Annotated in this window: 45 protein-coding genes (1 of these 45 running past the window's edge); 25 read left to right on the top strand and 20 right to left on the bottom strand. The window is 54.6% G+C overall.

The features are described 5' to 3' along the window. On the bottom strand, positions 1 to 889 hold an 889-nt coding region (gene cysK / locus NP590_RS03630; protein WP_256600865.1), incomplete at its 3' end, for a cysteine synthase A. A gap of 170 nt (positions 890 to 1,059) precedes the next feature. After that, positions 1,060 to 1,962, bottom strand: coding sequence for an EAL domain-containing protein (locus NP590_RS03625; protein WP_256600864.1), 903 nt, complete (start codon positions 1,960 to 1,962; stop codon positions 1,060 to 1,062). Between the two features lie 216 nt (positions 1,963 to 2,178). On the opposite strand from NP590_RS03625, the gene NP590_RS03620 reads away from it, so the two are divergent. The 9 genes from NP590_RS03620 (at position 2,179) to NP590_RS03580 (ending at position 11,775) form a co-directional block, all read left to right on the top strand. Next, the gene (locus NP590_RS03620; protein ID WP_256600862.1) at positions 2,179 to 2,511 is read left to right on the top strand and encodes a hypothetical protein; all 333 of its coding nucleotides are present in this window, start codon (positions 2,179 to 2,181) and stop codon (positions 2,509 to 2,511) included. A 2-nt stretch (positions 2,512 to 2,513) separates the two neighbouring features. Further along, on the top strand, positions 2,514 to 4,793 hold the full coding sequence (locus NP590_RS03615) for an EAL domain-containing protein (RefSeq protein WP_256600861.1): 2,280 nt from the start codon (positions 2,514 to 2,516) through the stop codon (positions 4,791 to 4,793). A 375-nt stretch (positions 4,794 to 5,168) separates the two neighbouring features. Next, on the top strand, positions 5,169 to 5,627 hold the full coding sequence (locus NP590_RS03610) for a hypothetical protein (protein ID WP_256600860.1): 459 nt from the start codon (positions 5,169 to 5,171) through the stop codon (positions 5,625 to 5,627). Between the two features lie 104 nt (positions 5,628 to 5,731). Next, positions 5,732 to 6,373 (top strand): uracil-DNA glycosylase, encoded by a 642-nt coding sequence (locus tag NP590_RS03605; RefSeq protein WP_256600859.1) that lies wholly within the window; start codon positions 5,732 to 5,734, stop codon positions 6,371 to 6,373. A 2-nt stretch (positions 6,374 to 6,375) separates the two neighbouring features. Then, positions 6,376 to 8,217, top strand: a complete 1,842-nt coding sequence (gene uvrC / locus NP590_RS03600) for an excinuclease ABC subunit UvrC (protein WP_256600858.1) — start codon at positions 6,376 to 6,378, stop codon at positions 8,215 to 8,217. Then, a complete protein-coding gene (pgsA, locus tag NP590_RS03595; protein ID WP_256600855.1) occupies positions 8,207 to 8,767 on the top strand; it encodes a CDP-diacylglycerol--glycerol-3-phosphate 3-phosphatidyltransferase in 561 nt (186 codons plus the stop codon). Before uvrC ends, pgsA begins: the two co-directional genes overlap by 11 nt. Before the next feature lie 67 nt (positions 8,768 to 8,834). Then, entirely contained in the window at positions 8,835 to 9,449 is a 615-nt protein-coding gene (locus tag NP590_RS03590; protein WP_256600854.1) for a TetR/AcrR family transcriptional regulator, read from the top strand. Between the two features lie 43 nt (positions 9,450 to 9,492). After that, positions 9,493 to 10,764 carry a Vi polysaccharide biosynthesis UDP-N-acetylglucosamine C-6 dehydrogenase TviB gene (gene tviB / locus NP590_RS03585; protein ID WP_256600853.1) on the top strand — a complete coding sequence of 424 codons (1,272 nt, stop codon included), beginning with the start codon at positions 9,493 to 9,495 and terminating at the stop codon, positions 10,762 to 10,764. A gap of 3 nt (positions 10,765 to 10,767) precedes the next feature. Beyond that, positions 10,768 to 11,775, top strand: a complete 1,008-nt coding sequence (locus NP590_RS03580) for an NAD-dependent epimerase (RefSeq protein ID WP_256600852.1) — start codon at positions 10,768 to 10,770, stop codon at positions 11,773 to 11,775. Positions 11,776 to 12,043: 268 nt separating this feature from the next. Here NP590_RS03580 and NP590_RS03575 read toward each other — a convergent pair whose 3' ends face one another. The 12 genes from NP590_RS03575 to NP590_RS03520 form a co-directional block, all read right to left on the bottom strand. Beyond that, on the bottom strand, positions 12,044 to 12,256 hold the full coding sequence (locus NP590_RS03575; RefSeq protein WP_256600850.1) for a hypothetical protein: 213 nt from the start codon (positions 12,254 to 12,256) through the stop codon (positions 12,044 to 12,046). Positions 12,257 to 12,717: 461 nt separating this feature from the next. Then, the gene (locus tag NP590_RS03570; RefSeq protein WP_256600849.1) at positions 12,718 to 13,680 is read right to left on the bottom strand and encodes a glycosyltransferase family 2 protein; all 963 of its coding nucleotides are present in this window, start codon (positions 13,678 to 13,680) and stop codon (positions 12,718 to 12,720) included. Continuing rightward, positions 13,677 to 14,867 (bottom strand): glycosyltransferase family 4 protein, encoded by a 1,191-nt coding sequence (locus tag NP590_RS03565; protein ID WP_256600848.1) that lies wholly within the window; start codon positions 14,865 to 14,867, stop codon positions 13,677 to 13,679. Before NP590_RS03565 ends, NP590_RS03570 begins: the two co-directional genes overlap by 4 nt. A 101-nt stretch (positions 14,868 to 14,968) precedes the next feature. Continuing rightward, positions 14,969 to 15,844, bottom strand: coding sequence for a glycosyltransferase family 2 protein (locus tag NP590_RS03560; RefSeq protein ID WP_256600846.1), 876 nt, complete (start codon positions 15,842 to 15,844; stop codon positions 14,969 to 14,971). After that, a complete protein-coding gene (locus tag NP590_RS03555) occupies positions 15,841 to 16,638 on the bottom strand; it encodes a glycosyltransferase family 2 protein (RefSeq protein ID WP_256600845.1) in 798 nt (265 codons plus the stop codon). The genes NP590_RS03560 and NP590_RS03555 overlap by 4 nt, the downstream gene beginning before the upstream one ends. Before the next feature lie 18 nt (positions 16,639 to 16,656). Then, positions 16,657 to 17,604, bottom strand: coding sequence for a class I SAM-dependent methyltransferase (locus tag NP590_RS03550; RefSeq protein ID WP_256600844.1), 948 nt, complete (start codon positions 17,602 to 17,604; stop codon positions 16,657 to 16,659). A 15-nt stretch (positions 17,605 to 17,619) separates the two neighbouring features. Continuing rightward, complete coding sequence (locus NP590_RS03545; RefSeq protein ID WP_256600843.1) at positions 17,620 to 18,942, bottom strand: lipopolysaccharide biosynthesis protein; 1,323 nt, start codon at positions 18,940 to 18,942, stop codon at positions 17,620 to 17,622. Between the two features lie 10 nt (positions 18,943 to 18,952). Further along, positions 18,953 to 20,203 (bottom strand): O-antigen ligase family protein, encoded by a 1,251-nt coding sequence (locus NP590_RS03540; RefSeq protein ID WP_256600842.1) that lies wholly within the window; start codon positions 20,201 to 20,203, stop codon positions 18,953 to 18,955. A 2-nt stretch (positions 20,204 to 20,205) separates the two neighbouring features. Then, positions 20,206 to 22,581 (bottom strand): polysaccharide biosynthesis tyrosine autokinase, encoded by a 2,376-nt coding sequence (locus tag NP590_RS03535; RefSeq protein ID WP_256600841.1) that lies wholly within the window; start codon positions 22,579 to 22,581, stop codon positions 20,206 to 20,208. A 116-nt stretch (positions 22,582 to 22,697) separates the two neighbouring features. Continuing rightward, positions 22,698 to 23,795, bottom strand: a complete 1,098-nt coding sequence (locus NP590_RS03530; protein WP_256600840.1) for a polysaccharide biosynthesis/export family protein — start codon at positions 23,793 to 23,795, stop codon at positions 22,698 to 22,700. 10 nt (positions 23,796 to 23,805) lie between these two features. Further along, positions 23,806 to 25,227 carry an undecaprenyl-phosphate glucose phosphotransferase gene (locus NP590_RS03525; RefSeq protein WP_256600839.1) on the bottom strand — a complete coding sequence of 474 codons (1,422 nt, stop codon included), beginning with the start codon at positions 25,225 to 25,227 and terminating at the stop codon, positions 23,806 to 23,808. 813 nt (positions 25,228 to 26,040) lie between these two features. Then, entirely contained in the window at positions 26,041 to 27,282 is a 1,242-nt protein-coding gene (locus NP590_RS03520) for a glycerophosphodiester phosphodiesterase (RefSeq protein WP_256600838.1), read from the bottom strand. A gap of 242 nt (positions 27,283 to 27,524) precedes the next feature. On the opposite strand from NP590_RS03520, the gene NP590_RS03515 reads away from it, so the two are divergent. The 13 genes from NP590_RS03515 to NP590_RS03455 all read left to right on the top strand — a co-directional run bounded on the left by NP590_RS03515 (position 27,525) and on the right by NP590_RS03455 (position 40,598). Next, a complete protein-coding gene (locus NP590_RS03515) occupies positions 27,525 to 27,761 on the top strand; it encodes a thioredoxin family protein (protein WP_256600837.1) in 237 nt (78 codons plus the stop codon). A gap of 12 nt (positions 27,762 to 27,773) precedes the next feature. Continuing rightward, positions 27,774 to 27,959 carry a hypothetical protein gene (locus NP590_RS03510; RefSeq protein ID WP_256600836.1) on the top strand — a complete coding sequence of 62 codons (186 nt, stop codon included), beginning with the start codon at positions 27,774 to 27,776 and terminating at the stop codon, positions 27,957 to 27,959. A 10-nt stretch (positions 27,960 to 27,969) separates the two neighbouring features. Further along, complete coding sequence (locus NP590_RS03505) at positions 27,970 to 28,323, top strand: hypothetical protein (protein WP_256600835.1); 354 nt, start codon at positions 27,970 to 27,972, stop codon at positions 28,321 to 28,323. A gap of 304 nt (positions 28,324 to 28,627) precedes the next feature. Then, positions 28,628 to 29,014, top strand: coding sequence for a PAS domain-containing protein (locus NP590_RS03500; protein ID WP_256600833.1), 387 nt, complete (start codon positions 28,628 to 28,630; stop codon positions 29,012 to 29,014). 16 nt (positions 29,015 to 29,030) lie between these two features. Continuing rightward, positions 29,031 to 29,279, top strand: coding sequence for a SpoIIE family protein phosphatase (locus NP590_RS03495; RefSeq protein WP_371927230.1), 249 nt, complete (start codon positions 29,031 to 29,033; stop codon positions 29,277 to 29,279). 60 nt (positions 29,280 to 29,339) lie between these two features. Next, the gene (locus NP590_RS03490; RefSeq protein ID WP_256600831.1) at positions 29,340 to 30,851 is read left to right on the top strand and encodes a B12-binding domain-containing radical SAM protein; all 1,512 of its coding nucleotides are present in this window, start codon (positions 29,340 to 29,342) and stop codon (positions 30,849 to 30,851) included. Positions 30,852 to 30,989: 138 nt separating this feature from the next. Next, positions 30,990 to 32,474, top strand: a complete 1,485-nt coding sequence (locus NP590_RS03485; protein ID WP_256600830.1) for a HupE/UreJ family protein — start codon at positions 30,990 to 30,992, stop codon at positions 32,472 to 32,474. Continuing rightward, complete coding sequence (locus NP590_RS03480) at positions 32,471 to 35,026, top strand: TonB-dependent receptor (RefSeq protein ID WP_256600829.1); 2,556 nt, start codon at positions 32,471 to 32,473, stop codon at positions 35,024 to 35,026. Before NP590_RS03485 ends, NP590_RS03480 begins: the two co-directional genes overlap by 4 nt. A 63-nt stretch (positions 35,027 to 35,089) precedes the next feature. After that, positions 35,090 to 35,815, top strand: a complete 726-nt coding sequence (locus tag NP590_RS03475; protein ID WP_256600828.1) for an ABC transporter ATP-binding protein — start codon at positions 35,090 to 35,092, stop codon at positions 35,813 to 35,815. Then, complete coding sequence (locus tag NP590_RS03470) at positions 35,812 to 37,224, top strand: ABC transporter permease subunit (protein WP_256600827.1); 1,413 nt, start codon at positions 35,812 to 35,814, stop codon at positions 37,222 to 37,224. The genes NP590_RS03475 and NP590_RS03470 overlap by 4 nt, the downstream gene beginning before the upstream one ends. A gap of 146 nt (positions 37,225 to 37,370) precedes the next feature. Next, a complete protein-coding gene (locus tag NP590_RS03465) occupies positions 37,371 to 38,603 on the top strand; it encodes a DUF3526 domain-containing protein (RefSeq protein WP_256600826.1) in 1,233 nt (410 codons plus the stop codon). Between the two features lie 436 nt (positions 38,604 to 39,039). After that, positions 39,040 to 39,882 carry a matrixin family metalloprotease gene (locus NP590_RS03460; RefSeq protein WP_256600825.1) on the top strand — a complete coding sequence of 281 codons (843 nt, stop codon included), beginning with the start codon at positions 39,040 to 39,042 and terminating at the stop codon, positions 39,880 to 39,882. 65 nt (positions 39,883 to 39,947) lie between these two features. Next, the gene (locus NP590_RS03455; RefSeq protein ID WP_256600824.1) at positions 39,948 to 40,598 is read left to right on the top strand and encodes a VPLPA-CTERM sorting domain-containing protein; all 651 of its coding nucleotides are present in this window, start codon (positions 39,948 to 39,950) and stop codon (positions 40,596 to 40,598) included. A 108-nt stretch (positions 40,599 to 40,706) separates the two neighbouring features. Here the strand turns inward: NP590_RS03455 and NP590_RS03450 are convergent, their stop codons facing one another. From NP590_RS03450 to NP590_RS03425, 6 genes are read right to left on the bottom strand one after another with little or no spacing between them, the layout of a single operon-like run. Further along, the gene (locus NP590_RS03450) at positions 40,707 to 41,906 is read right to left on the bottom strand and encodes a catalase family protein (protein ID WP_256600823.1); all 1,200 of its coding nucleotides are present in this window, start codon (positions 41,904 to 41,906) and stop codon (positions 40,707 to 40,709) included. Then, positions 41,903 to 43,432, bottom strand: a complete 1,530-nt coding sequence (locus tag NP590_RS03445) for a Dyp-type peroxidase (protein ID WP_256600822.1) — start codon at positions 43,430 to 43,432, stop codon at positions 41,903 to 41,905. The genes NP590_RS03450 and NP590_RS03445 overlap by 4 nt, the downstream gene beginning before the upstream one ends. A gap of 8 nt (positions 43,433 to 43,440) precedes the next feature. Further along, positions 43,441 to 44,742: a hypothetical protein gene (locus NP590_RS03440; protein WP_256600821.1), complete on the bottom strand. Its 1,302-nt coding sequence runs from the start codon at positions 44,740 to 44,742 to the stop codon at positions 43,441 to 43,443. Between the two features lie 12 nt (positions 44,743 to 44,754). Next, positions 44,755 to 45,204 carry a hypothetical protein gene (locus NP590_RS03435; protein ID WP_256600820.1) on the bottom strand — a complete coding sequence of 150 codons (450 nt, stop codon included), beginning with the start codon at positions 45,202 to 45,204 and terminating at the stop codon, positions 44,755 to 44,757. Positions 45,205 to 45,209: 5 nt separating this feature from the next. Continuing rightward, positions 45,210 to 46,187 (bottom strand): catalase, encoded by a 978-nt coding sequence (locus tag NP590_RS03430; protein WP_256600819.1) that lies wholly within the window; start codon positions 46,185 to 46,187, stop codon positions 45,210 to 45,212. Between the two features lie 12 nt (positions 46,188 to 46,199). Continuing rightward, positions 46,200 to 49,139 carry a peroxidase family protein gene (locus NP590_RS03425; RefSeq protein ID WP_256600818.1) on the bottom strand — a complete coding sequence of 980 codons (2,940 nt, stop codon included), beginning with the start codon at positions 49,137 to 49,139 and terminating at the stop codon, positions 46,200 to 46,202. 328 nt (positions 49,140 to 49,467) lie between these two features. Here NP590_RS03425 and NP590_RS03420 point away from each other — a divergent pair, with 328 nt between their 5' ends. From NP590_RS03420 to amrA, 3 genes are all read left to right on the top strand, one after another. Then, complete coding sequence (locus tag NP590_RS03420; protein WP_256600817.1) at positions 49,468 to 50,538, top strand: helix-turn-helix transcriptional regulator; 1,071 nt, start codon at positions 49,468 to 49,470, stop codon at positions 50,536 to 50,538. A gap of 66 nt (positions 50,539 to 50,604) precedes the next feature. Next, a complete protein-coding gene (gene dbpA / locus NP590_RS03415) occupies positions 50,605 to 51,990 on the top strand; it encodes an ATP-dependent RNA helicase DbpA (RefSeq protein WP_256600816.1) in 1,386 nt (461 codons plus the stop codon). 70 nt (positions 51,991 to 52,060) lie between these two features. Next, positions 52,061 to 52,485, top strand: the 5' portion of a protein-coding gene (gene amrA / locus NP590_RS03410) for an AmmeMemoRadiSam system protein A (RefSeq protein WP_256600815.1). It continues 139 nt past the right edge of the window; only the first 425 of its 564 coding nucleotides appear in the window; the start codon lies at positions 52,061 to 52,063; its stop codon lies beyond the right edge, outside the window.

The following is a 52,485-nucleotide window of genomic DNA, read 5'->3' as shown; positions in this document are numbered from 1 at the left end:
CCACGATGGTTTGCCCCGCATAGTCGGGATGGTGCGCAAAACGCATGGCCGCCGCAAGCGCCGCGCCGCTGGAAATGCCGGCCAGAATCCCCTCTTCCCGGGCCAAACGGCGCGCGTAAGAAATGGCTTCTTCATCCGTCACTTGCTCGATGACGTCGACCAAGCCCAAGTCCAGGTTTTCCGGTAAAAACCCGGCGCCGATACCCTGAATGGCGTGCGGCGCCGGTTCCGGCGGCAGACCCGCGCGCAGCCGGCTCAATACCGGGCTGGCGGCGGGTTCGACGGCTACCGTTAAAAGTTTGTGCTGGCGGTGCTGCTTTAGGTAGCGGGCAACACCGGTCAGCGTGCCGCCGGTGCCGACCCCAGCGACGAAAATATCGACTATACCGTCGGTATCGCGCCAAATTTCCGGACCGGTGGTCTGCTGGTGAATGGCGGGATTGGCCGGATTCTTGAATTGTTCCAGCAACAGGTAGCGCTGGGGATCGCTGGCCGCTATGGCCGTTGCCCGGTCGACGGCACCGCGCATGCCCAGGCTGGCGTCTGTCAGCACCAGCTTGGCGCCGTAGGCCCGCAGCAAGGTTTGGCGTTCCCGGCTCATGTTGTCCGGCATGGTCAAGGTGATGGACAGGCCGCGGGCGGCGGCCATGGCGGCCAAGGCAATCCCGGAGTTGCCGCTGGTCGCTTCCACCAGTTCGGTCCCGGTACCGATCAAACCTCGTTGTTCCGCGTCCCAAATCAACGCAGCCCCCACCCGGCATTTAACCGAATAGGACGGATTACGGCTTTCCAGCTTGGCCAACACAGTTGCCTTGCAATACTGGGTGATGCCGTGCAGGCGCACCAACGGGGTGTTGCCTATGGTTTGAGAGTTATCCGCATGCCACATAAGGCCCTGCCTTGAAAAAGAGTGGACAAAAAAATCCCGCCGGTCAGGCGGGAAAGGCTCCGAGGTGGAGGGGAGAGCAACAATAAATCGGCAAGTTTGCTAATGACATTTCCCCGAGGCAAAAAGTTTAACCGGAGTTTTTAATTAGGCTATAACCGACCGAATCTCAATCACATACCGCATTGAGCCGGTACGCTGAAGCTGCCGAAATGATGCGGCGCTCCGGGCATCAGCGTATTGCGGCACAGCGGCTTGGGCTGCCTGTTCCAAGCCGTCGCCGGCGCCGGTCGCCCCAAGTAATGCCCTTGCAATAATTTAGCACCGGCATCGAGTGCGATATCGAGCTGAATTTCATTCTCCACGCCTTGGATGACGGTCTGCGCGCCAAAGGCGTGAATCACTTCCATCAGTCTCGGCAAGGCCCGGCGGAATTTGGTATCTTTTTGCGCCTGCCTGATGATGCCGAGATCGAATTTGACGAAATGGGGCGACAGTTTCCATAATCTGTCCAGATTGGAATGTTTGCCGCCGAAGCCGACGATGGCAATTTTGTAGCCTCGGTCGCGATAGTTATCGACCGCATCCCTCAAGGCAGCGGCGGCAGCCATTTCGCTCTCATTGATTTCGATCACGACTTCCCGGGTGGGCAGAGAATTTCGGTGCAGGATTTGCTCGAATATCTTGCCATGGCAGGTGACGCCGCTTAATAACCCGGGATGTACATGCAAAAACAGCAAGCCCTTTTTCTCCGGCAGTGTCAAATAGTTTAAGACGTGCAGGGTTCTGGCCACCCGATCCAGTTGAACCAATTTGCCTTGGCTTTCCGCGATACTGAAAGCAAAGCCGGGCGTGACCGCCTCTATGCCGGTTGAAGGCCGCAACTGGGCCTCGTAGCCCAGCAAGCCTTCCGTCCTACTGGTATCGAAAATGGGTTGAAACTCGCTACGCAGACGCAAACCGATAAAGCGGCTCGACACTTCGTCCCGTTCGATTTCGATTCTGAAATCGTCCAAATTAAGGTAGAGCACCTGCTCCAACTCTGCCTTGAGGGTTTCTATCGTATCTTTGATCATTTCTCGTTCCTGGAAAACCTGTTACGACTGAGAGGATACAGAAACCGATCAAGCCTATAAATCGATATTATCTGATTTTAATATCTCGTATTTGCATATAGCGATTTTCGCAAGATCGAACACCTGTCTGGAAATAAATCAGTGAAAGATTTAACGCGTTTGACACGCCTAACTGCTATATTATAGGAAAAACAACTATTCCCCACTTCCCCCGTTATGACAATTGAGAGAAAAACACACATTAGCGCCCAAGTAGGCGAATATGCCATCCCGCCGTTAAAAGACATGTTGGTTTTGGGGTTACAAGCGCCGATCGGTTGTATAGCCATGCGCAGGGCAATCGAACTGTTGGTCAAAGCGCCTTACGAACACATCGAAATTGAAGACGATATTATTTCGGATATTTTAGTCCGACAACACTTATTGAGGCGCGTATCCCGGGATAACTTGATCGATTTTGTTTTGTCGCATGTAAAACCCCTAATGGGGCCCGACGAGGTTATGCACGCTGAAATAGATATTAAAGTGTTTCTTGCGGCCGGCAATTAATAATGAATCGCTTGACTGTTCGCGATTGCTTGTGGTCAGACGTTGTGCGCGTGCTGGAAGAAGAGCGGCCCGAGGCGGTATCGGCGCTGTCAGTGTTTGCCATATTTAGAGAATCCGTGGAAACCGGTATTTTTTGCGGACTCGCTACAGAGATCGACATCATTCAGCATCCTAACTGGATTTTTGCCGATCTCGCCGAACACCGGGAATATCACTGCGTCTCTCCCGATATCAGCGTGGGTCGCGCGCTTAGAATCATGAACCAGCATGGACTTAATGTTTTGCCGGTGCTTGAGCGGCAGTCATTCGAAGGTGTTGTGACTCAGCACAGTATTCTGAATATGTTGTTGCAACGGGAGCGTGCCTTACGAAAAAAAGCCCGCATATTAAATAAACTGCTGGCGGATGAACATAAGCAGGTTGTCTCCTGGTCTACCAGGTTGGCCAAATTACACGAAGCCTCGCGCAGCTTGCTCACGGTATTGGCGCATACCTCTATTCAAAGCGATCTGTTGCAAATGGGCGTTGAATCGCTTTCCAAGCTATTAGAGGCCCGATATGGCGCCATCGGCATACTCGATGAGTCGGGAGGCCTGCAACATTTCGTTTTTACCGGTATTGGCCCCGAGCTAGCGGAACGTATCGGACCATTTCCGCAAGGCAAGGGGCTTTTGGGTCTGGTTATCCAGGAAAATGTCTCGCTCAGACTGGATGACATGAGCACACATCCGCAAAGCGCCGGTTTTCCGCCGCATCATCCGCTTATGAAAACCCTCCTGGCGGTACCGATTGCTCATCGTGACCGTGTATACGGACGTATCTATCTCAGCGACAAAGAGAACGGAGAGCCATTCAACCAACAGGACGAAGACTTGGCCTTGAGCTTTGCGCACTCCCTATCGCTGGTATTGGACAATGCCCGTGAAATAGAGGAAGTTAAACTAGCTCGCCAATCCCTGGATTATATGGCGCATTTCGACCATTTAACGGGCCTTCCCAATAGAACTCTACTGAAGGATAGAGTCGATCAGGCCATTTACCATGCTCACCGGAATCGACGCATGATCGGTGTGCTGTTTCTTGATCTGGATAATTTCAAGTTAGTAAACGATACCCTCGGTCACACTTGCGGTGATCAATTGTTGAAATGCGTCGCCCGGCGCATTTCGGATTGCTTGCGCGAGGGGGACACTGCCGTTCGTCTGGGCGGCGATGAGTTTATTGTGTTGCTCCCCGATCTTACCGACACCCAGGATGCCGCCAAGGTAGCCAGTAAAGTATTGGAGTCTTTACAGCCCCCGTTCGCTATTGACCGGCATGAGGTTTATGTCAGCGCCAGTATCGGTATCAGCATATATCCTCACAATGCCAATAACATGGAAGAGCTTTTATCTAGTGCAGACGGCTCTATGTATTACGCCAAGAAATTGGGAAAAAACAATTATCAATTCTTTACGCCGGAAATGAACGGTTCGGCCCAAACGTATATAAAACTGGAAAAACATTTGCGACGGGCCTTGGAGCAAGATGAATTCATGCTGCATTATCAGCCTCAGGTCGATGTCAAAACCGGGACGATCATCGGGATGGAGGCTTTAATTCGCTGGATAAGTCCAGAATTGGGCATGGTCAGCCCGGCGGATTTTATTCCGTTGGCGGAAGACACCGGCTTAATCGTACCTATTGGCGCCTGGGTATTGAAAACCGCTTGCTTGCAAGCCCGGTCTTGGCAAAAAATAGGCCGCCCGACCAGGGTTGCGGTAAATTTGTCGAGTCGTCAATTTCATCCAGTGCAAACTCAACAAGGTAGCCAGCATCCACTTTTAAACGCCGTGCTGAATGCCCTGGATGAAGCGGATTTATCGCCCGAGCTACTCGAACTGGAGATAACCGAGAGCATACTGATGCAACATCTCGATTCGACGATGGAGTTGCTTAACACCCTAAAAAACATAGGTGTTCGCTTGTCTATCGATGATTTTGGCACCGGATATTCTTCGCTCAGTTACCTTAAGCGTTTTCCCATCGATATCCTTAAGATCGACAAATCGTTCGTCAATGACATTACAACCGACCCTAGTGATAAGGCAATCGTCGCAGCCATTACCGCAATGGCTAAGCAACTAAACCTCGAAGTAGTGGCTGAAGGTGTTGAAACCCTGGCGCAACTCGACTTTTTGTGCGAGCTACAATGTGACTTTGTGCAGGGTTACTACTTTAGCAAGCCGCTGTCGCCGGATGAGGTAATGACTGTTCAGCGGCAAGGAATACTTGTCGGTTGAAAATAACCCCGCCAAGTAAGACCACGTTAGATTGAATATTTTTTGCTGGAGGACGTTACGGTTTTGCCGTCCCGCCGGCCAAGCAAAATTTCTGAGAAGCCAACCTTCGCCGGTATTAATGACATGCAACCTTGGTTACAAAACAGAAATTGATTCTTGACGACTTTACCCTATAAGCTAAGCCCGACTGTATACCTCCATTCCATGCCCATTAGTGCGGGGGTTCGTCGATAATGCTGGCACTGGCCCGCTCTTTTGCTTTATCTTTATCGGGCATTTTCACGTACGCCGCCGCGCCGGGTGTCGGACTGGTTAAGTGTTACAAACCCAACGAAACAAGTGATTTTAAAGACCTTATCAATTGACGAAGCCAGCATGAAAACACTACTGCAGAACCATGAGCGGGAAATCGAGAAACTCATAGCGACCCGTATAGCCCAGGCCAAGGAAATCTGGCGGGAGGATACGCGCAGACTGGAACAGGCGATTGCGGACTCCGCCGTTCGCGAGAACGCACTAACAGCCGAAAACAGCGACTTGAAACAGAAATTAAAGGAAGCCCGCTCCTACAAGGACTATTACTCAAAGCTGCTGGACGAGGCAAAGGCAATCGAGCTGGAACTGCATAGAAAGTGCGCCGACTACCACGTCAGACAACAGGAGCTCGAGGAGGCATTGGCACAATCGCAACCCGGCTTTCAGACCGGCAATAACAGCGATGGCCGCGCGGCCAAGGTTGATCTGATCAGGCTGGATAATCAGATACATGCGGCCAGGGCCGAATTGACCCGATTGCAAAAGGAAATCGAATTGGCCAATTCGGCCTTGGTTTAGCGGCCCTGGCGGTTAAAAGCCATTGCGGGGACGCTTCGGCGATACAAAAAACAGCGCTGCCTCCGTTCAGGTAGAATCTGGCGAATTTAAACCTTGCCCGAAACATGTCCCATTCAACTTATTTCAACCCGACCTGCCGATCTTGCCCGCGGCTGGCCGAATTCCTAGACGACGTTAAACATAAATATCCCACCTATCACGCCCTGCCCGTGGCTCCCTTCGGCGATCCGGCCGCCCGTTTTTTGATCGTCGGCCTGGCGCCCGGTATGCATGGCGCCAATGCCAGCGGCCGGCCGTTTACCGGCGATTACGCCGGCCTGTTGTTGTATCAAGCCTTGTACGATTTCGGTTTCAGCAATCAACTGGAGTCGACCGCGTTAAACGACTGCTTGCAACTGAGCAATTGCCGCATTACCAACGCGGTAAAATGCCTGCCGCCGCAAAACAAACCCACCGGCGAAGAAATCAAGCAGTGCAATTCCTATCTGGCGGCGGAAATCAAGACGCTACCGAACCAGTCGGTGATTTTGGCCCTGGGTAATATTGCCCATCAGGCCGTGTTGCGCGCCTACGGTCTGAAAGTCACGGCCGCCAAATTCGGACATCATCGATTCTACGACCTGCCGGACGGCAACAAACTGGTCAGTTCCTACCATTGCAGTCGCTACAACGTGCAGACCAAGCGGCTGAGCATGCAGATGCTGGCGGCGGTATTTGCCGATATCCGGCAGTTGCTGGACGCATAACCTTGAACAGCGCGGCATCCACGGCAGACTTTGACGTCAAGGCCTTTTTAAAAACACTGACCCAGCGTCCAGGCATTTATAAGATGTTGAATGCCCAGGGCGAAATCATTTACATCGGTAAGGCCAAGAACCTGAAAAACCGGGTATCCAGCTATTTCCGCGGTAGCGCGGCATCGCCGAAACAATCGGCCATGGTGGCTAAAGTACGCGCTATCGAGGTCACGGTCACCCATACCGAAGGCGAAGCGCTGTTGCTGGAAAGCCAGCTGATCAAACGCCATAAGCCGCGTTACAACATCAGCCTGCGCGACGATAAGTCCTATCCCTATGTATTCATCTCCACCGGTCACGATTTCCCGCAATTGTCCTACCATCGCGGCGCCAAAAAACGCAAGGGCCGTTATTTCGGCCCATACCCCAGCGCCAGCGCGGTCAAGGAAACCCTCAAGCTGCTGCAAAAAATCTTTCCGGTGCGCCAGTGCGAGGACTCCTATTACAACGCCCGCTCCCGCCCCTGCCTGCAGCATCAGATCGAGCGTTGCAGCGCGCCCTGCGTCGGCTTGATCGGCAAGCAGGATTACCAAAACGATGTCGACAACACCATCTTGTTTCTGGAGGGCCAGGGCGGCCAATTGGTCGATCGTCTGGTGCAAAAAATGGAAACCGCCGCCGGCGCACTGGAATTCGAACAGGCCGCCGCTTTCCGGGATCAGATTCAACGCTTGCGGGCGGTATTGGAACAGCATGCCGTCGAGGGCGAGAAAGGCGATGTCGACATCCTTGCTTGCGCGGCCAAGGCCGATCTGGCTTGCGTGCAGGTTTTTTTTATCCGCGGCGGCCAGAATCTGGGCAACCGGCAGTTTTTCCCGAAAATCGTCGACGAAAACGACCCGGGTATTATCCTGCAGGCCTTCATCAGTCAATATTATCTGGATAAAACCGTCCCGCATGAATTGATCGTCAGCCATCCGGTTCCGGAAACAACCCTGCTGATCGAGGTATTGAGCAACCAAGCCAAACGCAATGTGGCGATCAGCCACAACGTAAGGGGCGAGCGGCAGAAATGGCTGCAAATGGCTATCACCAACGCCGATAGCGCCTTACGGGCCAAACTAGCAGACAAGCAGGGCTTGTACGCGCGCTTCCTCAGTTTGCAACAGGAGTTTCATTGCTCGGAGGTGCCGAAACGGCTGGAGTGCTTCGACATCAGCCACACCCAGGGCGAGCATACCGTGGCCTCCTGCGTGGTGTTCGACCGCGAGGGCCCGGTCAAATCGGACTATCGGCGCTTCAATATCGAAGGTGTAACCGGCGGAGACGATTACGCGGCCATTCAGCAGGCGGTATTCCGCCGCTTCAAACGCCTGAAACAGGGCGAACATCCGGCACCCGATATCTTGTTGATAGACGGCGGCAAGGGCCAGGTCGCGGCGGCGCAAAAGGCATTGGCGGAATTGGAGATAAACAATGTTATGATAGTTGGCGTTTCCAAGGGACCGGATCGAAAGGCAGGCATGGAAAAAATCATATTGCCGAATCAGGATCAGCCGTTGGATGTCTCGCCCGGCGCCAGCGCCCTGCTGTTGATCCAGCATATTCGCGATGAAGCGCACCGGTTTGCCATTACCGGACACCGGCAGCGCCGCGGCAAAGCCAGACAACATTCGGCATTGGAAGATATTGCCGGATTGGGGCCGAAAAGACGGCAACAACTGTTAAAGCAATTTGGCGGTTTGCAAGGCGTTGCCAATGCCGGTATCGATGCCTTGGCCAGTATCGACGGGATCAGCCGGCAGCTGGCGCAACGAATTTACGATACATTCCACCACCAAGATGGCAGTTAAATTTAATTTACCCACATATCTGACATTTTTACGCATTGGCATGATCCCCTTGCTGGCCATTGTGTTTTATCTGCCATGGGAATACAGCCGCGTTGTCAGTACCGGTATTTTTTTATTTGCCGGTTTTACCGACTGGCTGGACGGCTATTTGGCCCGAAAATTAAATCTGGAAACCGCCTTCGGGGCTTTTTTGGATCCGGTGGCCGACAAATTGATGGTTGCCTTTGTGCTGGTTTTGGTGGTCCAGGCCGAGGCCAATCCTTATCTGGCCATTGCGGCGGCGGTGATTATCGGCCGGGAAATCACTATCGCCTCTCTGCGGGAATGGATGGCGGAGATCGGCCAACGCGCCAAGGTCAAAGTCTCGCAGTTGGGAAAATGGAAAACCACCGCGCAAATGGCGGCCATCAGTTTGCTGCTCTACCGGGACGAGTTACTCGGCCTGCCCATTAATGATTTGGGTTACTGGCTGTTATACTTGTCGGCGGTATTAACGTTATGGTCCATGGTCAATTATTTGATTGCCGCCTTCGAAACCATTAAACAATAATAATAACCGCAGCTTCATACTGCGCAAACCAGAGAGTCAAACAGCAGGTAAAGCTGTAAATAAAAGCATGGAACAAGAAATAATAGAACCCGAAATTGAAGTCATTCCACCCAAAAGCTTGAGTCAAGACGAAGTTTTACAGGCTTCCTTGAAACTTTTCGCCCAAAAAGGTTATGCCAATACCTCCTTAACCGACATCAAAGATGCGGTGGGCTTAAAAACCACCAGCGGCGTGTATCAGTACTTCAAAACCAAGCAGGCCATTGCCGAAACGCTACGCGAAAATATCCTGGATAGTCTGAGCATTTCCATAGACGATATTCGCCGCAGAAACCGCAAAGCCTCCGAACAATTACGCGAGATTGTCGATCTGTTGTTTAAGTTGACCGATGAAGCCCCTGAAATCATTCGCTTTTTACTGTTCGTAAAAACGGAGGATTTCCTGCCGAACGCAGTGCCCTTGATGGATAGCGCGGCCTTCAACAAGATCAAGCGCATCATTCAAAACGGCATCAAGGAAGGCGAAATTAAAAACATCGACTACCTTTTGGCTTACTGTTATTTTTTTGGCATTATCAATCAATCCTTATTGATGGTCTTGGATGGCGTTCTGCCGAAGTCGGCCGACAGCTATCAGTCGCAAGCCTGGCTGGCTGCCTGGGGTTGTATAGCCAAAAAATAATGTACATCTTTTTGCATACGGACAAAACAGGAGCGGTACAACTATGCTAGGTAACATCAAAATCGGCATGATAGGCTTGGGTTATGTGGGCTTGCCCCTGGCGGTGGAGTTTGGACAAAAATACCCTACCGTCGGCTTTGACATCAATCAACATCGCATATCCGAGCTGCAAGCCGGCAACGACCATACCCTGGAGGTCAGCTCGGCCGAATTGGCCCAAGCCACCCACCTGACGTACAGTTCGCAATTGCAAGATTTGGCTGAATGCAATTTTTATATTGTCACCGTGCCAACCCCCATCAACGAACATAAGCAACCGGATTTGACTCCGCTGCAAAAAGCCAGCGAAACGCTGGGAAAAGTCATCAAGGCCGGCGACATCGTCATTTACGAATCCACCGTCTATCCCGGCGCTACCGAAGAGGTCTGCGTACCTATTCTGGAAAAAGTCTCCGGCTTGACATTCAACCGGGATTTCTTTGTCGGTTACAGCCCGGAGCGGATCAATCCCGGCGACAAACAACATCGGGTGACCAATATTTTAAAAGTGACTTCCGGCTCGACCCCGGAAATCGCCGAAAAAGTCGACCAACTCTACAAAAGCATCATCGTGGCCGGCACTCACAAGGCCAGCAGTATCAAAGTGGCCGAAGCAGCCAAGGTCATCGAAAACACCCAACGCGACGTCAATATCGCCCTGATCAACGAACTGGCCTTGATTTTCAACAAACTGGGCATAGATACCGAGGAAATATTGTTGGCGGCCGGCACCAAATGGAATTTCCTGCCGTTTCGTCCCGGCTTGGTCGGCGGCCATTGCATAGGCGTGGACCCCTATTACCTGACCCATAAAGCCCAGGCCATCGGTTATAACCCGGAAGTGATTCTATCCGGCCGCCGCATCAACGACAGCATGGGCGCTTACGTGGTGTCTCAATTGATCAAGCTGATGCTGAAAAAGCGCATCCAGGTGCAGGACGCCAAGGTGTTGCTGCTGGGCCTGACCTTCAAGGAAAACTGCCCGGACATCCGCAACACCCGCGTGGTGGATATCGTGGCGGAACTGAAAACCTATGGCGTCAACGTCGACGTCTACGACCCCTGGGTCAACGGCGACGAAGCCTTCCACGAATACGGCATACGCCCCATCCCGCAACCCGGCAAAGACAAGTACGATGCCATCGTTCTGGCTGTGGCCCACGAGGAGTTCAAGGAAATGCCGATAGCCGAAATTAGGGCATTGGGCAAGCCTCAGTCGATCATTTACGATTTGAAATACTTGTTCCCCGCCGAACTTACCGACGCGAGACTGTAACGAATGAAAATAATGGTCACCGGCACCGCCGGCTTCATCGGCAATCACCTGGCGCTACGCTTGCTGGAGCGTGGCGACGAAGTCATCGGCATCGACAATTTGAACGACTATTATGATGTCAATTTGAAGATAGACCGCTTGGCGCGTATCAAGGACCACGCCGCGTTCACCGATGTACGACTGGATATCGCCGATCGGGCCGGAATGGAGGCGTTGTTTAAAAAACATCAACCGCAAAAAGTCGTCAATCTGGCCGCGCAGGCCGGCGTGCGCTATTCCCTGGAAAATCCGCATGCCTATATAGACAGTAACATCCTCGGCTTCATCAATATTCTGGAAGGTTGCCGGCATAACCGGGTGGAACATTTGGTGTACGCCTCCAGCAGTTCGGTGTACGGCGCCAACGAATCCATGCCGTTTTCGGTTCACGACAACGTCGACCACCCGTTAAGCCTTTACGCCGCCTCGAAAAAAGCCAATGAACTGATGGCGCATACCTACAGCAACCTGTATCAATTGCCCACCACCGGTCTGCGCTTTTTTACGGTCTACGGCCCATGGGGCAGACCGGACATGGCTTTGTTCCTGTTTACCAAGGCCATCCTGGAGGGCAAACCGATCGATGTATTCAATTACGGCAAGCACCGACGCGATTTTACCTACGTCGACGACATCGTCGAAGGCGTGATCAGAACCCTGGACCATACGGCTCAAGGCAACCCGGACTGGAGCGGTGCAAAGCCGGATCCCGGCACCAGCAAGGCGCCATGGCGGGTATACAACATCGGCAATCAGAATCCCGTCGAACTGTTGTCTTATATCGAAACTCTGGAACGCTTTCTAGGCAAAACGGCGGAAAAAAACCTGCTGCCCTTGCAACCCGGCGATGTACCGGACACTTATGCGGATGTGGAAGCGCTGGTGACCGATGTCGGTTACAAACCCGGCACCACAATCGAAACCGGCATAGAACGCTTCGTGACTTGGTATAGAGACTACTACCGGCAGTAATGCCTCAACGTACCGTCAGCTTATAGACCTGTTCTTGCGGCCCCCCGCGTCAAAATAGTTGTCGCCATTCGTCTATGCGGGCCAGCGGTTGGCCGTCCTGGTAGACGTAGTGGCGGCGGCCAAAGGTTGTTAAATGCTTTCAAGTAACCGGTTTCGCTGAGCAGCCGGTGTCCGCTGCCGTAGTCGTATTGACTGAATTCCCCTTGGGTGAGCTTGCGAATGCGGCGACCTAAAGTGTCGTAGTCGTAAAATGCCAGGCGAGCTAGTCTCAGCCCTTCCACGCGTTGGTCCGGGCTGTACTCGCCCGCCCCTGGCCTTCGATGATGTTGCCCTGTTGATCGGTCGTGTACCACGTCCTGTTGCCGTTGCGGTCGATACTGATCGGTTTTTGGCTGGCAAAGTCGTATTGGTAGTCTTGCATGAACACGCCGCCGACGGTTTCATGGTTCAAGCGGTAATCGGCGTCATAACTTCGGCTCATGCTCGGGCCGTTGCCGTAATCCAGGCTTTGCGCCGGCCCGAACGGCAGGACCGTAGGGCGTTTTCGCGCTAGCAAAACGCCGGGTGGTTTCGAGGTTTTGGCGGATCATTGCTACCGCTCGAAATCCGCCTTACGACCACGCCCGCGGCGGCCTTTTAACCCGGCAAACCGCCAAACGCAACGACACCGACACCGCACCTCACCCCACTGGCTACCGGTGAGGTTGACTATTGTGGAGTAGGAAAGCTGTGCTCAAAGCCGGCAAGACCTTCAGCACACCGACAGCCAGGGCCGTAGCTTCAATATACCTTAAAGCCAATAACCCGCCCGACTGCAACACGAATTCCAAGCTGCACAAGACGCTCCCCCTGTCGCCGCTTTAAGGGCCATGCCTTGCCGCCTTGATCTATAACAGCGGTAAATACCCAAACACCAGGGGTTGCATGTACATCAGGCCCTAATCAATCGGACAGGGGCGCGCTTGCCGCGGAAACGAAATTTTGTTCCGGCTGCTTCAGCCAATAGACTTTGTGCATGCTGAACGCTTGCCGCCACATGACCGGCAGGCATTGGTGCCAGACGCCCAGTTTGTATCCCAGCCATTTCAGTCCGGTTCTGCTCCAGGCCGAGGGCAGCAGGCCGGGAGCGAACTTTAACAGGTAAACCAGTTCCGAGCGGATATAGCGCAAGCCCTCGCCGCTAGCGCCGCCGAACTCGCCTTGCAGCCAGGCGGTTTGGGAATGGAACACGCCGATATCGAAATAGCGCTTAAATTCCTCCGCAAAACCGTAATCATGGGAATGAAACACCCGCGCATCGGCGCAATAGGCGATTTTCCAACCCGCACGCAACATTTTCCCGACTACGAAAGTGTCTTCGTTCATGATGGCGTCCAGCGGAAAACCTCCCACCCGCATCAGGGCACTGCGCCGATAAGCGGCGAACGAATTGGACGTGAATACGGTTTTTATACCGAATCGCTCGCGGTCTTCCACGCCGCGCAACTGATTTTGGGCCGGATAATTGAACAGCCGGGCATGGGCGGCAATCGGCCCGGCATGTTTATGCGGCAATTGCCGACCATAGGCGGTAGCCACCCGCGGATTTTCGAACGCCGCCAGCAGGCGTTCGATGGCCGTGGCATCCGCCAAAATCGCGTCCTGGGTCAGGAATACGATGATCTGCATATCCGACAGATGCTCGACGCCCCATTGCCGGGTGCCGCCATGATTAAAGCGGCTTTTGGCAATCAGCTTGATTTCGAATCCGTGGTCATGGGCCATGGCTACGGTTTCGTCGCTGGACGACGAATCTATCAACAACAGCCTATCCGGTTGCCGGGTCTGTTGCGCCAGGGCTGCCAGCCAGTTCCGCCAGTCTGGGCCGGCGTTCAGAGTGGGAACTATCAATCCGACTTTCATCATGAAACTCCTCGAACGGCGATTCCGCCGGACTGTTCCGGCTCGGTCAGTACCCGCCAAACCCGCTCTCCCAGCCCGAGCGGGTTTAATTGCCGATCCACGTAAGCCCGGCCAATTTTCGACATGGCCCGCCACTGCCCGGCATCCAGGGCTTGGGCTTGCCGCAGAGTAGCGACGACGGACGCTTGATTGCGCTCGAACACGAATCCGGCCCCCAAGTCGGCCAAATGGTCCCAGGCCAGACCCTTGGCCGCCAGTACCGGCCGGCCGGCCGCCATGGCTTCCGCCACCACGTTGCCGAAGTTTTCCCGCATGCCGCCGGCTTGTTCCAGACCGGACGGCAAGACCAAAAAGTGGCTGTCCGCCAATAATTCCAGCACTTCGCGGCGTTGCAGATAGCCCCGATAAACGATGGCGCCATCGGCCCGGGCCAGCAAATCCCGGAACTCGCGGAAATACCGGCCGTCCACGCTCCGGCCCGCCACCACCAGGCGATCGTTGGGCCGGCGCACGCTTAACCAGGCCCGGATAAAGGCGTTAATGCCTTTTTCCTGCTGTACATGCCCCAAAAAACACAGTTGCATGCCCTCGCCTTGCGGATAAGGCGCCACCTGGATGTCGCGGGCGTCGATACCGTTCGGCACCAGCAAAATACGCGCACCCTTGCCCAGCACGTCGCGCACCCCCTCGGCCTCGGTTTCGCTGGTGCAATGCACGGCGATGGCGCGGCGCAGGGCCGGAAAGGTCAATAACTGGTAGTACCACCATTTGTGCGGTTTGTGTCGGCGTATCAGCTCCACGTGTTCCGGCATCAAGCCGCCGTGTACCGCCACCATGAAGGGCTTGCGCAACAAACCGCAAAACAGCGCCGCCAGCGTGGTCGGCCAGGTAGCAATGCCGTGGATGTACACCACCGGTGCCTGCAGGCATAACTTCAGCAGTCTGGGGATAGCGCCCAGCCCGAAGCCCCAGCGCCGAAACCCGTAACAACGATATAAACCGACAGCGACACCGGCACCGACATCCACCTGCTCCGCGCTCAAGCGGCCGCCCACGGATTCGTCCGCGGCGACCAGCGCCAGCTTGCGGCCGCTTTCCGCCCAGGCCTTGGTCAATACCCCGCAGGTCACCGATACCCCGCCGTAGCCCTTGGCCGGCGGTACATGCGTGCTAACGATCCCAACTTGCATATGGTTTTCCCCGAATTGATTGATAAATGTTTGCTATAGGTTCAAGGCTTGAGACTCAGCGGAAAAAGCACGGCGTCCCGCCATGCCTTGACAACTGAACCCTAAGCCTTGAAATTTGCCTCGCCTCTTCCGTAGGCGAGAAAACCCCGCCAGATGCCGATCAGGTTGTAGAACGAATACGCCAGTTTGGCGGAATTAAAGGTCAACGCGGCCAACAGCATTTTCAACACCGGCGCCACCAGCATCTTGCGCAAAATGTAATAGCCGATGAACAGATCTCGCTGATTGGCGAATTTGCGGATGTAGGCACCTATGCCGGTGGAATATTTCAACATCCGCGCCGTGCCCAGGCTGTAATGGTCCTTGTTGGCGTGATAAATTTTGATGCCGGGGGTGTAAAAGGCCCGATTGCCGGAACGCAACAGGCGATAAAGCAATTCGAAGCCCTCGGCGCCGGAATATTTGGAACCGATGCCGAAGTCGTGATCCAGATAGAACTGCCGGCGGTCCAGCCTGTCCAGGGCGAAAAACTGAGTAAACTCCACTCCCATCATGTTCAGCCTGGAAAAATAACCGGCCTTGCGGCTGTTGACGCCTATGCTGAAGCGGCTATCGGAAAAATCGTAGGAACCCACCACCAGTATCGCCAGTCGCGGACGCTTATCGAACTCGGCAACCACCCGTGCCAGGACATTCTTGTCGTAAACGCAATCATCGTCCGGAAAGGCCACAATTTGGCCGCGAGCCAGCGCGATACCGTAATCCCGGGCCCTGGCGTTACCGGTAAAATCCACTTTTACATGCCGAATCCGCAGGCACTGCGTGAAGCTCTGCAAAATGGCGTCTATCTTGCCGTCCCGGTTTTGGTCGATAACGATCAGTTCGAAATCCCGGTAGCTCTGAAAAACCAGCGATTTCAACAGATCCAGCAATTCCAGATCCCGGCCCAAGGTAGCCAATACCAAAGAAATTTTCATACGTCTTCCCCGTTCCGCCGCGCGGCCTTGGCCTGCAGATAAATGGTGGCTTCGTACCAGGTAAACATCAGCGCAAACTCCAGGCCGGCCTTACCGTCCAGAAAGCCGGCCCGCAACAGGTAGTGGTATGCAAACCGCGCCAACACCCGCAACCATGAGCGCCCCAGCAATACGCTCAAGCGGCCGCGCGCGGTCATCAGCGCGCCGGCGGTGGGGGTTAATTGCACTTCCTGCGCGGCTTTTTCGACGTGCTTATGCATCCAAGCGACGATTTCGCCCCGATAAAAGTAATGCAGATAGGCTATGTCGCCGTATGCAACGCGGCAACTGTCGATGACCGCTTCGCCGTGGCCGGTATGGTTGCGCACGAAGCGGGCGGTTTGCCGCCGCACCAGCCGCGGATGGTAAATCGGATAACCCGGCGCGTGATTCAGGCGTTTGCCGCGCAGGTATAAAATCGACGGCACCATCAGTACGTCGATCTCCTCCAGCCAAACCGCACCGCTATCGAAACGTTGATAAAACTCCACCGGATAAATCTCGTCGGCATCCACGAACAGAATCCAGGTTGTCGAGATATCGCACTGGTTCATGGCGAAGTTGCGTTGCTCGGCAAAACCCGGCCAGGGATTGCGGTAAATTTTGCAACCGTGGCGGCCGGCAATTTCCGGCGTGTCGTCGCTGCTGCCGGAATCGACCAGCACAACCGGGTAACGGTCTGGAATCGCCGCCAGACAACGCGGTAGATTCTCCGCTTCGTTATGGGTCAATATCACTACGGTCAACATAGGCATGATGCTTTCCCTTTGGGCTCAAGCGGTTTTAACCGCGTACACGTTGAGATAAATTCCCCATCCCAAGCCATTCATCAAGCCGCCAAAGGGCTTTTGTATCAGGCTGACGATGCCGTCCGCCAAGCGGGCCGCCCGGCCGCTTAATTTCAAACGTTTGGACAGCGCATTGGGCGGAATGCGGGTAATCTGTTCGACCCGGACAATTTCCAGCCCGTGCCGCGCTAGCAAGCGCCGCAAACCTTTTTCGCTAAAATAATTGACGTGCTCCGGCACCCACAAACACGCGTTATCGCGGGTACCCAACAGCTTGACCAGAAACGAATTGAAATTGGGTACCGCGCAGGCATAAATGCCGCCGTTGACCAATAAGCCCGAGACTTTTTTCACCGCCCTGTCGGGTTCCAAAAGATGCTCCAATACCTGAGACATCACCACCACCCCGAATTTTTGCCCGCCTTGATATTGCTCGAACATCATCTTCAAGGGCTCGTCGCCGTTCATGGCCTTGAACACCCGGTTTTCGTATTGGCCGGGATTGATGCTGACCGTGGCGTAACCCTTTACCCGCAGAGCCCGGGTATAAAAACCGAATCCCGATCCCACATCCAGGGCCCGCTGATTGCCGGACAGATTGAATTTGTCGGCCAACAGGCTGACCCGCTCGGCATCGATGCTGCAATTGGGGAAAACCACTTCCCGCTTCAACACCTCGGCCAAACTGACGGCCTGGGTGAGGGCTTGGCCGGAATATTGATAAATGCCCTGCAGCCATTGCGGGTGCGGCGGTTGATTTAAAAACCCGGTACCGCAACCGCGGCAGCGATAAATCTGAAACAGCTTTTGCGTCTCGCCCAGGGTGTACTGATAAGTCTTATGCCGCCAATATTGGATATGCTCGCCGCCGCAACTGACGCAGCTGCGCAATATTTGTCCGTAACTTCCGCTCAGGCTGGATGTGGGGGTCATGTTATCTCTCGTTGATCAATTGTTGATGACGGGCACCGGCACGGCGGTTTGGCTGAAATCGGCATCGGTACGGGCGCCGCGCCAGGGTTTGGCCAGCAAGGCCAACACCAGCATTTCGATGCCGAAATAAACCGGGTTGGCATTGGCGGCGCCTTGAATACCGTATACCGACACCAGCAGCGGCAGACTGACGGCGGCCGCGACGGCGCCGCACAGCCGGCCCTTTAACAGCGCCCGGGTGTTTTTCCGCGCCAGCAAGGGTTGTGCAAGAACGCTGCCCAGCGCATGCAGCGCCGAGCCCAGGGCGATGGCCGGCATCAAGCCGGCCGCCGCATGATAAGTTTCGGCCAACAGCAAGCCGCTCAGACTGTCCCGGCACAACATTACCAAGCCGGTGCCGACCGTGCCCATCGCCAACACCGCCGACAGCCACCATTTCAATATCGCAAAGGCTTCGCGGCCGTTGCCGGCGGCAAAGGCTTGAAAATAAGCCGGTTGAAAGGTGCGTAGCAATACCATGGCGCCGCGATTGAAGGCTTCGTTGATCAAGGTATAGCCGGCGGCGTACAAGCCTACTTCGGCGGCGCTCAGCATATAGCCGATCAGATAACGATCGCCGACGCCGTTCAGCCAGAACACCAGCTCCATCGGAATCAACGGCAAGGCATAGCGCCAGACATCGTTTTTCAGCGCGGCGGCCGCGCTCGGCCGCAAGTCAGCCGATTCGTCGGCCTCCGCGTCGTGAATCAGGCTCCACAGGGTGTTGGACAGCACGCTGGCCAGGATATAAGCCAATAACACCGCGCCCGGATTGGGACCGAACCAAGACACCAGCGCAAGCGCCGCCAAGGGCCGCAACAAACTGTCGGTGGTTTGCCATAGACTGGCGCCGCGTTGCCTACGCTCGCCTATCAACAGCTGTATGCCCAGCTCCCGTCGCGCGGTGACGGCCAGTAACAAGGCGGTCAAAGCGTACAGGCCCATTTCGCCGGTATCGAAACGGCGGTAGAGCGAACCCGCCAGCAGCAACGCGGCCATGGCCAGGGCGGTCGCGCGCGCGCTCAAACCGAACACCGCCTGATGCAAGGCCGTCCGCTGCCGCCGATTGCGGCATTCCGGCAACATGCGCATGCCGGCGCAAATGAAGGGATAGGAAAACACCGCCACGCCCAGAGCCACGAAACCGCTTTGCAAGGCCACCCGGCCGAAAACATCCGGACTCAGCAGTTCGGTCAGCAAGCGGGTACCCGCCAACAGTGCCAACGCGGACAGCAACTGGCCCGACAGGGCCCAAAATCCATCGCCCAGCAAACGCTGTTGTTTAAAAGATTTCGACACGCCGGCCATTCTAGGACCACCCATGTCGATACAGCGGCGCGGCAACGGCTTGCGGCGCGGCGGTCCGCCGGTCCCCTGCGCGGCGGGCGCCCAGCACCGAACCCCACAAAAACATCAGCAAGGCATTCTGCGGGAAGTACTCCCACATGTTAAAAGTCAGGCCGGCCAGGAAAATAAACATCATCACCAGCCCCTTATGGGCGTGGACGGACATCCTTGTCGACATCCACATAAACAGCAGATAGGCCAGCAGCCCCAGCAAACCGTAGCCGTTCAGCAAAAACAAATACAAGCTGTCCGAATCGAACTGGCCGGGAAAATGTTCGGCCCCGAATAAAATATTGATGGTGTTGGAACTCAGCCCCAGTCCCCAGCCGAACAACAGATCCAGCGGGCCGTGCACGGATTCCTCGAACACCCGTTGCCACAAATCGATGCGGCCGTCCTGGGTCGGATCGGCGTCGTCGCGGCCGCTCAGCAGCGGACTGGAAGCCAGCAACAAGGCCGCTACCGCCAACATCGGCGCCGGCATCAGCAAGGCCCAACGGTCGCGCGGCCGCAAGGCGGCGTAAACCTGAAAAAACACCACCAGCAACGCACTGATAAAGGCCGTGCGCGAACCGCTCAGCAAGGCCAAAAACACACCGACCGCCAACCAGATACGCATGCCGGGCACGATGGCAAACACCAGCGCGCAAGTCGCCATGGTGGCGCCGAACAAATTCGGACTGACGAAGGTGCCGAAAGGCCGGCCGCCGCCCAACATGGATACCCCGAACAAGGGCGGCGCCCACAAGGCCTGCATCAGCGCCAACAGCAACTGCAGCAGCATGAAGTAGCGCAAATAATGCGCGAAGCGAATCAACACGTAATCGCCGGCCCCCAGCCGGCTGACGGCAAAACCGATCAAGGCCAGCGGCAGATATTCGAATACCCTCAGTCCGGCCAGCGGCACCACCAGCGGCAAATCCAGATACAGCGCATACGCCACTTCCAACAATACATAACTGGCAAGCGCGGCCAGAAATGCCGGCACGGCGCCCGCCAGAACGCCCCGCCGCAAGCGCGGTTCCAGAAATACGTAGCCCACCAATACCAGCAGCATGATTTCCCGCAGAATGCGCAAACCGAAATCCTGTTGGCCGTACACTTCCTTGACCCCCTGCCAGGCCGATTCCACCTGCGGCAGCGCCGCCACGGTGGAAGCGCTTACCAGGGCAAACAACAGGACCGGCAGGTCTTTTTCCAGACGTATGCGCATGCTTAAGCTCTTACACTGTCGTCCGTAGCTTCGGTTTCGTCGATATCCGGCAGATATTCGCCATCCTCCGCTTTATGCAACCAGCCGCCCATGGCCTGCAGGCCGGCCAACCAGGCCGGCGGGTTTTTCTGTTGCAGGTCGCTACGCTGATAGGCGTAACCGTAATAGGGGTAATAGGAAGAACCTTCCTTCATGTCGTTGATGATGAAGCCGCTGGGTTTGACGCCTACCTGCCGCAAGCGTCTGAAACTGACCTCCATTTCCTGCGCGGTGTAACGGCCTTCCTTGACCACCAAAAAGCTGGCGTCGGCGTGCTTGCCCATGATGGCGGCATCGGTGGCGCCCAAAATCGGCGGCGAATCGATGACGATATGGTTATAAAAACTTTTCAATTGCTCCAGGGTTTCCGCCAGTTCGCCCAACACCAGCAATTCGGCCGGATTCAGCACCATGGCGCCGCGCGGTATCAAATCGATGCCCAGATCGGGCAGAGTGACTATCACTTCGCCCAGGCCGGCCTTGCCGGACAACAAGTCCGACAGTCCGGGCTGCTTATGGGTGGCGAAGGTTTCGTGCAGCCGGCCGTTACGCATGTCGGCATCTATCACCAACACCCGCTTTTTGATACTGGCCAGCAAGGCGGCCAGATTGGTGCTGATAAAAGACTTACCCATGCCCGGCGCCGGACTGGTGACCATGATGACCTGGCTTTCGTCGCTGGCCAGGGTCGCTTCCAGCGTGGTGCGCAAGCCGCGCAACGATTCCACCGAGATATCCAGCGGATCGTGGCTGACCAGTACACCGGTGTCCCTGTCCTTGCCCTGGTCTATCAAGCGGGCCAGCCGGCGTTGCTTTTTACTGTGCGGAATCGCGGCGTACAACGGCAAGCCCACCTGATATTCCAGCAAGGCCGGGTAATTGTCGTGCCGTTGCAGGGAATGGCGCAGAAACACCAGCGCCGAGCCGAAGCTCAAGCCCAGCAGGCCGGCAATGGCCAGCAATAAACCGGGTTTGGGCCAATAGGGTTTTTCCGGCACCACCGCGAAATCGACAATCCGCGATTTTCCCAGCGATCCGGCCGCCGCAATCCGTTGCTCCTGCGCGCTGTTCAGCAAGGAGGTATAGAGTTCGGTATTGACCTGCACGTCCCGCGACAGGCTGACCATGTTTTGCTGGGTTTTCGGCAAATCCTTGATGCGCTTTTCCAGGGCCGCCAGTTTGCGGTCCACGCGCTTGATCTGGGCGTTGGTGGCGACCATGTCGGGATGGGCTGACTCCAGGCGTTGATTCTGTTCTTCGTATTTCTGCCTTAATTGTATGCCCAGGGTTTCCATTTCGGCGGCCTGTTTCAACAGAATCTCGGCTTCGGCGGAAATATCCACCGCGCCGTGCTGTTGCCTGTAAGCGCTGAGAGCGGCTTCGGCCTTTTCCAGATTATCCTTCACCAGCGGTAGCTGGCTTTCCAGAAAACCGAGTTTCTGGGAGGCCTCGGCGGACTCCCAATTCACCGTGGCATTCACGTAAATGCTGGCGATGTTGTTGACCGATTGGGCCAGTTGTTCCGGATCGCGGCCCTTTAACTCGACGCTCAAAATATCGGTGTCCTTGGAGACTTCCCGCACCGAAAAGGCTTTGTGCAAGGTCTCGATTGCCGCCAGCGAGGTTTTGCGGGTCAGTTCGAACTCGGTACCCGGATGAGCGGCCAATTCGGCCACTTGCAGCAAAACCGGTTTCAGCTCGCCGATATCGGCAATGACAGTCTCGCCCACCGGGCCTTCCGCCAGAATTTGGTCCTTGGGGCCGCGCAACTGAAACCGCTCATCCGCCAGCGCAACCAGGGTGAATTCCTTATCCAGATAACGGTCCGGCACTTCGAAGCGGTCGATTTTCAGCTTTTCCCCGCCCCAGGCCCAGCGCTCGAAGCCCCACCATGCCCGCGCAATTCCTTCATGTTTGTCGTGTTTGCGGGCCAGGGTTTCGCCGATGACCGGGAAATAACGCGGCGCATATTCCACCATCAAATTCAGATCTTCCACCACCTTGCCCAGCACCGAACGCGAACGCAGGATTTCCACTTCCCGTTGCGCGCGCGGATTTTCCGCTTCGGTGGGCGTGGTGTTGGCGTCGCCGCGCAGCGTTGCCGCCAGCAAGGCCTTATTTTTATCGATACGCAGCAGCGCATCGGCTTTGTAAGTGCGGGGAGCCAACAGCAGATAAAGGCAGGTAACGCTCATGACCAGCAGCAAGCTGATCAGTAGGATTTTTTTACTCTCGATCAACAAGTCGAGGTAATCGCGAATGCTGACGCCATGTTCCTCCAGGCGCGACATGTTGAGCGGAGGCAATGCTGGAGTAGCTTCGTTGTGTGTATGCGTCATTGTTCGGAACCCATTACCGTCAAAGTCATTGATAAGGAGGCTGCTTTCATGGGCCGGAGCGATGCAGCGGCTTCATGATCGTTAGTTGGCGGGATCCCGAGTCGATTTGCCATGACTCACATCCCCATCATCGCGGCTTGCGACATAATGGCGGTGAAGGAACCTGGCAATATCTGGTTCAATACCCGCGACCATTGGGTAACGCCGGCCGTACCGACAAACAGCGTGTCGTGGGCCTGCAGCGGAAATTGCTCGGCCAGTATCATGGCGTCGGGCGACTCGGCGTCCAAATGAAAAATCTCCGGTTGCAGGTCGCCGGCCCGCAATACGTAAATATCGCCCGGCCGCGAGGTGTTGAAGTCCACCCCATGGGCCTCGGCCAGCGCCTGAGACAGACTGATGCGGCCCTTGTTGATCTGAATGGCTTGCTGACGGCCGACCTCGCCCATCACATAGACTTTGCTGTCTTTTTGGTCGCCTATGTTCAGCACGTCGCCGTCCCGCAGCAGCAAATTGTGGGCGGTCAAGCCTTTTTCGTACAAGGCCTGCACATCCAGGCGATAAAGCTTGCCGTCGCGGGCCAAAGCCACGTTGTTGAGGTCGGATTCCTTGGTGGCGCCGCCGGCCCGACTGATGGCTTCCGCCACCGTCAACGGCGTTTCGGTCATGACCACGATGCCGGGATGGGCGACTTCGCCGACCACCGCAACCCTGTGAGCCTGAAACGACAGTACCCGGATGTCCAGTTTGACCTTCTTGAAATATTTGGACAGTTCGCGGGTCAATTCCTCGCGCACCTCGGGCACCGTTTTGCCGGCCACATGCAGGGTGCCGGCATAGGGAAAATACAGGTCGCCGTTGTCGTCGACCACTTTACCGGCCATGTCGGGGTTGATTTTTTCCCCGCCGGGATCGTTCAGTTCGGGATGTTCCCATACCGTGATTTGCAACCTGTCCTGCGGCCCGATGCGGTAACTGCTTCTGGCGTTCGCCATCGGCAGCGTGCCGACCGTCTGCCGCCTGGCGCTTTCGCGTTGAATGATCAGATCGGCGCTGATGGTTTGAATCGGCAATTTTTCTTTCACCAATTGGCCGTTTTTCAGGGTCGGCAATTCGATTTCGCTAAAGCCGTTATCGGTTTGCATATCCATGCCCGGCGCCAAAAAGCAGCCCGGCAACAATACGCTCAACAACAAGCAAGTCAGTCTTAACATCGCGGTTTCCTTAATAGGCATTTTTGTTCACAAAACCGGTTGCTACGGTGCGCAGGGCAATTTCCAGATCGAACCAGAGGGACCAATGCTGGATGTAATACAGGTCGTGTTCTATGCGTTGATTCAGATCGGTGTCGCCGCGCCAGCCGTTGACTTGCGCCCAACCGGTGATACCGGCCTTGACCATGTGTTTTTTCATGTAATTGGGCACTTGCTCCTTGAACACTTCCACGAAATCGGGCCGTTCCGGACGCGGACCCACCAGGGACATATCGCCCTTCAGAACATTGATCAATTGCGGCAGTTCGTCCAGGCTGGTTTTGCGCAGCAAGGCGCCGAAGGGTGTGGCGCGGCTCTCGCCGGGTTTCGCCCACACCGCGCCGGTTTTGGCTTCCGCGTCGACAGGCATGGAGCGAAACTTCAGCATGACGAATTTGCGGTTGTTCCAGCCTACCCGCTCCTGCCGATAAAATACCGGTCCGCGCGAACTCAACTTGACGCCAACGGCAATCAGCAACATCAAGGGGCTGATCAGCAGCAAGATCAATAAGGCCAGCAAGCGGTCTTCGACTTCCTTGATATAGCGGTTGATGCCGTGCAGGGGCGATACCGACACGTCCAGGGTAGGAATACCGGCCACGGTATTCAGGCTGAGGAATTTACTTTGCTTGAAGGCAAAACAATCGATCACCAGCCGGATGCTGACCGGCAAATGCCGCAATTCGTGCTGCACCCGTTCCGCCAATGACGGGCCCGGAAACGCCACCCAGACTTCGTCGACCGCCCGCCGGGTGACGATATCGGTCAGATCGCTCAATTTTCCCAGGCGCGGCAAGGCGCATGTCTCAAGCTCCAGCCTGTCTTCATTGCGGTCGTCGACAAAACCGATCACCTGCAAGCCCGCCCAGGAAGACTGATTCAACTGCCGGGCGACGGCCACCGCCATCCGATTCAAACCCACCAAAATAATGCGCCCCTGGCTCCAGCCGCGCGCCCGCAGCCAGCCCAATAGCCGGGAAACCGCGCCGCGGGCGGCCAGCACCAACAACAAACCCAGGACGCCCCAGGAAGCAATCCAGCGGTAACTGGAACCGAACCAGAAATGCATTCTGACCAGGAACACGATGGACACCACGGTCAGCAGCGCCAGCAACCAGGCCCTGGCGATACGAGGAATTTCTCCCCGCATCGCATCGCTGCGCCAAGGCCGGTAAACCTGGCCTATCTCAAAGAATATGATGGCGCCCAACACCCCCAGGGCAATCACGAAACGGTAATGCTGGTCGATTACCCACTCGCGCAACCAAAAGTAATGCGCCAGCCAGGCGGCCGCCAACAGCATGGCCACATCGATAATCCTCAACAACAGGATCACCGTGTGCCCGTATTGCTTGAACAGCCCGTTGAAGATATTTCCCAAACCGAGTGGCATTTTCGTTAAACCCCTGCTGCATGAATGAACACTGACAATGGCTCATCGCCATCGGTCCGCCGCGCGGGGAAAGATCCACCCGCAACGCTTGGTGTCAGAGATTACAGAAGCAAGATGAGAAAGATCCTTGGATTGGATTAAGATCGGATGAGCCGGGAATTAGGGTTTTATGAAGGGTATAACGCCGGCGGACGCCGGTATCGCCGACCGCTGGGAAAGTGAATTTTGGATTTGGTTACAAACAAGCTGCCGCTTTAAAAAAGGCGGAGCGAGGGGGGTTAAAAAATCCCCCCTGCCTCTCTTTATGAAACAGGGAAGTCATCACCGCGCCAGTCGTAACAAGCCGACAAGTCCCTTCTCCCTGCGGGAGAAGGTTAGGATGAGGGTATATAAAACAATGGTTTATTAGTTACACCCCCTCTCCCGCAAGGAGAGGGAGCTTTTACGACAGCTTCCGCAGGTAGAGGGAACAGAATGATGCCGGCCTTGCGAACGCGACCGCGCGCCGTTCCCAGCATGACTTTCAGAGTAACGTTCATGAAGGCCGGGCGATCGCCCCGGCAAATGAAAGTAGTGCAGCCGGGCACGGTTCCTCGCCGGACAGGACGCCGTAAATACGTCCGTGTAGGCTCGACGGCAGCATCCTTGCTGCCGACGCCTGTCCAACAAGCAACCGTACCCGCTCGATTTTTTACTTTCAGAGTAACGCTCATGAAGGCTTGGCAATCACCCCGGCATATGAAAGTCAACGGCGTTATGTCGTTAGTATTTTGGGCGGTTGCCGCGTGACTTTCAGAGTAACTGTTCGGAACCTTATTTATGCCGGCCCTTGCGCGGATGTTTGTTTTGCGAACCGCACTGTCTCAAGTGTTTTGGTTCGCCGGCGTTGCTGGACGCATCGCGGGCTTCGACGCCGGTGTCGGCAAAATCGGTAAACAAACCGTCGACCCCCAAATCGAAGTAATAAGTCATTTCCTCGCGCGGGTCGGCAAAGCCGTAGCCGCTGGCGTCGTTGCGGAAGGTCCAGGTATGCACGGCCAAACCTTTGTCGTGCGCCATTTCAATCACGCCGGTACTGCCGTCCACCCGCCTGTCCTTGATCGTGATGACGCCATCCCCATCACGATCAACGCCGTCCGCCACGGTTTGCAGCAAATACGGTTTCCAGGGGCCGATGACATCGGCATAAGTTGCAACGAAGTCCAGTCCGTCGGCGGTCAACAAATCGGCAAAATCGCGCGCATCGCCGTTAACCACAAAATCGTAGGGTTGCCGATACGGCGGTAGCAACGACAGCGAACCGTCCGCGTTGACATCGTCCGCATCGATCAATTGCACCAGACGGATATGCGTTTTGCCGCTCAGATATTGCAGATTGCTCACTTCAAAGGATTGTATGAACACCGGTGCGCAGGCACTGTTTCCGTACGCTTTATGCAGGGTTTTCAGCAATTGGTCTTCAAAATAATTCGCACCGAACAGCGGCCGGCCGGATGGTTTTTTTAGCGTGGCGTGATAAGTCGAATGTTTGATCTCTGGATAAATACCGATAGCGCGGCCGGTTTCCTTACTCCGGCTTTTGGCCAAGGCAATCACTTCTTCCAACGTCGGTATCGGGAACAAGCCGTCGTACTGACTATCGCGGCCCGCTCGTGCTTGTACCGCGCGCAAGGTTTTGATTTCGGCCAGGGTAAAGTCGCTGGCAAACCAATCCAGGTATTCCACCCCATCCACCATGCGCCTGGTTTTGCGGTCGGCAAATTCCGGGTGGTCGGCCACGTCCGTAGTGGCGCCGATCATGGGTTCGTGGCGCGCAATCATGTGTTTGTCCTTGGTCAACACCAGATCGGGCTCGATGAAATCCGCGCCCTGTTCAATCGCCAAGGCGTAACTTTCCAGCGTGTGTTCAGGGCGATAGCCGGAGGCGCCGCGATGTCCAATTACCAGTGGCGAATTTTCCATATGCGGCTGGGCCGCTTGCGCGGGCGCGTGGATTACAAACAGTGCGGCAGCGGCCAGGGCCGGCAACGCCAATTTTAGATTCGAATCTAACATGTCGGGTTTTCCTTGGGTAGTTGAATGACTCCGGCATTTTAGGGATAGGCTCATGACAAGATGATTACCATGCTGTTAAGGCTAGTTGACGGCCTCCCTCGAACCCTTTATTCCCCTCGGCGAGTTGACCATTCTGAAAAATAAAAACCCTTAAAAAAAATATCGAAGCGATATTTGTTTGACAATAACGCATTTCTTGTATATCGTTTCGACTCGATACCAATAACAACGAGGAGTCGAATATGTCAAACGCGGTTTTTTATCACGCCGGTTGCCCGGTTTGCCTGGGCGCCGAACAAATGCTGATCAACGCGCTGGATCGCAACAAATACCAATTGGAAAGCGTGCACCTCGGCGAACAGGCCGACCGCATTGCCGCCGCGGAAGCTGCCGGCGTCGTTTCCGTCCCCGCCTTGGTCCTGGACGACCAAGTGTTTCATATCAACTTTGGCGCGGCATTGACCGCTTTGAAATCCTGAGAGGTAACCACCATGAACCAACACGTCGAAGCACCTGAAAAAGATCACTTTGTTTTATATATGTCATTGGCAACCATTGCATTGGTGGGCGCCATTTTGGCGGTCAAGCTCAACGAAAACGAAAAGTTCGAGCCCATCAAACAACAAATCAGCGAAGAAAATCAACAGATGAACATTCGGGTCATCAAAGAATACTAAGGACCATGCCATGAAAAAACTTATTATCAGCGGATTTCTATTGAGTTTGTTTTTAAGCGGTTCAGCCGGTGCCACCGAATATATTTACCGGGATGTGATGGCCAACACCCTGCCCGCGCATTGCGATATAGAAAGCAAGGCCAAGCAAGCCGCATCCAAACCCTATACGGTCGACAGATTCAGCAAGCGCTTCTGCCAAACCCAAGGTTACGGCTGGCATCTGGAGGACATCAAAACCGCCGGCAATACCGTCTGCAGCCCCTGCGGCGATAACGCTCAGCAAAAATGCTACCAGGAAGATGTGGTGGTGACCTGCAAGCGCATCAAACCAGGCACGGTCGGCATGTTGCCGGGCAAGGGTTAATTTTTATAATCGACTGAGAACGTTCCCCTTTTTTACCGGTCTTCCCGCCCCTGGGAAGCCGGTAAAAGCCCTTCGCAAGCAAAACCCGCCAACATTCGAGCGAAAGCAATTCCGCAATTTTTAGCGCTGATTTTACGGTATTCGGTCCCGCGCTTGTCCGCCATCCTGCATAGTGCTCAATCTATGTGGCCCATGCTAGACTTACGCCCATTGCTTCATGCATGCGGCCGATGAAACGGTTCACCGCCCGCATTTTTCAACAGTGGCGGCGGAAATGGATAAAAAAACTAGTAGAGGCACCAGGATGGGCTCAAGCATCCGCAATCCCGGGGCTTGGTATCGATCCATCATTGAATCCTCCAACGATGCCATCATCGGCAAGGATTTAAACGGCTTGGTCACCAGTTGGAACCCCGCCGCCGAACGCATGTTCGGCTACCGGGAAGAGGAAATCTTCGGCCGGCCCATCACCCAATTGATTCCCAGGGAAAGGCACGGGGAAGAAAAGGTGATTCTCGGCAGAATTTTGCAAGGCGAGCATATTCAGCACTACGAAACGGTTCGCATCCGCAAAAATGGGGCAAATTTTCCCGCCTCCATCAGCATCTCACCCATCAGAAACTCCGACGGCCGCCTGATCGGCGCCGCAAAAATCATCCGCGACATCTCCGAACGCAAGGCCGCCGGATGAATTCGACGCCAAAACCATCCATTGGCAATGGGACGAACAACGCCCGCAACATCTGTTTTTATATTCCGACGGTTTGACCGACGCGCGAAACAGCCGTGGCGAATCTTTCGGTATTCAGCGGGCACTGGCATTGTTTGGAGAGCAGATCAACGGCAGGGATAAGGCCGGCCAACCCTACAAAACGTTTATCGATTTTGTCGATCCCGACGCCATACACGACGACGTGTCCGTCATGAAGATAGATTGCGAGGCATTGCGACCTTAGGAACCGTGGCAATCCATGCTATCCTGAGCCGGTTATTCCGCCGCCCCGCTCGACATTTTCATGCCCCGCATCGTCATCTCCACCCTAAACGCCCGTTACATTCATACGGCTTTCGGCCGGCGCTACCTCTACGCCAACCTGGGCGAACTGCAAAACGACACGGCCCTGCTGGAATTCACCATCAATCAGCGGCCGTTGGATATTGCCGAACAATTGCTAATGCAGCAGCCCGAGATTATCGGTCTGGGCGTGTATATCTGGAACGTGGCGGAGATTGGCGCTTTGGTCGGCATCCTGAAACAGGTGGCGCCGCAAATCCACATTGTGCTGGGTGGGCCGGAAGTCAGCCATCCACCGGACTTGCCGCCGGTTGCGGAGTTGGCGGATGTCATCATTACCGGCACAGGCGAAATCAGTTTTCCCGACTTGTGCCGGCGGCTTTTAACCGGCCAGCCGCCGCAACAAAAAATCATGACGGGCGAAACGGCGCCGTTATCGGCATTGGCATCGCCCTACCCGTATTACAGCGATACCGACCTGAAGCAGCGCATCGTTTACGTGGAAGCCTCGCGCGGCTGCCCGTTCAAATGCGAATTTTGCCTGTCCTCGCTGGATGTCACCGCCAAACCCTTCGAGTTGGGCGCGTTTCTACAGGATATGGAGCTACTCTACCGGCGCGGCGCCCGACATTTCAAATTCATCGACCGCACCTTTAATTTAAAAGTCGACAGTAGCGTGGCGATACTGGAATTTTTTCTGGCCAAACCTACCCACGATCTGTATCTGCATTTTGAAGTGATACCGGACAACCTGCCCGAACGTCTGAAACTAGCCATTCAAAAATTCCCGCCCGGCAGCCTGCAATTCGAGGTGGGCGTGCAAAGCTTCGATCCGGCGGTGCAACAGCGTATCAGCCGCAAGCAAGACAACGACAAAACCCGCGCCAACCTGGCTTGGTTGCGGCAACATTCGCACGCCCATATTCATGCCGATTTGATTGCCGGCCTGCCCGGCGACACGCTTGAGGGTTTCGGCCGCAGTTTCAACCAGTTGGTAGCTTTACATCCGCAGGAAATCCAAGTCGGCATTTTGAAACGTCTGCGCGGCGCTCCGCTCAACCGGCATAACCAGGAATATGAACTACGCTACGACCCCAACCCGCCCTATGCCATTCTCTGCAGCAGCGACATCGGTTTCGCCGACCTGCAACGCCTGAACCGCTTCGCCCGCTTTTGGGATTTGATCGGCAATTCCGGGCGCTTCAACGCAACCCTGCCGGCGATTCTGGCCGACCAGCCCTTTGCCCGCTTTTTACAATTCAGCGACGCCCTGTACGCCATGGCCGGCAGCACCTGGCAAATTGCCTTGAAACGCCTGTTCGAACTGACCTACACCGCCATGACCGAAACCTTGCGGATACCGCCGGAAACGGCCAAGGACTTGCTGGAGTGGGATTTTGCCCGTAGCGGGGAAAAAAGCCGACCGGATTTTTTAAGCATCAAACAAACGCCCGCCAACGGCAAAGCAGGCGTCGCCAACAAACGCCAAAAGCTGGCGCAGGCTACTCAATAATTGACATTTCGTCTAGCCAGTCAGAAGGCACGCCCTTGTGTATTAGAGTTTTGGAATCGCCATGTTTTTGACGAGTTCAAGATTTAGAAAATATTGCTTCCTGAAAATCCCCTGCCTATACTACCGGCCTTTTAAAATTTGCTACCAGCCGATTCCTGTCTCTATTTTGCAATGCAATCAACCCTTACGCTCAAAAAACCTGATTTCAGATTAAGACTGTCCAAGCGAATGCTTGCCGTCGGACTGCCTTTTTTACTGGTAGCGTTTTTTATGTGCGGGCGATTCGCGAGTTTCGACAGCCTGGGTTTGAACGATGGTTTTAGTCATCCGTTAACCGGCTGGGATCATTTGATCACCATGCTGGCGGTTGGCATTTGGGCGGCACAGTTAAGAGGACAAGCCATCTGGATGTTACCCTTGGCTTTCGTCGGAGTCATGAGTCTAGGCGGCATCGCCGGCGCGTCGGGTATTTCCATTCCCAGTTCGGAGGGCATCATACTGCTTTCCGCCGCCGTATTCAGCGTATTGATCAGCCGAAAAATGCGGTTCTCCGCCAAAATCAATGTGCTGATCGTGGCTTTTTTTGCATTTTTCCATGGCTTCGCGCACGGCCACGAAATCTCCACCTCGGCCAGTTTGCTTTCCTATACGCTGGGTTTCATGCTGGCAACGCTATTGCTGCATGGCACGGGCATTTTAGTTGCCAAGTTAATCGTATTCTGCGTAGCCTGCCTACTGACTTTGATTTTTTCCAACTTGGCGGTTGCCAAAAGTGCCGAATGGAGCATCGACGGCAAGGTAAAAACCACTGCATTAGCGCAGTGTAAAAACCCGCCGAACGATCATTCCTTACGAAAAGGTCGACCGAGCGGGGATAGCCATGCCCTTTGCTTACTGTTCAAACAGACCTTGAATATTGAATCCGCTTCGAGTCGTATCCGCGCCGAATTATTCCCCGCTTTTGCCGGCGGCGGAACGCTTGATTTTGGCGGCGATGCAAGCGGGACGAGCTCAAAATCCAGCCTTAAAGTATTCAAGAATCGCGGCTATGCCGCTAGGTTGACATTCGAGCAATCGGCTTTTCAAGCGGCATATCCGGTTGCGCATTTATCTTCGTTCGGCATCGAATACCCAAACATCGGCAAATCCGATTTCAACGATTTTTTTCCGGACATTAACCATAGCCCCGGCAGACATTTGCTCAGTAACGGTGTCGGTCTCACATCGCCACCCAGCGTTTCAATTCCGCAAAACACCTTTCCCCTCCGTAAGCCTCGTTTTCCATCCCTTGAAGACAACCGTCTTCAATCAATCTTCGCCCGGTTTCACAACGGCAATGTCTTCGGCCGGAAGATAAATCGCACCATCAATTCCGCCATTCGTGATTCGCGTCATGCCGTGAAATTATGGTCGCCGGTCAAGCCGCGGCGCAATTGCACGCCGATGCAAGCAACTAACAATCCGCGTGAGTCTAAAGACTCAACCGATACGCTGCCAACCCCTTCCGAACTTCACGAACCGAGAGCATTGCGGGACAAACCCGCTCCCGGTTTTGTAAGCAATGCCTCTAAGTCAGGCTCCTCACTTTCCAAAACAACAATAACAAGCAACAAACTACTATGACTATGAGAAAACCGATAGATACCGTAAACACTGTAGCCGCGCCCGTTCTGGCGGAGAACTTGGCTAAACAAGCAGCCGGCTCCCCGGGTGAGTTATGGTTGGCGGCGAACCCGAAACTCCGCGCTAATACGCTGCAACACGGGCCTTTGACATCCCGGTATCCGCAAAAATTATTGGTATTCGCCTTGAGTTGCGCTTTGGGAATGGATGTTTATGCCAAACCCACGGAGGAACCCGCCGGCAAACAGCATCCGAAAACCTTTCCCAAACATCACGCACCGGATAAAGCCGAACAATTGGCGGAAGTGGAAGTGGTCGATGCAAGCAATAAAAGCTTTTTCCCCAACACGGCAAAAGCCACACCTCAATTTAAAGTGTCCAGGGAGGATATTGAGACCAAGGTGAATGCCACCACGGTGGAAGACGCCTTACGCTATATCCCCGGCGTGAACGTTCGTAGACGTTACGCCGGGGATGCCAACGCGCCGATTGCAATGCGCGGTTCCAATATCACGCAGTCGGCCCATAGCATGATATTTACCGACGGCATGCCCATCTACAACATGGTCAATGCCGGCCATACGGCCGCGCCGCGCTGGTCCATGGTCGCGCCCAGCGAAATCGAATCGGTCGACGTATTGTTCGGCCCTTTCTCTGCCCAATACGACGGCCATTCCTTCGGCGGCGTGGTGAATCTGAACACCAAAATGCCGGATAAATTCGAAGCGCAAATGGATGCGACCGGTATCTTTCAGGACATGCATAGAGGCGGTCGAAACCAGGTATTGCAGGGGTTCAGAACCTTTCTGTCGGCGGGAGACCGGTTTGATAAGTTCAGTATTTACGGTTCGTACAACCATTTGACCAATGAAGGCCAGCCCATGGATCCGATCGGCACGACCGCGGCTTTAACGTCTCCGGGAACCGCAACAGTCATTCCCGTAACAGGCGCCCATTTGATCCCCAGCCCCACGGGCGGTAAAAACTTCATTTTCGGCGACAACGGAATCGACAAGACCGATACCGATCTATTCAAGGTGAAAATGGCTTATGACCTCACCGACGATTTGCAGACCCGTTTCACCATCGCCTACGAGGAGCGCATCAGAAGCAACGGCGATCCGCTGGTTTTGTCCAGAAACGCGTTGACAGGCCAAACCGTCTACAGTATTCCAAATAGCAGAATTTATTCGCAAGATGGATACTACTTTAGAGTGCCGACCAACGGTTTCCGTCTGCAAGAGCAAAACCGTCAGGCCTTGAATTACGGCTGGAGTTTAAAGGGTAAAATTTCCGACACCTGGAATATCGACACCACCGCCAGTTATTACGATGCCTTCCATGACAAAACCATACAATCGGCCGGATTGGCGCAAGACAGGCGTGCATTGGTCAACGACGTGTTACCGGGACAAGTCACCGATGTCGATACCTGGTGGGCAACCTACGATCTAAAGCTGGCTACCGATGAATTTCTGGGGCGCAAGGATTTGTCGTTCATGGGCGGCTATCAGTTAGTCCATGGCAATAACAATAACAAGGTTTACAACAGCGACAACTACGCGAATGCCAACCGAGATAAGACTGTCAGCGACTCCGGCGGCCAAACTCAAACCAACAGCCTGTTTTCGCAATTGGAATGGCGCTTCCTGAAAGACTGGAGCGTGATGGCCGGCTTGCGATTCGATCATTTTCAAGCGATCGACGGTCATTTTTATAACTACAACCGGGCCGTGAACGATCGCCGCCGGATTCAGAACTATGCAGATCGGGAACAATCGCGGATTTCGCCGAAAGCCTCTATCGAATACTCGCCGGATGCTTGGACCTTCCGTTATTCATTCTCCAAGGCCTATCGATTCCCGGTGGCCGAAGAACTGTTTGCCAGCAAAAACACTGTAGCCGGCACCACGTTTTCCGACCCTAACCTTGGCCCTGAAAACGGTTACTTCCATAATTTTATGACCCAGTACAATTTGGCTCAGGGATATATCCGGGCAAATTTCTTTTACGACCAGATTAAAGACGAAATATTTTCCTACAACCCGCTACTTGCAGGCGGTAACGGCCCCAACACCTATCTGGCGATTGGAGAAACCGAAACCATCGGCGTTGACCTGACCTACCAACAGTACGGATTATTCGGACTTCCCTTGGATTTTATGGCGAATACCATCTTCATGAACAAGCAAATTGTTAACAACCCGCAAGCCAGAGGCCTGGAAGGCAATGAGTGGCCCAGAACGCCCAGACTGCAGGCGAATGTCAGCGCCACCTATCGGGTTCTGCCGGAATGGGATGTCACCGGCAACGTACGCTATCGCAGCGACATGTTTCACCAGATTACCAACGTGGATACCGAAGCCAATGTATTCAATGGTTCCGATGAATACACTTTTGTCGATTTCAAGACCAATTACCGCTTACCCGAATACCATCATTTGAAAAGCACCGTTTCCGCGGGCGTTGATAATATTCTGGATCAAGATGTTTACGAAAATAATCCATTGGCGCAACGCACCTACTATGTGAGCCTCTCGTTGAAATACTGATGCACATCGGCACAAGGACGTGTTGACTCGCTTTTCGCCAACTTTTATGGTCAAAATCTCGATATGAATACCTCATCACTTGTACTCGAAGCCCGGAATCTGGTCGTCAACTATAAACAGCACCGCGCCATTGATGCGTTGAATCTGCGCGTTCCCAAAGGCTGCGTCTACGCGCTATTGGGCGGCAACGGCGCCGGCAAATCCACCACCATCAGCACCTTCCTGACCTTTAACCGGCCGAATGCCGGCCAAGTGTTGATAGAGGGCCGGTCGCCGCATGAACACCCCGATTTGGTGCGCGACAAAGTGGCCTATTTGCCCGAGAACGTCGCGCTGTACGAACTGATGAGCGGCCTGGAAAATTTGAATTTTTTCTGCGCCCTGGCCGGCATACATCTCAGCCGCGAACAAGCGAGCCAACTGTTATCCGACAGCGGCTTGCAGGCCGACGCCCATGTTAAACGGGTAGCGGCTTATTCGAAGGGGATGCGGCAAAAAGTCGGTCTGGCGATAGCCAGCGCCAAACACGCCTCGGCCATGTTGCTGGATGAGCCTACCTCGGGGCTGGACCCAAGTGCGGCCAACGATTTTGCCCAGCGCATCCGTGCCGCCGCCGATTCGGGCGTTGCTGTTCTGATGGCCACGCACGACTTATTTAACGCCAAGCAAGTGGCTGATCGTATAGGCATCATGAAAGCCGGCCGTCTGGTAGAGGAGTTCGATGCACACACCGTGCGGCATGATGAACTGGAACAAAAGTATCTGGCTCATGCCAGGGGGCTGGCATGATAGCGGCTATTATTCGCAAGGAATTCGTTTCGACCCTGCGCGATGGCCGGCTGTGGATACTGGGTATTGTACTATTGGCGATTTTTCTGGGCTTTTTTCTGGCGTCTACTCACGAACTGAAGCAAATGCGCCAGGAAAAACACAGTGTCGGCATGACCGCCAAGGAACAATGGAATACCCAAAGCGTCAAAAACCCACATTCGGCGGCACATTACGGCATTTACGTGTTCAAGCCCGATTTGCCGAGCGCCGCACTGGACCCCGGCTTGCGGCCTTTTGTCGGCCAATCGCTGTGGCTGGAGCCGCATAAGCGCAATCTGACACGCTTCAGTCCTAGTACCGATCAGATACTCGCCAACCGTTTCGGACAAGCGACCACCAGTTTTGTTCTGTATGCCTTGTTGCCTTTAATGATTGTGGCGCTGACGTTTAACTCGGTCAGTCAGGAACGGGAACGTGGAACCCTGCGCATGCTACATAGTTTGGGTATCGCCGCCAGATCGTTAGTATTCGGCAAGCTTTTGGGTTTGCTGGCGGCTTTTATGCTGGTGTTATCGCCCGCATTGCTGATTGCCTTGCTGCTGTTAGGACAAAACTTCAGTTTGGGTCCGGATGATGTGTCGCGATTGCTAGCATCATTTTTGATGTTTTTAATCTATTACACCATCTTTGCCGCCGTCTCGATTGCGGCCTCGGCTTTTTTCCGGACCAGCCGTGTTGCCCTGTTTTGCCTATTGGCATTTTGGTTGGCCAGCGTGTTTATCGCGCCGCGGCTCGGCGCGGTAACCGCCGAAACCTTATCGCCCAACCCCACCGCCAGCCGCTTCTGGGAAGCCATAAAGACCGATATTGCCCAAGGTCTGGAGGGCGACGGCACTCATGAGCAACGCGCCCAGGCCTTTGAAGCTCAGGTGCTGCGGGAATATGGAGTTAATCGTAAGGAAGATTTGCCGGTTGGCTTTGTATCGCTCAACCGGCAGCATAATGATGGTTACTCGGTTCGGGTACATGAATTGCATTTTGATCGTTTACGCGACAATTTTGCCGTTCAACAGCATTTAACTCACTTGGCGTCCTGGTTGGGACCCAGTATCGCCATTCGTTCACTGTCAATGGCGATGGCCGGGATGGATTTAGCCCATCAACGGGATTTTGAAGACGCGGCGGAAGAATACCGGCATTACTTTATCGATTTAACCGAAGATTGGGATCGCGAACGCAGTCACGGCACCGAACGCAACGCCAAGGGCCAGGAATCCGACTGGCGCAGCGTCAAAGCCTTCGAATATCAGGCCCCCAAGATTGAATTCGCCTTGAAAGCCGCACTCCTCGATTTGATGGTACTGATGGGCTGGCTTTTTGCCGCACTCATGCTTTTAACCCTTTCCGCAAATAGGCTGACCCCATGATGAATCTACTATCCGTTGAATGGATCCGATTTCGCCGCAACCCTTTGAATATTACGATCATTGGTTTGTTTTTGTTGTTGTTGACGATCAGTGCCGCATGGTCCGGGCTGGCTGCACGGGAATTCAGAGTCAAGGCGAGTATACCCGTGCCCCAACCAGCGGCAACAAATCAGGCTGAAATGCACGATGCGCCGAAGTCGTCGGATTCAGCCTCGAAGTCCTCGGCTTATGCGGCCAGTGCCGCCAGCGAACCCTTGCGCTTACCAGCGTTGGGCGGATTGGTTCTGAATGTCAGTCAAATGGACTTGTTGAGTCCCGCCATCAAAATTTCGACCCGTAGCCGTCACACCGATGGCAGGACCAGCGATCAGTTATTCAATCCGTTGATGCATGAGTTCGGTTTGCTGGATTTTGCCACGGTGTTTGCCCTATTGACGCCATTGGTGATCATTGCCTTGACTTACGGCTTGGTCCAGGAAGACCGGGAGAGTGGTGTCTGGCGACTGGTTTGTACACAAACCTCCCAGCCTTGGCGCTTGGTATTTACAGCATTGACCTTGCGCTATGGGGTACTGCTGCTGATTGGGGTGGCCGCATCTGTGCTCGCATTTTTGCTGGACCCGGCGTCAACCGGCATCGCAGCCGCGCAATGGCTGCTTATGTTAGCCGTCTACAATTTAGTTTGGTTCAGTCTGGCCGGATTATTCATGCTGCTGCAAATTTCCTCCGGCGCGGTGGCTATCGCCATGCTGGGAACCTGGCTGGTGCTGACGTTTGGCGTGCCCGCCGGCATAAGCTGGGCGGCGGATCGCTCGTCACCGATGCCGTCGCGCATGAAAACCATCATTGACATTCGGCGGTTTCAGGAGCAAACCAATCAACAGCGCGAATCCCTGCTGAGCGGCTGGTATCAAGCCCATCCGGAAATAAAACCCACCGGGCCGTTAAAAAGCCTGCCCCGAGAAATCAACGGCCTGCCAGCCGCCTTGCAACTCGATAGTCAAATCCGCCCTTTATCGGTTCGATTCGACGAGGCCCGTAAACGCCAATTCGAATTCATGGAGCGTTGGTCGAGCTTATCGCCGGCATTAGGCTTAATTCTGATGGCGGATAGACTGGCGGGGATCGATGCACCGCGTTACGCTGATTTTGTTAATTCGGTAAACCAATTCGAAGATCAATGGCGCGACTTTTTCGTACCGCTGATCATGGGCAGCGATTTCTGGTCTGAAGACCGGCAAAAGTCCCTGCCGCAATTCGTATTCTCGACTGAATTCAAGGCATCCGCAAGTTTGCTGTTAACGGCAACCCAATCGGCGATTGCAGCATTTCTACTTATTTTGCTGTTCGGATTGCGGGGGCGTTTTACAAGAACATAGGCTAATAATTTGCCCATGCTAATTGGACTGGCCCGAGTTTCAGACGCCCGGTCGAGGGTTATTGTCAATAACTTTTACAAGTCGACAATAATCCTTGGGCGTAAGCAATTCGTACTTTTCGGATTAATTTGTTTGTATCAATTTGCTTCTTAACATCTCTAAAACTGTCAGTTTTTTTTACAACAATAATTCATATGCATAGATAAACCGATGTTACAGCGGGTTTCAACCACTCACCCGCCAACCCGACAAAATCATAAGATATTGTTTTTAATTGGAAAAATTACTTAACGCAAATAATTTCGGCAATGCGGAATAAATTTTGCGTTACTTATGGGCGGTATATTTTATTTCGATTGCGTGAAACCAGGGATCGCTATCACGCGCCGTTTTAGTTATAAGCCTTTTTGTCTGATCGGTTTTTGGAGGTTTACGTATGAAATTTAAACTTATAGCCAGAGCGCTTGGCTTATTGTTAGCGATAGCATCGGGGCCTTCTCATGCTTTCACGACTTTTTCCGATGGTAACGGCGGTGTTTTAAAGTGGGGCGGGGATAACACGCCGGGAACTCCTGGCGGCGTGGTGACTTGGGGATTTATCTCCGAAGGAACGCAAGGAGACGCCTATTGCGGCAGCGCATGCCCCGGCGTGGCGCAGTCCTCTCTGTGGATAGAGAACTCCCCGGGTACCGGGTACACCTTGACCCCGTTGGCAAGCTTGGCCGCGTATATCGAGGCCGCTTTAGACAAATGGGCTAGCGTTGCAAACATACATTTTGCCGGACCTAATTCCGATTCCGGCCTGCCCATCAACGATGTAAATGCGTCTGCCCCGGATATTCGGATCGGCGTATTCGCATTCGGTAGCGGTGGCGGTGCCGTCGGTTATGCGCCTCCGCCTAATGGCGGAACCGGCAGCGGAGATGTCATTTTCGACGCCAATTCTTTCTATGCCTTTCAACCCGGCAACGACGGCGATCCGTTTCCCCTGGCATCCACCGCACCTAACGATTTCGAAAGTTTGTTGTTGCATGAATTGGGGCATGTCATGGGTTTGGCGCATCCGCCAGTGGATGGTAGCTGTCCGGTGATGCAAGTTAGCGATTCTTCGTGCCTATTCCACATCAATCGTACTTTAAAATCGGACGATATTGCCGGCGCGCAATATTTGTACGGAGTGGCGGCTGTTCCAGTACCGGCGGCGGCGTGGTCTTTCCTGATCGGTTTAGTCGGTTGGTTGGGACTGGGAAAAAGCGGCCGTTTTCGGTTGGTTAAATAAGATTTCACAAATTACATTGCAATTGTTCGGCGAATTTATTTTGAAAAAATCATAGAGGAATGAGTATGTTTTTACCAAACAAGTTTTATTTGTCAGCCTTGTTTTCGATGTTAGCCGCAGGTATCTCGATTCCGGCGCAAGCTTCGTTTCTGGAACCGATTAAATTCAGCTCGGCCGGCGAGGTGACCTTGACACTGGATGAAAGTGTCGGTGGATTCGATCATATTCTGGAATTATCGTCGGTCATTGGCGATATCGGCCTACCAAACATTGCTTTGACCGATGTGAACGACCCCAGCGCTTCGGTATTGGGATACTCACCTGCCAATATCGGAGAGACCTTCAGCTTGGGATCGTTCGCCGCCGGTGAAGAGTTGATTTTTCGGCTTACCAATGTCGAATCGGCCCGTTTGGGAAATCCGGGGACATTGGGCGGCCAAGTATTCACCGGTTCGAGCGGTTCCTTAAATCCTGACCCCTCGGCTTATTACGTCTACTGGACCAACCTCGATCCAAACACGATAAAAGTCTATCTTGAAGATTTATTTCCGATTTCCGCGTCGTCTCCCGATCCCGTAAATGAATTTTTAACCGGCGGCGGATACGATGTTGCTTTTACTTTGACCTTATCCCCCGTTACCGTTCCGTTACCTGCACCTGCCTGGCTGTTCGGCTCTGCTTTGATTGGCTTGATAGGAATTGGTCGTCGTAAATAAGAGCGTTTCCTCAAACAGTTGTGCAAAATTATGGTCGGTCATGGAAGGTCAAGACTTTAACTTTATGAAGCCTTGAAAACGGGTATGTATTCAACCACCGTCTAAAACTTATTCAAACGCCTCGTCTCCCGTTGGTTCCAGGTGACTGACCCGGTTCATCTCCTGCCGGAAATTGGATAATTCCCGGTACAACCTGAAACGAGCCCGGTTCAGGTTGCCCAGCGGGCGGTGCTCCGGCAGGCAATGCCAGGGGTTCATTTTCAGGCGCTTGGTAAAGTCCGCCATGGCTTCGAAGTTATGCGCCTGTTTGGGGATATGCACCGTGGCGACCGGGATAAACGGCGATAATTTTTCCGGCCAGCGCACCGAACTGTCTTCAATCGGCATCAAGTGCGGGTCGGTTTGCAGCTGTATCATCAGGTCGAATTCGACATCGGTTTCGGCGATGGTTTTGCTCAGGTTGTCGCGCAGATAATTAAACGGCACTTTGCCGAACGGCAGGCCCGGTATCGGGGACACGATATTGACGCGCGGCACGAAGGAATACATCACGGCCTGCCCTTCTCCCAGCAGATACGGCGTGCAACTCCAATAACGTTTGCCCAGCGGATTGGTTTGGGTTTCGTTCCACAGGCTTTGCATAAACATGTCCAGCAAATGCGAATCGAACGGGTTCAGAAAGTAGTACAAGGTCATGTCCACCAAACTCCAATATTGCAGTTTGGCGTTTTCGCGGGTGTTGGGGGTCACAAAGGTGGGCCCGCCGCTGGTGGTGATAATGTCCTGGGTGAATTTTTCCTCGTCCATCAGCTTTTCGCCGGGCACCCCTAGCAATTTGACCGCCATGCTCAAAAAACCCACATCCTGAATGTCGGACGGTACGTTCGGGCCGGGGCCGGCGTAACGCACATAGGCCTTGTAGGTTTTCGGTTCGGCGAATATTCCGATGCGGCAATGTGCGGGTATATCGTCGCGGATGCTGACCGTGGCCTTCAAGACGCCGTGGGTTTTGGTATTGCCGCCGCGTTCGTAGCCGCCGGGTTTGAAGCGGCCGCGCATTTGATCGGCCATCAGGTCGATGATGTCGTTCAGGCTTTGTTCTTCGTCCGGGTCTATGCGTTCTTCGGCTATTTTCAAGCCTTCGTTCTTGCGGCGCAGATTGATCAAAAATTGCACCAGCCTGACGCCCGGTTCCCGGAACACCGCGTTCCATGCCGGACGAAACGGGGGTTCCAAACGGCGCTCCAGATACAACAGTTGCAGCAAAAACCGGTGAATGGCCATGAGTATGCAGTTTTTGACGGTCATGACGGCTGGTCTCCCTGAGTGGGTAAGGCGGCAAGATAACGAATGGCGCTCAGCCCCGGCATGAAAAAGTAAGCACCGCCGCGTACGCTGATAAATTGCGGCAAATGCGCAACGGTTTGCACCGGCCCGGCTGGATCGGGGCGATGGAATTGGTCGGTCGGCGTGCCGTCGTTCAGTGGCTGGCGATGCGCCAACAGCGGATCGCGTTCTTGTTGCAGACCGGCGAATTTGCTGTTCACCATCCAGGCGTTCTGTACGAATTCAAACTGCCGGGAGATATTGGCCACCAGGCAAATGAATTGCAAGCCGCGTTCGGCCGCCGGTGCATCGGCCTTGACCGCCTGCTCCGGCGTCAACAGCGGCCCATAAGGGCGACCCCGGCGCAGCAAACGGTGAAAGCGCGTAGAGGCAATCAAGTCCTGGTCGTGACGGTTAAGCCCGAAGCCCAGTATTTTCAACAACCGGCTGAAAATACAGCCGGAAGCCGACGGCATATCGCCGCTACGCGGATTGGCCCGGCGCACATGGGCGCCGATGGGGCAGCGCATGCCGGCCGGATCGGATAAATAATTAAAACTGTTCAGCGAGTCGTCGGCGGGAATGCCGGGAATTTCAGCAGCGGCCGGCGGCAGCAAAGGCCTGCCGTCGCGCTGCCGACCCACCATGGCGGCGGCCAGTTGTTCACGCTGTGTCGCATCGCCGCCGCTGGCTTTGTCTATAAATTGCCAGAATCCCGGCACGTCCTGACCCAGTTGCCGCAACACCAGATAACTGCCGTTACGGGCAAAATCCTTCAACCCGGGCCGGTCTTCCGCCGCCGGCAACAGGGCCGCGCCGGGGTCGTGCATGGGATCGATCAACGGCCTGACCGTATATTGGCCGTATTCGTTGCGATATCCCAACACCACCTCGCCTACCGCCAGCAGATTGGAGAAACCGTCTCGGCCGTGGCTGTCTATTGCCTGAGTGCCCGCCCAATCCAGTTCCGGCTGGCTGATGCCGTCGACAAAGCCGAAGGGTTCTATCGCACCGAGATCGTCGGTCGGCAATTCGGCCAACAACTCAAACGCCTCGGCAAACGGCTTGCCCTGGGCCTTTTTGCGCCACGGGGCGATTTTGCCGGCTTCGGCATACAACAGCAGCAGTACGTGCGGAGTTTGTTGCTCGCCGCCGCCCCACGCCCAATATTCCGGTGAATTGCCGTCCACGTCGCCAAGACGGCGGGAGCGGCTTTCGTGGCCGGCCATGCCGCTGATGAATTCGTCGGAAAAATCCCCGATGACCGATTCCCGCAAGCCTAAAGCGCGTAAACCCGCCACGGAAAAGGCTATCTGCAGGGCCGTTTTGGGACGGGAACCGTTCTGGATGGCCGACGAAACCGGCGCATCCGCCAGCCACTGCTTGGCGGCCTTGGCATCGGCCACCCGCAACAATAAAAAACAGCTGTCTTTTAAATGCCTGTGTCCAAAGCGCAACAGTCCTTGCAGGTCGTCAAAGGGAAAATCGCTTGAATATGTCGTTGTCATGTACCCGCCTAGATTTCGCCGAGCCAATCGCGTATGGCCTGATCATCGGCCTGACGTATTTCCACGCCCTTGCGTATCCGGCTGTTGCGCGCCAGATCGACGGCCGTCAAATCCGGATAGGCCTTGTACCAAACCTGGGACGGCAACTGGTGCCGCCTTTGGGTGTATTTGAATTGCTGTTCCCGTTCCGCGCCCTGTTTGACCAGCCATCGGGTGGTGGGATAGCCTACCGCGTTGCCGAAGGCCAGATTCAGTCCCCAACCGGCCTTGTTGATGAAATCGTCCATATAGCTTTCATGGCTGCCGTCGTAATTGCTGGCGAAAAAAGCCCGCCGATTGTTATCCATGAACACCCAGCGGGCGAAATGTATGGATCTGATCCGGGTCAAAAACCCCCGTTTGTAGATGTGTCTGGCCACGTAGTCCGTCAGCAACATCAACAGTTTGAACAACAGCAGGCGGAACAAGCCCGGCTTGATGTCGCCGAACACATTGAATTGATTGCTGACATCCCTATCCTCCAAATAGGCCAGGGCTTCGATATGTTCCCGGCTCGGACGGATGAACAGTTCGGGGTCGGAACGTTCCAGCAGGCGCAGGCGCAGGGCAAAAAAAGGCGCCAAGATCAGGAATACCGGCGATAGCAGCAATAAAACCAACGGTATCCCGATCTTGTGCAACCCGTTCCGGATCCTCCAGGCCAAGGGCGTGGGTTCTTCCGGACTCAGTTTGAGGAGGCCAGCGTGCTTTTGCATCTCCACATGAGATAACAGTTTTTGCCGTAAAACCCTGGGGTTATCCCGCCCGGATTCCACGACGATCTGTTGCAGGTATTCAGTCAGACAGCGATGCAGCGCGGCTTCCTCGCGCACCTGTTTGACCGTGCGTCCCAGCCAGTTGACGTAATTGGCGGCCGGCTCGATGTTATGCGCCAGCATCCAGCTGAGCAGATCGAATGCCTTGGTAAAGCCTTCGCAATGGGCAAAGATTTGTTGCAAACCGGCTTCGGCCTTGCGAGCCAATTCGGCAAAAAAAGCCAGTCTGTCGCCATCTATATCCCCCAGAAACGCCAAGACCGGCTGCCACGGCCGCGGCTGCTTACCATAAGCCTTGATCTCGTCTCCGGTAATCGACTCCACGATGACAAAGCGTGCCATGTGCAGACGCTCGAAAGCGCCGAAAGGCAGCAGTTCGTTGTCCGGGTCGGCCAGCCCGACTGATTTGTTCATACCGGCCAACAACGCGCGCAGCTTCTGCAACTCTCCGCCGCGGACCGGCGCTACTATCATGAAGGTGGATTGAGGCGTCATCGACTAGCCTGCTTAATCCTTGCGGGTCAGGGCAAAATCCAGAATGCGTTTTTTACCCCACCAGACCTTGCCCAGATAAACCCCGGGTTCAATCTCGCGGATTTCGTCGCGGATGGCCTTGGCGAAAAACGAGGTGGTCGAATAATCGATGACGATGGTGTCTTTTTGGTCCAGCCAGCTTTTGTCCTTATAAACCTTGGCGACGATGAAGGTCAGACTGAAAAAAGTGATTTTATTTACCAGTACCCCAGCCTGGCCGCCGGCGCAAAACAAATCGAACCGTTTGCCCTGCCAAGCGTAAACCCCGGCCAGAAAAGCCGCCAACTTGGCGAATACGGAGCCGGCCAGAATCGCGGTGCCTTGGGTGTCGCCGCTCGGAATATTGCCCGGCTCGGCATTGCAATAAATTTCATCCAGCTCTTCCCGCGATTTGCTCAACCAACTGTTGACGGTATCGTTCATGGTGCTTACTCCCGATTATTACTAGTGCGAAGGGCGGCGGCATGGGCGTATACCTCGCGCCGGACCAGGTTCATGCGCCCCAAGGGTTCGTGCGCCGCCAAGGATTGCCAGGGATTGAAACTGCGGCGTTCGCACGCCGCCATGGTGTCCTCGTCCGCAAAATCCTGGTCTTCTATCGTGATGGTGGCAACAATTTGAAAAGGTGAAAGCGTTTCGTCCCAGATTACCGAAGCATCTTCAATCGGCATGCTTGCCGGCTCGGTTTGCAGTTGCACGGCAAAATGAAACTTGGCCGGCTCGCGCCGCAAATGCGCCCGCATCGCCGCCCGCAACTGATCGCGGCCCGGATTCTCCGCTTGCGTGGTTTGGTAATCCGAACAGGGAATCACGGAATACTTCACCACTTGCCCGCTGTCTTCGCCCAGTTTGTAGGGCGTAGTGCTCCAGAAGCGCACGTCGAACGGGCATAAATGCTTTTGGCGTGATTTAAAGGCAATCCAGAACGATTTCAGGTGCGGGTTGAACGGATTCAAAAAAAACCACAGCTTCCTGTCGGCCTGCCGGGCCCGAATAAAGCCCAAAAAATCCTCCGGCGTAGCCACGAACAAAGCCGGATAACTGTTTAAAACGAAATCCTGAAAACCCTCTTCGCCCCACAAAACCGGCCCGCGCGCGCCGGACAAACGAATGGACAAGCCCCTCGCGTCCTTTTCGGCATCGTCCCTGCTAGTGGCGTTGGCAAACCGCAGCATGGCCGGATAGGTTTTGGCTTCGGCAAAAATACCGTGCCGTAATTCGGCGGGAACATCCTGGTGCACGCGGAATTCCCCGCGCAGACAACCCAGGGTTTTAGCCTGATTGAAGCGCGGCACCACGCCTTCTTCGGCTTCATCCGAGATAATGGCGGCAATCCGCTGCCCCATCTCGGCCACCAGTTCGGCTATCGGCATTTCCGCATTCATAATCGCATCCCCCGCTGCCATGGCGTCTTTGAATTACTTGAAGCTTTCGTCGCCAGCCGCATCGGCTCTAGGCTTCCATTGCAAGGTATAGTCCTCGCCCCTGTCGCGCGCCCAAGGGTCGAATACGTTGACGACCCCAGCCAACTGGTCTTTCAGTTCGGGCATGGTGCGCAGCATGATCCTTTTCAACGGCGACACTTCGACCTCGTGGCCGTTGGAAGGCTTGGGCTCCATTTTCTTGCCGTCGGGACCGTTGTTCATGACCCATTCCACGCCCAGCGAGGTATAAAACTCCGGCCGGAAGCTGGAGGTAAAGAAGCGGTCGCTGAACAAGCGCCGCGAGGCATTCAGAATGAACACGTGAAATTGGGTTTCGGAAATGGCGAAACCGTGCGGCCGGGTAAACTCGGACAGCCAGCCCACCACGGTATCCAGGTCTTCGATATTGTCGACCATGCTGCCGTCCGGGTGCCCCAGACAATCGTTGATGCGCGTGCCGTCCTCGTTCAGTTGGGCGGCGGTTATGATCTTGCCGGCGTCGCATTTATGCTGGCCGTAGACTTCGCGCAACAATCCGGTCAGGCGCTTTTGTTCCAGATATTCCGCGCTGGTGGTGGGCAAGCGCCAGTCGATGAAATCGTCGAAGCCGGTCAGTTGCTTCAAACCGTATTGGCGGCGGAATTCGTTGAAACGAGGCAGGCCGCGTTCGCGGTCGCGAATCAAGTCCAGCGCCGCGATATCGATTTTGTTGGTTGCGGTATTCAGGCGCGGCAAGTCCAGATTCTGAAAAAACTGGGCGTGGTTTTGCAAGGTCAGCAGGCCCAGGCGCTGCCGGCCCATGCTCAAGGCCCAGTTGCTCAGGCCGCCGTCGGCCATGGCCTGGGTGGCTTTGCCCCTGAAGGTGCCGACAACCGGCACTTTATGGGCAATGGCGTCCGGAGCGCCCAGTTCCCTGTATTCCAGCAAATCGGGTATCAGCGGATGCAGGCGATATACGGTGGGAAATTCTTCCGGAAAATTGAAAGGCGAGCCGAAGTGGTTGACGCCGCCGTTCAGATGCTCGGGATTGCGGATATCCCATATATCCTTTTTGTCGACCAATTTACCCAGAAATGTCGGATGGTCTTTGTAGCGATGACTGCCCAGGCCGAATATGCCGGCTCCGGAGGCGAATACCGAATAAAACTGGTTAGCCTTGGTTTCCCGCTCGGATTTGGCCAGTTTGTTCACCACCAACCTGTCCAATACTTTTTTCAGGGCCTTGGAAACCGGGTCGTCCTTCATCAACAAGCCGTTCCAGTTGGCGTTCATGCCCAGATACAAGGGTTCGCCGTACAACAACTGAGTGGTCCATTCTATGGTATGAATTTTGGCGATTTCGGCCGCCACTACCAGTCGAGCCGCCTGATACAACTCCTCGGCGCTGACTTTTTTATAGGTGATCACTTGTTCGGGCTTGTCCGGATTGCGCAGGCCCGAGTCCAAATCCGGGTTGACCGCCGCCTTGGCGCGGAAGGCATCCACAAAGGCGTTGTGTTCGCGCGTGAACAGATTGTGGTAAAAACTCATGCCCACCGTCCAGTTATCCGCGAAGCCGGCGGCTTCCTGGCCCTTCCAGGCCGGATTGATGGGATCGGGCACACAGTCGGCGCCGGCATTTTCGCAGCTGTTGAACAAGGGCAGATAGCCTTGTTTATCGCCGGCCCCGCCATGATTACCGCGCGGCACCATCCATAATTTGGCCGGATCTTGCGGATCGCGCTTGACGCGTTTTTGCGAGAGTTCATCGAAACCATAGATCTGCGAGGCGTCCCACCAAGCGGTGACGGTGTTTTCGGTGGTGCGATGGGCGCGGGACAAATAGGTGTTGCCCTCATGCTCGAAGGTAGGGGCCGGTTCCTTTTGCGCAATCAAGGCCACGTCCACTTTATCGTTCGGCCGGCAACCCAGTTTGGCGGCCTGTTCGGCGCTCAAGGGCTGTTCCTGATTATTCACCAATTGGCTGGCGCAACCGACCGGCATTCTGGCTGCGCTATTTTGACCTTCGCGCAGGTGATAAAACCAGTCGTGGGTCATGAACTGTATCCAATAGGCCGCCAACACATTGAAAAAAGGTGCTTTTTTATAATCGCACTCTGCATTTTTGGCATTGCCCGGCAAGCCCTGGCCCTGGTTGCAGGCCTCCGGCTTGGACTGAGCACGGGTAAACAATTTCCTGGAGATGACTTGCGGGTCCGGCTTCAACAGACTCAAGCGGTCACCGTGGCGGTTACGAACCAATTCGTTGGCGCCCAAATCCGGAAAGGTGGAGTCGAAGCTGACATTGCGGGCGAACAATTGATTGGCGGAGCCCATGGCCGGATTGAAAATGTCGTTGCAAATGCCATCTATGGTGCGGTGACGGATCAAATCGCCGTTACATACCTGAGTACCGTCCTTGCCGGTGACTTGGTCGTATTGCGCGTGATTGGGCGGCAAACGCATCTCGCCCCAAACTTTGACGATGGGGCCTGGAGTTGTCCCGATACCCTTGATATAGGTTTCGTAGGTTTTATTGTCGTAGAGGTTAAAGCGCAGCAACTCCATGCGCTGATATTCCAGATCCATCAAGGCACCGTCCACGCCCCTACCGTTGGGATTCAGGTGTTTACCCAACTTGGTGATGGACTCCCAGCCTCCCGCCTTGCTTTCGGCATCGCCCGTACCCCAGTAATTGGGCCAATCCACCCAGACCACGCTGCGGCCGGCCAAGGCTTTTTTGCCGCCGCGACATTCAGCGGTGGTTTCGCTGACCTTACCGAGAAAACGTTCGTTCTGCTGCTGGGCAATCGGCCGGAAGCCCTTGGCCACCATTGCCGCGCAGGCTTTGTCGGCCTTGAGTCTTTCCGCGGTGGAAACGGCTTCGGCTTGGCAAACGTTTGCCATAAACCCCAACATTAAAAAAAGCACCGGCACCTTTATTGTTGTTTTCATCGTCTTGCCTCCCAAATCCCGTGAATGGCGGCGGCCCGCCACGCTATCCGAGTCCAGCTTAACTGAAGTGTTCAGCCGCCGCCATGACCCAAACAGGTCAATTTTTTGCCATATCAATTATTTAGGGGTTATGCTAGGCCCGGCTGTTTCGTCGCGGAAACGGCGTTTTTTATGCAAGGTTTTTGCGGGCGCCGCATGCGGCGCCCATGGCGGCAGGAGGCATGGTCTTGAGGCAACGGCAAAGCGGGCTAAGCGGGTTGGGCGCCCCTTAGCCAATCGGCCGTCGATCGATGAAAAACACTGATTATAAAAACAAGGGTGGCGTTCAATGAGGCAATTATCCGACGACCTGTACCTGCACACCATACTGGCGAACGCTCCGGGCTATCCGCTGATCTGGAACCGCTTTCTGCTTGAGCTGACCCGGCAACTGTCCTGCGACTCCGGCGCCCTGCTGGTGACCGATCTGAACGATTTCGGCAAGACCCGCTTTCTGTTCAGCGCCCATATCCCGCAAGAATATCGGGAACAGTACGAAGACAGGCTCAACCGGCAAGACCATTTCAACCGCTACATCTGCCAAAATCCTCGGCGGATATTCTGCAATCAAAACCTGATAAACGAACTCCCGGGCGAGCACAAAGGCGCTTTGCCATCGCCCGAGCAACAAACCTTTCGCTTCGGCGTCGCCTTGACATGCGGGCAAAACCATGCGCTCAGCCTGCTGCTCGGTCGCGACACCGCATTTACCGACATCGAACAACAACATATCAGCCGCTTATTGGAAAATACCCTACCGAAATTGCAGGATGCCATGCATAAGGAACAACGCCATAAGATCAACACTCAATTGCTGCATCATCTCGGCGATCATTTCGACGGCTATATCATCGTCGATCAGGGGCTTAACATTCTGTTTTCCGATCCAGTCTATACGGCCATCATCAGCCAACTGGATTGCGTGCAAATCACGGAAAACCGCTTCGGCATGAAAAATCCGGCCATCGAACAAAAACTGCTATCCCTGATGCGGGATAACCAGGAAAGCCGTTCCATCCATAACCAATGCCAGTCCTGCCAAATTTCCCTGATTCCCCTGGCCGCGTTAAAAAACCTGTATCAATGGGAGTGTCATATAGACGGCTTCATCCTGTCGTTTACCCATGAAAAAGACAAGAACCCGGCCATGGAACGGCTGATGCGCCTGCACAATCTGTCCCGCTGCGAAGCCATCTGCGCCCTGCACTTCATGAAAAATCCGTCCATAGCGGACATCGCCCAGCATAGCTACCGCTCGCAGGAAACCGTGCGTAACCATATCAAGCACACCATGCAGAAAATGAATGTGCACAGCCAAGCCGAATTGATGAAAAAATTGATCACGCTGGCATCGCTATAAGCCAAGCCTGTTATGATGCGCTGCCGGATGCAGGCAATCCGCCGCATCATTAAAAACAGAGACTTTGTGAATACCCCGGAATTTTCCTCCCTAGCGCTAAAACCCGCCTTGCTCGACAACATTGCAGCGCTGGGTTATACCCATCCGACCCCGATACAAGCCGAAAGTCTACCGCATATCCTGGAGGGCAATGATGTAATAGCCCAAGCCAAAACCGGCAGCGGCAAGACGGCGGCGTTCGGGATCGGCCTGCTATCCCGGCTGGATGTCGGCAATTTTAAAGTGCAGGCCATGATCATCTGCCCTACCCGCGAACTGGCCGATCAGGTCTGCAAGGAAATTCGTCAACTGGCCCGCTTTACGCACAATATTAAAGTATTGGCGTTATGCGGCGGCGTGCCGGTTGCGCCACAGCGAGATTCCCTGCTGCACGGCGCGCATGTGGTAGTGGGTACGCCGGGCCGCTTGCAGGAACATCTGCAAAAACACAGCCTGCATCTTGAGCATTTAAAAGTCTTGGTTCTGGATGAGGCCGACCGCATGCTGGACATGGGCTTTGCGGACATCATCACCGATGTGGTATCTCACGCCCCCAGCCACCGGCAAACCTTGTTATTTTCGGCCACTTACAGCGACCCGATTCGAAAATTGAGTCTGTCTTTTCAGTTCAAACCGGTCTCGATCAGCATAGACACCAGCCACCATCACAACCAGATGGAACAACATTTCCATCGGGCCGATCCCGGCAAACGATTGCACGCGCTGGCTTATTTATTGGCATACCATCGGCCGGAATCCACGCTGGTATTTTGCAACACCAAACGCGAATGCCAGGATGTGGCTGACAGTCTGGCCAATTGCGGCTTTTCCGTGCAAGCGTTGCATGGCGATTTGGAACAAAAAGACCGCGATCAGGTGTTGGTCAGGTTTGCCAATAAAAGTTGCTCGGTATTGGTAGCCACCGATGTAGCCGCCAGGGGTCTGGATATCAAGGATATGCAAGCGGTAATCAATTATGAATTGCCTTGGGATCCGGAAGTATACGTGCACCGCATCGGCCGCTGCGGCAGGGCCGGTAACAAAGGCCTGGCGCTGAGTTTGTGTGCCGATGCCGAGTTGGACAGGGTCAAGGCCATCGAGGATTACCTGAACATTTCGGCTGATTGGGACGACATCGCGCCATTTAAACTGAGCTATGAACCACGCTTTCAACCGCCCATGGTGACACTGTGGATCGATGGCGGCCGCAAACAGAAAGTCCGCCCCGGCGATATTTTGGGCGCCTTGACCGGTAACGCCGGCATCGCCGCCAGTGAAGTGGGCAAAATCGATGTGTTCGATAAACAAGCGTATGTAGCGATAAACCGTGCCTATGCCGACAAAGCCCTGGCCTGTTTAAGAAACGGCAAAATCAAGGGCCGTAACTTTAATGTGCATAAATCCCAATGGTGATAAGCACGCCCTGTCCCATGCGCCTTCTTTAACTAAAGTAATCCGGCCGTTTATCGATAAGGAATATTTCGTGCCTCAATCATTGACTCAACCGCAACAAAACGTTTTATTGACTCTGGCCTGGCAATCCATCGCCCATGGTTTAAAAACGGGTAAACCGCTTGGCATTGATAACTCAACCTATTCGGCTGAATTGGCAAGGCCATGCGCGACCTTTGTCAGCCTGGAATTCCAACAGCAAGCGCGCGGCTGCATCGGCAATCTGGAGCCGATTCGGCCTTTAGTGGAAGACGTATCGGAAAACGCTTTCGCCGCGGCGTTTTGTGACCGGCATTTCCCCTCGGTGACCGACGGCGAACTTGACCATCTGGTGATCCATCTCGATCTGCTATCCGCGCTGGAACCGCTCGAGTTCGGCACGGAGTTGGATCTCATCCAGCAATTGAGACCGAACATCGACGGCTTGCTGTTAACGGACGGTACGCACCATGCATC

The organism is Methylomonas subterranea (assembly GCF_024505185.1).
Classification (GTDB): Bacteria; Pseudomonadota; Gammaproteobacteria; order Methylococcales; family Methylomonadaceae; genus Methylomonas; species Methylomonas subterranea.
This window is presented reverse-complemented; position numbering and strand designations above follow the sequence as displayed.

What these genes read in the sequence shown, in the direction of transcription:
- NP590_RS03445 (WP_256600822.1), bottom strand. Translation starts at nt 43,432, where the DNA reads ATGACAACGACATATTCAAGCGATTTTCCCTTTGACGACCTGCAAGGA.
- NP590_RS03575 (WP_256600850.1), bottom strand. Translation starts at nt 12,256, where the DNA reads ATGAGCCGAAGTTATGACGCCGATTACCGCTTGAACCATGAAACCGTC.
- NP590_RS03460 (WP_256600825.1), top strand. Translation starts at nt 39,040, where the DNA reads ATGAAATTTAAACTTATAGCCAGAGCGCTTGGCTTATTGTTAGCGATA.
- NP590_RS03505 (WP_256600835.1), top strand. Translation starts at nt 27,970, where the DNA reads ATGAAAAAACTTATTATCAGCGGATTTCTATTGAGTTTGTTTTTAAGC.
- NP590_RS03530 (WP_256600840.1), bottom strand. Translation starts at nt 23,795, where the DNA reads ATGTTAAGACTGACTTGCTTGTTGTTGAGCGTATTGTTGCCGGGCTGC.
- NP590_RS03440 (WP_256600821.1), bottom strand. Translation starts at nt 44,742, where the DNA reads ATGACGCCTCAATCCACCTTCATGATAGTAGCGCCGGTCCGCGGCGGA.
- NP590_RS03425 (WP_256600818.1), bottom strand. Translation starts at nt 49,139, where the DNA reads ATGAAAACAACAATAAAGGTGCCGGTGCTTTTTTTAATGTTGGGGTTT.
- NP590_RS03455 (WP_256600824.1), top strand. Translation starts at nt 39,948, where the DNA reads ATGTTTTTACCAAACAAGTTTTATTTGTCAGCCTTGTTTTCGATGTTA.
- NP590_RS03525 (WP_256600839.1), bottom strand. Translation starts at nt 25,227, where the DNA reads ATGCCACTCGGTTTGGGAAATATCTTCAACGGGCTGTTCAAGCAATAC.
- NP590_RS03470 (WP_256600827.1), top strand. Translation starts at nt 35,812, where the DNA reads ATGATAGCGGCTATTATTCGCAAGGAATTCGTTTCGACCCTGCGCGAT.
- NP590_RS03435 (WP_256600820.1), bottom strand. Translation starts at nt 45,204, where the DNA reads ATGAACGATACCGTCAACAGTTGGTTGAGCAAATCGCGGGAAGAGCTG.
- NP590_RS03555 (WP_256600845.1), bottom strand. Translation starts at nt 16,638, where the DNA reads ATGCCTATGTTGACCGTAGTGATATTGACCCATAACGAAGCGGAGAAT.
- NP590_RS03480 (WP_256600829.1), top strand. Translation starts at nt 32,471, where the DNA reads ATGACTATGAGAAAACCGATAGATACCGTAAACACTGTAGCCGCGCCC.
- NP590_RS03540 (WP_256600842.1), bottom strand. Translation starts at nt 20,203, where the DNA reads ATGCGCATACGTCTGGAAAAAGACCTGCCGGTCCTGTTGTTTGCCCTG.
- NP590_RS03520 (WP_256600838.1), bottom strand. Translation starts at nt 27,282, where the DNA reads ATGTTAGATTCGAATCTAAAATTGGCGTTGCCGGCCCTGGCCGCTGCC.
- tviB (WP_256600853.1), top strand. Translation starts at nt 9,493, where the DNA reads ATGCTAGGTAACATCAAAATCGGCATGATAGGCTTGGGTTATGTGGGC.
- NP590_RS03430 (WP_256600819.1), bottom strand. Translation starts at nt 46,187, where the DNA reads ATGGCAGCGGGGGATGCGATTATGAATGCGGAAATGCCGATAGCCGAA.
- pgsA (WP_256600855.1), top strand. Translation starts at nt 8,207, where the DNA reads ATGGCAGTTAAATTTAATTTACCCACATATCTGACATTTTTACGCATT.
- NP590_RS03490 (WP_256600831.1), top strand. Translation starts at nt 29,340, where the DNA reads ATGCCCCGCATCGTCATCTCCACCCTAAACGCCCGTTACATTCATACG.
- NP590_RS03605 (WP_256600859.1), top strand. Translation starts at nt 5,732, where the DNA reads ATGTCCCATTCAACTTATTTCAACCCGACCTGCCGATCTTGCCCGCGG.
- NP590_RS03475 (WP_256600828.1), top strand. Translation starts at nt 35,090, where the DNA reads ATGAATACCTCATCACTTGTACTCGAAGCCCGGAATCTGGTCGTCAAC.
- NP590_RS03515 (WP_256600837.1), top strand. Translation starts at nt 27,525, where the DNA reads ATGTCAAACGCGGTTTTTTATCACGCCGGTTGCCCGGTTTGCCTGGGC.
- NP590_RS03535 (WP_256600841.1), bottom strand. Translation starts at nt 22,581, where the DNA reads ATGACGCATACACACAACGAAGCTACTCCAGCATTGCCTCCGCTCAAC.
- NP590_RS03610 (WP_256600860.1), top strand. Translation starts at nt 5,169, where the DNA reads ATGAAAACACTACTGCAGAACCATGAGCGGGAAATCGAGAAACTCATA.
- NP590_RS03620 (WP_256600862.1), top strand. Translation starts at nt 2,179, where the DNA reads ATGACAATTGAGAGAAAAACACACATTAGCGCCCAAGTAGGCGAATAT.
- NP590_RS03615 (WP_256600861.1), top strand. Translation starts at nt 2,514, where the DNA reads ATGAATCGCTTGACTGTTCGCGATTGCTTGTGGTCAGACGTTGTGCGC.
- NP590_RS03590 (WP_256600854.1), top strand. Translation starts at nt 8,835, where the DNA reads ATGGAACAAGAAATAATAGAACCCGAAATTGAAGTCATTCCACCCAAA.
- NP590_RS03450 (WP_256600823.1), bottom strand. Translation starts at nt 41,906, where the DNA reads ATGACCGTCAAAAACTGCATACTCATGGCCATTCACCGGTTTTTGCTG.
- NP590_RS03565 (WP_256600848.1), bottom strand. Translation starts at nt 14,867, where the DNA reads ATGCAAGTTGGGATCGTTAGCACGCATGTACCGCCGGCCAAGGGCTAC.
- NP590_RS03500 (WP_256600833.1), top strand. Translation starts at nt 28,628, where the DNA reads ATGGGCTCAAGCATCCGCAATCCCGGGGCTTGGTATCGATCCATCATT.
- NP590_RS03550 (WP_256600844.1), bottom strand. Translation starts at nt 17,604, where the DNA reads ATGACCCCCACATCCAGCCTGAGCGGAAGTTACGGACAAATATTGCGC.
- NP590_RS03570 (WP_256600849.1), bottom strand. Translation starts at nt 13,680, where the DNA reads ATGATGAAAGTCGGATTGATAGTTCCCACTCTGAACGCCGGCCCAGAC.
- NP590_RS03510 (WP_256600836.1), top strand. Translation starts at nt 27,774, where the DNA reads ATGAACCAACACGTCGAAGCACCTGAAAAAGATCACTTTGTTTTATAT.
- NP590_RS03560 (WP_256600846.1), bottom strand. Translation starts at nt 15,844, where the DNA reads ATGAAAATTTCTTTGGTATTGGCTACCTTGGGCCGGGATCTGGAATTG.
- NP590_RS03625 (WP_256600864.1), bottom strand. Translation starts at nt 1,962, where the DNA reads ATGATCAAAGATACGATAGAAACCCTCAAGGCAGAGTTGGAGCAGGTG.
- NP590_RS03580 (WP_256600852.1), top strand. Translation starts at nt 10,768, where the DNA reads ATGAAAATAATGGTCACCGGCACCGCCGGCTTCATCGGCAATCACCTG.
- NP590_RS03420 (WP_256600817.1), top strand. Translation starts at nt 49,468, where the DNA reads ATGAGGCAATTATCCGACGACCTGTACCTGCACACCATACTGGCGAAC.